The 54,692-nt window shown below is 72.8% G+C and carries 61 protein-coding genes and 1 pseudogene (2 of these 62 running past the window's edge); 24 read left to right on the top strand and 38 right to left on the bottom strand.

Translation table 11 applies throughout. From position 1 onward, the window contains the following. Positions 1–1,129, bottom strand: partial view of a family 43 glycosylhydrolase gene (locus OG494_RS16035; RefSeq protein WP_328456432.1) — the 5' portion only. Its footprint begins 440 nt before the window's first position; the window shows 1,129 of its 1,569 coding nt (coding positions 1–1,129); the start codon lies at positions 1,127–1,129; the stop codon falls past the left edge of the window. A 73-nt stretch (positions 1,130–1,202) separates the two neighbouring features. Here OG494_RS16035 and OG494_RS16040 point away from each other — a divergent pair, with 73 nt between their 5' ends. Further along, complete coding sequence (locus OG494_RS16040) at positions 1,203–1,619, top strand: DUF6892 domain-containing protein (protein ID WP_328456434.1); 417 nt, start codon at positions 1,203–1,205, stop codon at positions 1,617–1,619. On the opposite strand, the gene OG494_RS16045 is transcribed toward OG494_RS16040, so the two are convergent. The 6 genes from OG494_RS16045 to OG494_RS16070 all read right to left on the bottom strand — a co-directional run bounded on the left by OG494_RS16045 (position 1,504) and on the right by OG494_RS16070 (position 6,629). Beyond that, positions 1,504–2,436, bottom strand: a complete 933-nt coding sequence (locus OG494_RS16045; protein WP_328456436.1) for a hypothetical protein — start codon at positions 2,434–2,436, stop codon at positions 1,504–1,506. The genes OG494_RS16040 and OG494_RS16045 overlap by 116 nt on opposite strands. A 240-nt stretch (positions 2,437–2,676) precedes the next feature. Then, the gene (locus OG494_RS16050) at positions 2,677–3,582 is read right to left on the bottom strand and encodes an SAM-dependent methyltransferase (RefSeq protein WP_328456438.1); all 906 of its coding nucleotides are present in this window, start codon (positions 3,580–3,582) and stop codon (positions 2,677–2,679) included. Beyond that, positions 3,507–4,178, bottom strand: coding sequence for a cysteine hydrolase (locus OG494_RS16055; protein ID WP_328456440.1), 672 nt, complete (start codon positions 4,176–4,178; stop codon positions 3,507–3,509). Before OG494_RS16055 ends, OG494_RS16050 begins: the two co-directional genes overlap by 76 nt. Beyond that, the gene (locus OG494_RS16060) at positions 4,175–5,251 is read right to left on the bottom strand and encodes an isocitrate/isopropylmalate family dehydrogenase (protein ID WP_328456442.1); all 1,077 of its coding nucleotides are present in this window, start codon (positions 5,249–5,251) and stop codon (positions 4,175–4,177) included. The genes OG494_RS16055 and OG494_RS16060 overlap by 4 nt, the downstream gene beginning before the upstream one ends. Continuing rightward, complete coding sequence (locus OG494_RS16065; protein WP_328456444.1) at positions 5,252–5,785, bottom strand: EF-hand domain-containing protein; 534 nt, start codon at positions 5,783–5,785, stop codon at positions 5,252–5,254. Between the two features lie 169 nt (positions 5,786–5,954). After that, the gene (locus OG494_RS16070; RefSeq protein ID WP_328456446.1) at positions 5,955–6,629 is read right to left on the bottom strand and encodes a TetR/AcrR family transcriptional regulator C-terminal domain-containing protein; all 675 of its coding nucleotides are present in this window, start codon (positions 6,627–6,629) and stop codon (positions 5,955–5,957) included. 93 nt (positions 6,630–6,722) lie between these two features. Here OG494_RS16070 and OG494_RS16075 point away from each other — a divergent pair, with 93 nt between their 5' ends. Beyond that, on the top strand, positions 6,723–7,262 hold the full coding sequence (locus OG494_RS16075; protein WP_328456448.1) for an ester cyclase: 540 nt from the start codon (positions 6,723–6,725) through the stop codon (positions 7,260–7,262). A 48-nt stretch (positions 7,263–7,310) separates the two neighbouring features. On the opposite strand, the gene OG494_RS16080 is transcribed toward OG494_RS16075, so the two are convergent. Continuing rightward, positions 7,311–9,185, bottom strand: coding sequence for a Calx-beta domain-containing protein (locus OG494_RS16080; protein WP_328456450.1), 1,875 nt, complete (start codon positions 9,183–9,185; stop codon positions 7,311–7,313). 307 nt (positions 9,186–9,492) lie between these two features. Then, a complete protein-coding gene (locus tag OG494_RS16085) occupies positions 9,493–10,530 on the bottom strand; it encodes an NAD(P)-dependent alcohol dehydrogenase (RefSeq protein ID WP_328456452.1) in 1,038 nt (345 codons plus the stop codon). A gap of 98 nt (positions 10,531–10,628) precedes the next feature. Here OG494_RS16085 and OG494_RS16090 point away from each other — a divergent pair, with 98 nt between their 5' ends. Further along, the gene (locus OG494_RS16090) at positions 10,629–11,222 is read left to right on the top strand and encodes a TetR family transcriptional regulator (protein ID WP_328456454.1); all 594 of its coding nucleotides are present in this window, start codon (positions 10,629–10,631) and stop codon (positions 11,220–11,222) included. Here OG494_RS16090 and OG494_RS16095 read toward each other — a convergent pair. Then, positions 11,216–11,878: a hypothetical protein gene (locus tag OG494_RS16095; RefSeq protein ID WP_328456456.1), complete on the bottom strand. Its 663-nt coding sequence runs from the start codon at positions 11,876–11,878 to the stop codon at positions 11,216–11,218. The genes OG494_RS16090 and OG494_RS16095 overlap by 7 nt on opposite strands. 67 nt (positions 11,879–11,945) lie before the next feature. Beyond that, on the bottom strand, positions 11,946–12,647 hold the full coding sequence (locus tag OG494_RS16100) for a helix-turn-helix transcriptional regulator (RefSeq protein WP_328456459.1): 702 nt from the start codon (positions 12,645–12,647) through the stop codon (positions 11,946–11,948). A gap of 125 nt (positions 12,648–12,772) precedes the next feature. On the opposite strand from OG494_RS16100, the gene OG494_RS16105 reads away from it, so the two are divergent. Genes OG494_RS16105 through OG494_RS16120 form a run of 4 tightly spaced genes read left to right on the top strand, consistent with a single transcriptional unit; the run spans position 12,773 to position 16,777 of the window. Further along, positions 12,773–13,027, top strand: a complete 255-nt coding sequence (locus tag OG494_RS16105) for a hypothetical protein (protein WP_328456461.1) — start codon at positions 12,773–12,775, stop codon at positions 13,025–13,027. Positions 13,028–13,084: 57 nt separating this feature from the next. After that, the gene (locus OG494_RS16110; protein WP_328456463.1) at positions 13,085–13,951 is read left to right on the top strand and encodes an FAD binding domain-containing protein; all 867 of its coding nucleotides are present in this window, start codon (positions 13,085–13,087) and stop codon (positions 13,949–13,951) included. A 1-nt stretch (position 13,952) separates the two neighbouring features. Beyond that, on the top strand, positions 13,953–14,423 hold the full coding sequence (locus OG494_RS16115; protein ID WP_328456464.1) for a (2Fe-2S)-binding protein: 471 nt from the start codon (positions 13,953–13,955) through the stop codon (positions 14,421–14,423). Then, positions 14,420–16,777, top strand: a complete 2,358-nt coding sequence (locus OG494_RS16120; protein WP_328456465.1) for an aerobic carbon-monoxide dehydrogenase large subunit — start codon at positions 14,420–14,422, stop codon at positions 16,775–16,777. The genes OG494_RS16115 and OG494_RS16120 overlap by 4 nt, the downstream gene beginning before the upstream one ends. Before the next feature lie 172 nt (positions 16,778–16,949). On the opposite strand, the gene OG494_RS16125 is transcribed toward OG494_RS16120, so the two are convergent. The 4 genes from OG494_RS16125 to map all read right to left on the bottom strand — a co-directional run bounded on the left by OG494_RS16125 (position 16,950) and on the right by map (position 20,977). Then, positions 16,950–17,867, bottom strand: a complete 918-nt coding sequence (locus OG494_RS16125; protein WP_328456467.1) for an NADP-dependent oxidoreductase — start codon at positions 17,865–17,867, stop codon at positions 16,950–16,952. 6 nt (positions 17,868–17,873) lie between these two features. Continuing rightward, on the bottom strand, positions 17,874–18,512 hold the full coding sequence (locus OG494_RS16130; RefSeq protein WP_328456469.1) for an HD domain-containing protein: 639 nt from the start codon (positions 18,510–18,512) through the stop codon (positions 17,874–17,876). A gap of 663 nt (positions 18,513–19,175) precedes the next feature. Next, on the bottom strand, positions 19,176–20,054 hold the full coding sequence (locus tag OG494_RS16135) for a cyclase family protein (protein WP_328456471.1): 879 nt from the start codon (positions 20,052–20,054) through the stop codon (positions 19,176–19,178). A 98-nt stretch (positions 20,055–20,152) separates the two neighbouring features. Then, positions 20,153–20,977, bottom strand: a complete 825-nt coding sequence (gene map / locus OG494_RS16140) for a type I methionyl aminopeptidase (protein ID WP_328456473.1) — start codon at positions 20,975–20,977, stop codon at positions 20,153–20,155. 87 nt (positions 20,978–21,064) lie between these two features. On the opposite strand from map, the gene OG494_RS16145 reads away from it, so the two are divergent. Beyond that, entirely contained in the window at positions 21,065–21,328 is a 264-nt protein-coding gene (locus OG494_RS16145; RefSeq protein ID WP_328456475.1) for a helix-turn-helix transcriptional regulator, read from the top strand. A gap of 237 nt (positions 21,329–21,565) precedes the next feature. Here the strand turns inward: OG494_RS16145 and OG494_RS16150 are convergent, their stop codons facing one another. The 4 genes from OG494_RS16150 to OG494_RS16165 all read right to left on the bottom strand — a co-directional run bounded on the left by OG494_RS16150 (position 21,566) and on the right by OG494_RS16165 (position 26,210). Next, positions 21,566–23,269, bottom strand: a complete 1,704-nt coding sequence (locus tag OG494_RS16150; RefSeq protein ID WP_328456477.1) for an ArnT family glycosyltransferase — start codon at positions 23,267–23,269, stop codon at positions 21,566–21,568. Between the two features lie 37 nt (positions 23,270–23,306). Further along, positions 23,307–24,443 carry an FAD-dependent oxidoreductase gene (locus OG494_RS16155; protein WP_328456479.1) on the bottom strand — a complete coding sequence of 379 codons (1,137 nt, stop codon included), beginning with the start codon at positions 24,441–24,443 and terminating at the stop codon, positions 23,307–23,309. 196 nt (positions 24,444–24,639) lie between these two features. Further along, a complete protein-coding gene (locus OG494_RS16160) occupies positions 24,640–25,467 on the bottom strand; it encodes an SCO6745 family protein (protein ID WP_328456481.1) in 828 nt (275 codons plus the stop codon). Between the two features lie 155 nt (positions 25,468–25,622). Then, complete coding sequence (locus OG494_RS16165; RefSeq protein ID WP_247052756.1) at positions 25,623–26,210, bottom strand: helix-turn-helix domain-containing protein; 588 nt, start codon at positions 26,208–26,210, stop codon at positions 25,623–25,625. Positions 26,211–26,288: 78 nt separating this feature from the next. On the opposite strand from OG494_RS16165, the gene OG494_RS16170 reads away from it, so the two are divergent. The 3 genes from OG494_RS16170 (at position 26,289) to OG494_RS16180 (ending at position 28,484) form a co-directional block, all read left to right on the top strand. Continuing rightward, positions 26,289–27,242, top strand: a complete 954-nt coding sequence (locus OG494_RS16170; RefSeq protein WP_328456484.1) for an NAD(P)/FAD-dependent oxidoreductase — start codon at positions 26,289–26,291, stop codon at positions 27,240–27,242. A gap of 37 nt (positions 27,243–27,279) precedes the next feature. Then, positions 27,280–27,735, top strand: coding sequence for a globin domain-containing protein (locus OG494_RS16175; protein WP_328456486.1), 456 nt, complete (start codon positions 27,280–27,282; stop codon positions 27,733–27,735). A 167-nt stretch (positions 27,736–27,902) separates the two neighbouring features. Next, the gene (locus tag OG494_RS16180) at positions 27,903–28,484 is read left to right on the top strand and encodes a TIGR03086 family metal-binding protein (protein ID WP_328456488.1); all 582 of its coding nucleotides are present in this window, start codon (positions 27,903–27,905) and stop codon (positions 28,482–28,484) included. Here OG494_RS16180 and OG494_RS16185 read toward each other — a convergent pair. Next, complete coding sequence (locus tag OG494_RS16185; protein WP_328456490.1) at positions 28,456–29,364, bottom strand: NAD-dependent protein deacetylase; 909 nt, start codon at positions 29,362–29,364, stop codon at positions 28,456–28,458. The genes OG494_RS16180 and OG494_RS16185 overlap by 29 nt on opposite strands. A 329-nt stretch (positions 29,365–29,693) precedes the next feature. Between OG494_RS16185 and OG494_RS16190 the strand changes: the two genes are divergently transcribed. Together OG494_RS16190 and OG494_RS16195 are read left to right on the top strand one after the other, a co-directional pair. Then, complete coding sequence (locus OG494_RS16190; protein WP_328456492.1) at positions 29,694–30,173, top strand: CAP domain-containing protein; 480 nt, start codon at positions 29,694–29,696, stop codon at positions 30,171–30,173. A gap of 435 nt (positions 30,174–30,608) precedes the next feature. Beyond that, positions 30,609–32,054, top strand: a complete 1,446-nt coding sequence (locus OG494_RS16195) for a serine/threonine-protein kinase (RefSeq protein WP_328456494.1) — start codon at positions 30,609–30,611, stop codon at positions 32,052–32,054. Here OG494_RS16195 and OG494_RS16200 read toward each other — a convergent pair. Further along, entirely contained in the window at positions 32,044–32,961 is a 918-nt protein-coding gene (locus OG494_RS16200) for a DUF3800 domain-containing protein (protein WP_328456496.1), read from the bottom strand. The two genes, OG494_RS16195 and OG494_RS16200, sit on opposite strands and share 11 nt — an antisense overlap. A gap of 137 nt (positions 32,962–33,098) precedes the next feature. On the opposite strand from OG494_RS16200, the gene OG494_RS16205 reads away from it, so the two are divergent. Both OG494_RS16205 and OG494_RS48365 read left to right on the top strand, forming a co-directional pair. Next, entirely contained in the window at positions 33,099–34,778 is a 1,680-nt protein-coding gene (locus OG494_RS16205; RefSeq protein WP_328456498.1) for a hypothetical protein, read from the top strand. 364 nt (positions 34,779–35,142) lie between these two features. After that, positions 35,143–35,244: pseudogene (locus tag OG494_RS48365) on the top strand (Ltp family lipoprotein); the annotation flags it as partial. Between the two features lie 158 nt (positions 35,245–35,402). Here OG494_RS48365 and OG494_RS16210 read toward each other — a convergent pair. From OG494_RS16210 to OG494_RS16220, 3 genes are read right to left on the bottom strand one after another with little or no spacing between them, the layout of a single operon-like run. Beyond that, on the bottom strand, positions 35,403–35,825 hold the full coding sequence (locus OG494_RS16210; protein WP_328456500.1) for a Rieske (2Fe-2S) protein: 423 nt from the start codon (positions 35,823–35,825) through the stop codon (positions 35,403–35,405). Between the two features lie 10 nt (positions 35,826–35,835). Beyond that, positions 35,836–36,387 (bottom strand): DUF6529 family protein, encoded by a 552-nt coding sequence (locus OG494_RS16215; protein ID WP_328456502.1) that lies wholly within the window; start codon positions 36,385–36,387, stop codon positions 35,836–35,838. Then, positions 36,384–37,070 carry a hypothetical protein gene (locus tag OG494_RS16220; protein WP_328456504.1) on the bottom strand — a complete coding sequence of 229 codons (687 nt, stop codon included), beginning with the start codon at positions 37,068–37,070 and terminating at the stop codon, positions 36,384–36,386. The genes OG494_RS16215 and OG494_RS16220 overlap by 4 nt, the downstream gene beginning before the upstream one ends. A 134-nt stretch (positions 37,071–37,204) precedes the next feature. Here OG494_RS16220 and OG494_RS16225 point away from each other — a divergent pair, with 134 nt between their 5' ends. Then, positions 37,205–38,227, top strand: a complete 1,023-nt coding sequence (locus OG494_RS16225; protein ID WP_328456505.1) for an alpha/beta hydrolase — start codon at positions 37,205–37,207, stop codon at positions 38,225–38,227. A 73-nt stretch (positions 38,228–38,300) separates the two neighbouring features. Next, a complete protein-coding gene (locus OG494_RS16230) occupies positions 38,301–39,125 on the top strand; it encodes an alpha/beta fold hydrolase (protein ID WP_328456507.1) in 825 nt (274 codons plus the stop codon). On the opposite strand, the gene OG494_RS16235 is transcribed toward OG494_RS16230, so the two are convergent. After that, positions 39,126–39,467, bottom strand: a complete 342-nt coding sequence (locus OG494_RS16235; RefSeq protein WP_328456509.1) for a DoxX family protein — start codon at positions 39,465–39,467, stop codon at positions 39,126–39,128. Between the two features lie 159 nt (positions 39,468–39,626). Between OG494_RS16235 and OG494_RS16240 the strand changes: the two genes are divergently transcribed. Further along, positions 39,627–40,136: a hypothetical protein gene (locus tag OG494_RS16240; RefSeq protein WP_328456511.1), complete on the top strand. Its 510-nt coding sequence runs from the start codon at positions 39,627–39,629 to the stop codon at positions 40,134–40,136. A gap of 1 nt (position 40,137) precedes the next feature. Here the strand turns inward: OG494_RS16240 and OG494_RS16245 are convergent, their stop codons facing one another. The 6 genes from OG494_RS16245 to ligD (OG494_RS16270) form a co-directional block, all read right to left on the bottom strand. Beyond that, positions 40,138–40,611 carry a GNAT family N-acetyltransferase gene (locus OG494_RS16245; RefSeq protein WP_328456513.1) on the bottom strand — a complete coding sequence of 158 codons (474 nt, stop codon included), beginning with the start codon at positions 40,609–40,611 and terminating at the stop codon, positions 40,138–40,140. Then, on the bottom strand, positions 40,608–41,036 hold the full coding sequence (locus tag OG494_RS16250; protein ID WP_328456515.1) for a hypothetical protein: 429 nt from the start codon (positions 41,034–41,036) through the stop codon (positions 40,608–40,610). The genes OG494_RS16245 and OG494_RS16250 overlap by 4 nt, the downstream gene beginning before the upstream one ends. Before the next feature lie 40 nt (positions 41,037–41,076). Beyond that, on the bottom strand, positions 41,077–42,060 hold the full coding sequence (ligD, locus tag OG494_RS16255; protein ID WP_328456517.1) for a non-homologous end-joining DNA ligase: 984 nt from the start codon (positions 42,058–42,060) through the stop codon (positions 41,077–41,079). 99 nt (positions 42,061–42,159) lie between these two features. Continuing rightward, a complete protein-coding gene (locus OG494_RS16260; RefSeq protein WP_328456519.1) occupies positions 42,160–42,579 on the bottom strand; it encodes a DUF6292 family protein in 420 nt (139 codons plus the stop codon). A gap of 61 nt (positions 42,580–42,640) precedes the next feature. Continuing rightward, positions 42,641–43,045, bottom strand: coding sequence for an STAS domain-containing protein (locus tag OG494_RS16265; protein ID WP_328456521.1), 405 nt, complete (start codon positions 43,043–43,045; stop codon positions 42,641–42,643). Positions 43,046–43,291: 246 nt separating this feature from the next. Continuing rightward, entirely contained in the window at positions 43,292–44,212 is a 921-nt protein-coding gene (ligD, locus tag OG494_RS16270; RefSeq protein ID WP_328456523.1) for a non-homologous end-joining DNA ligase, read from the bottom strand. Between the two features lie 88 nt (positions 44,213–44,300). Between ligD (OG494_RS16270) and OG494_RS16275 the strand changes: the two genes are divergently transcribed. Further along, positions 44,301–44,522, top strand: a complete 222-nt coding sequence (locus tag OG494_RS16275; protein WP_328456525.1) for a hypothetical protein — start codon at positions 44,301–44,303, stop codon at positions 44,520–44,522. A 145-nt stretch (positions 44,523–44,667) separates the two neighbouring features. Here OG494_RS16275 and OG494_RS16280 read toward each other — a convergent pair whose 3' ends face one another. Genes OG494_RS16280 through OG494_RS16290 form a run of 3 tightly spaced genes read right to left on the bottom strand, consistent with a single transcriptional unit; the run spans position 44,668 to position 46,969 of the window. Further along, the gene (locus OG494_RS16280) at positions 44,668–45,519 is read right to left on the bottom strand and encodes a fumarylacetoacetate hydrolase family protein (RefSeq protein ID WP_328458952.1); all 852 of its coding nucleotides are present in this window, start codon (positions 45,517–45,519) and stop codon (positions 44,668–44,670) included. Beyond that, a complete protein-coding gene (locus OG494_RS16285) occupies positions 45,519–46,391 on the bottom strand; it encodes a fumarylacetoacetate hydrolase family protein (protein ID WP_328456527.1) in 873 nt (290 codons plus the stop codon). Before OG494_RS16285 ends, OG494_RS16280 begins: the two co-directional genes overlap by 1 nt. Further along, complete coding sequence (locus OG494_RS16290) at positions 46,388–46,969, bottom strand: carboxymuconolactone decarboxylase family protein (RefSeq protein WP_328456528.1); 582 nt, start codon at positions 46,967–46,969, stop codon at positions 46,388–46,390. Before OG494_RS16290 ends, OG494_RS16285 begins: the two co-directional genes overlap by 4 nt. Positions 46,970–47,093: 124 nt before the next feature. On the opposite strand from OG494_RS16290, the gene OG494_RS16295 reads away from it, so the two are divergent. The 4 genes from OG494_RS16295 to OG494_RS16310 are packed head-to-tail and all read left to right on the top strand — an operon-like array spanning position 47,094 to position 50,622. Then, positions 47,094–47,822 (top strand): SDR family NAD(P)-dependent oxidoreductase, encoded by a 729-nt coding sequence (locus OG494_RS16295; protein WP_328456530.1) that lies wholly within the window; start codon positions 47,094–47,096, stop codon positions 47,820–47,822. Between the two features lie 9 nt (positions 47,823–47,831). Continuing rightward, positions 47,832–48,596: an SDR family NAD(P)-dependent oxidoreductase gene (locus OG494_RS16300; RefSeq protein ID WP_328456532.1), complete on the top strand. Its 765-nt coding sequence runs from the start codon at positions 47,832–47,834 to the stop codon at positions 48,594–48,596. Between the two features lie 38 nt (positions 48,597–48,634). After that, positions 48,635–49,891 carry an amidohydrolase family protein gene (locus OG494_RS16305; RefSeq protein WP_328456534.1) on the top strand — a complete coding sequence of 419 codons (1,257 nt, stop codon included), beginning with the start codon at positions 48,635–48,637 and terminating at the stop codon, positions 49,889–49,891. Further along, positions 49,888–50,622: an alpha/beta hydrolase fold domain-containing protein gene (locus OG494_RS16310; protein WP_328456536.1), complete on the top strand. Its 735-nt coding sequence runs from the start codon at positions 49,888–49,890 to the stop codon at positions 50,620–50,622. The genes OG494_RS16305 and OG494_RS16310 overlap by 4 nt, the downstream gene beginning before the upstream one ends. Before the next feature lie 492 nt (positions 50,623–51,114). Here OG494_RS16310 and OG494_RS16315 read toward each other — a convergent pair whose 3' ends face one another. After that, positions 51,115–51,906 (bottom strand): IclR family transcriptional regulator, encoded by a 792-nt coding sequence (locus OG494_RS16315; protein WP_328456538.1) that lies wholly within the window; start codon positions 51,904–51,906, stop codon positions 51,115–51,117. A 301-nt stretch (positions 51,907–52,207) separates the two neighbouring features. Then, positions 52,208–52,621: a hypothetical protein gene (locus tag OG494_RS16320; protein ID WP_328456540.1), complete on the bottom strand. Its 414-nt coding sequence runs from the start codon at positions 52,619–52,621 to the stop codon at positions 52,208–52,210. A 179-nt stretch (positions 52,622–52,800) separates the two neighbouring features. On the opposite strand from OG494_RS16320, the gene OG494_RS16325 reads away from it, so the two are divergent. Then, the gene (locus OG494_RS16325; protein WP_328456542.1) at positions 52,801–54,126 is read left to right on the top strand and encodes a DUF5919 domain-containing protein; all 1,326 of its coding nucleotides are present in this window, start codon (positions 52,801–52,803) and stop codon (positions 54,124–54,126) included. Here OG494_RS16325 and OG494_RS16330 read toward each other — a convergent pair. Together OG494_RS16330 and OG494_RS16335 are read right to left on the bottom strand one after the other, a co-directional pair. Next, positions 54,123–54,434: a DUF3159 domain-containing protein gene (locus tag OG494_RS16330; protein WP_328458953.1), complete on the bottom strand. Its 312-nt coding sequence runs from the start codon at positions 54,432–54,434 to the stop codon at positions 54,123–54,125. The two genes, OG494_RS16325 and OG494_RS16330, sit on opposite strands and share 4 nt — an antisense overlap. A gap of 23 nt (positions 54,435–54,457) precedes the next feature. After that, a protein-coding gene (locus tag OG494_RS16335; protein ID WP_328456544.1) for a MarR family winged helix-turn-helix transcriptional regulator crosses the window boundary here: on the bottom strand, positions 54,458–54,692 show its end. 236 nt of this gene lie beyond the right edge of the window; only the last 235 of its 471 coding nucleotides appear in the window; its start codon lies beyond the right edge, outside the window; the stop codon is at positions 54,458–54,460.

The raw sequence follows: 54,692 nt of genomic DNA on the forward strand, positions 1-54,692 counted from the left end.
TGACGCCGTCGGCCTGGTCCACGCCGGGCGGCGGGTCCTGGTGCCCGGCCGAGCCGGTGGCGAGGTCCAGGGTGAAGGAGTTCCGGCAGGTCATCGGGGCGATCGCGCCGGTGGCGGTGAACTCGAGGGGCGCCCAGTAGTAGTTCGCGAGGGCTTCGTTGCGCTGCCCGTTGTTCCAGAGGTCGCTGGCGTAGACGTAGGCGGTGCCCGACGTCGTCGGGATCGCCGAGACGAACGCCGGCTGCCCGCCGCAGGAGTCCGGGCTGATCTTCACCGGCGCCGACCACGGCCCCAGCGGGTTCGACGCCGTCCGGTACGACGTGCCGGTGCCCGCGCAGTAGCCGCAGTTCGGGTCGGAGTAGGTCAGGTAGTAGACGCTGCCGCGCTTGAAGAGGGCGGGTGCTTCGGTCTGGCTCTGGCCGAGGCGGGCGTAGCCGCCGGTGCCGGTCAGGTAGTCCGCGGCGAGGCGCTCCACGACGATGTCACCGCCTGCCCGCCAGTCGGTGTAGGCGAGGTACGCGGCGCCGTCGGTGTCGACGAAGACGTCGTGGTCGCCGTTGTTGACCCCGCCGGCCGGGGCGTTGTTGTTGACCGCAAGGGTCGGCACCGGGGCTTCGGTGAACGGCCCGGCCGGGTTCGCGGCGGTGAGGACCCGGAAGCCGACGCTGTTGTCGTAGACGTTGACCCAGAGCACGTACTTGCGGGTGGCCGCGTCGTAGCCGACGTGCGGCCGGAAGCAGCCGTAGGTGGCGCCGTTGCAGCGGGTCTGCCAGACGCCGGTGGCGTCGAACAGCCGGCCCCGGTCGGTCCAGTGCACCAGGTCCGGCGAGGTGTAGACCTTGAAGCCGCAGAACGGCGAACTCGTTGCCTGCCAGGCGAAACCGCAGTCGTAGCTGGTGCCGTAGAGGTAGTACGTGCCGCCGAAGAAGGCGATCTCGCCGTCGTGCGCGTCGACCGCGTCGCCCCGGGTGTCGAACCGGACGACCTGGTGGCCCTGCGCGTCGAAGTTGGTGACGGTCGTGGTGAACGCGCGCGCCTCGGCGGGCGCGGACAGCGTCACCGCCATTACGGCGGCCAGCACGAGGGTGATCACGGACCGGAGTGCGCGCAATCCCGGGGAGCCTGTCATCGTGCCGGCCTCCTTGCGGACATGAAACGTTTCAAGTCGCTCGCCCGACCACGTTAGCCCATAGATTGCCCCCATGACCGCGTTCACCGACTTCAATTTCAAGCTGATCGTCGTCGAGCAGCTGATGTACACCGACAAGACGCTGACGCCCGCGTTCCGCATCGCCGACGTCCTGGGCGTGACGGACACCTGGGAGCACACCTACCGGCGCGGGCTCGCCCACCAGGTGGTCCCGGAGGCGCGCGGGTACTTCGAGTCGCTCGAAATCGACGCCGGGCTCCTGGCCACCGTGGAGAAGCTGGTCATGGACGGCGGGCTGCAGGTGTACCAGGAGTGCTCGCCGATCTGGGACGGTGAAGACGAGCTGTACGACGTCAGCTCGCTCGACGATCTCGCCCTGCTGCCGAACCTGCGGCGTGTCGTGGGCTCGGAGTTCCTCGGCCCGCGGTTGCGGGAGGTCCTTCGCTCGCGCGGTGTCGCCGCGGACTGACCGAGCGGTCCGCGTCGCCGTAGTAACCCGCGGGCAGCCGCCGGAACCGGCGGCGGAAGCGCAGCCAGCCGATCAGCTGCGTGCCGGCGGCGAGCACGAGGTAGGACAACGCGAAACAGCCCTGCGCGCCGAGGTGGGACAGGTCCATCCCGGCGGGCCACACGGCGAGGAAGTACAGGGCCGACGGGGCGAACCGGTGGGCGTCCTGGGCGCGCAGCACGCCGTCGACCGCGCGCGACGCGGCGTCCTCCGCGATGACCGGCGCACGCAGCACCCGGCCGAGGACCAGCGCCGTCGCCCCGGCCCCGGCCGCCAGCCCGAGCGTGCGGGCCCCGGCGTCCAGGGGCGCGGCCGGTTCGGCGAGGAACTGCGTGGCGCACAGGACAGCGCCCCCGCCGAACGTGATCACCGTCGCGGCCAGGTACCACCAGCCGACCTGCCGCGCCGCCGCACTCCACGGCGGCGGTGCGCCGGTGCCGGCCAGGCCCTCGGCGAGCTCTTCGCGCGTCTGCACCTGCCGCCACCGCATCACGAACAACGCGGCCAGCACCACGCCGACCAGCAACGGCCGGAGCAGCTCCAGCTCCCGCGGCGCGCTCAAGCCGGGCCAGAAGACCAAGCAGACGACCAGCACGGCGAACACGGTCGGCCGCCTGAGCCATTCACGGGTGCCGACGCGCAGCGCGATCAGCCGGGTGGGCAACCCGACTTCGACCCCGTGCCGCGCCAGCCACGTCCGCGCGGCGGTCACCTCGGCGAACGACGGCTCGCCCGGCAGCCTCGGATCCACCGGCAACGCCGGTTCACGCACGACCAACCGAAAGCCTCCCAGCCCTCACCACCGGCGGGAGTCTACGTCAGGCCTCGGGCCGGGATCATCGCGCCGGTTGTCCGCGAAAAGCCGGGGTTGCCCGCCGGATCCCCGCCGGTCGGCCTCTGACCGCCCAGCGGCCGCGCCGACCGGCGACGGACCCGGACGACCTCGACGTCGCCGGTGCGCCACCACTACTCCCTCACCACAGCACGGACCGCGCCCGCCACCGGTTCACCCACTCCCTCACCGGCGCACCGGCTTGCCCGCGAAGGTCCAGCGGTTGCTCGCCAGCGCGTCCTGGTGTTCCGGCACGAGGTCCGCGTCGTGCTCCGCCGCGAAGTCGAACGGGGTGCGCACCGACGTCTCCCAGCCGCGGGCGCGCAGCGCGCCCGCGGAGTCCGGACGGGGTTCGGCGTCGAACAGCGCGGTCAGGTCCACGCCGATCTGGTCCTTCGCGCTGCGGTAGATCGGGCCGCCCGGGTGTTCCACGCCGAGTTTCACCTCGTACGCCAGGCAGCTTCCGGGTGCGGCAAGCTGGTCCACCGTTGAGACGAGCCGTCGCTCGGCGTCGGCGGGCAGGTAGAGCAGCAGGCCCTCGGCCAGCCACGCCGTCGGGACGTCCGGGTCGAATCCCGCGTCACGCAACGGACCGGCCCAGTCCGCGCACAGGTCCACCGCGACCGTCGTGCGGGCCGCGGTCGCCGTCGCGCCGAGGTCGTCCAGGACCTGCCGCTTGAACGCCAGCACGTCCGGCCGGTCGAGCTCGAACACCGGGCAGCCGGCCGGCCAGGCGAGCCGGAAGGCCCGCGAGTCCAGCCCGGCGCCCAGCAGGACCACCTGCCCGGCACCGGCGCGCACCGCGCCGAGCAGGAAGTCGTCGAGGACCCGGGTGCGCAGGCCGAAGTACCGCCCGAGCCGGCCCCACAACGGGTTCGCCGCGCCGCCGGGGACGTCGTGCCAGTGCACCGGCCACTCCCCCGACGCCCGCGCCGCCCGGACGAAGTGCCGCGCGAACCCGTCGTGCGCCAGGGAATCCGGCCGGGTCGCCTCGATCGCCCGGGCCGCGGCGACCATCAGCGCGGTCCGGCCGACGCCGCTTTCGATGCCCTCGATGCCCTCGATGTCTTGTGTGCCTCGGGTGGTGACCACTCGTCCTCCTCCGCGAATCGGGTCCACGACGCGGGCCGGTCGTGGGTGGTCGTCCTCGCCCCGTAGACGAGTTCCATGAACCGCAGGGTTTCCTCGTCGGACCGGTGCAGGGCGGTCGTGCAGTCGGTCAGGACCGTGAGGTGGAAACCCTTCTGGAACGCCGTTCTCGCCGTCGAGTCCACGCAGACGTCGGCGTAGACGCCGGCGAGGACGAGGTGCCCGATCCGGCGCCGGCGCAGGTACTGCCCGAAGCCGTGGGACAGGAAGGCGTCGAAGCAGGCGTGCTTGGTGAAGACGCGCTCTCCGGGCGCGGGCGCGACCTTGTGGAACTCCGCACCCCACGAGCCGGCCAGGCACTTCGGCTGTTTGCCCAGCACCCGGTCGCGCCGCCGCCAGCTCGGCCGCTGGTGCTCGACGTCGCCGAGGAAGCGCACGAAAGCGACCTCGGTGCCGGCGCGCCGCGCGAGGTCGACGGCGCGCGCGGCGTTCGTGGTGACCCGCTCCAGCGTCCCCGGTTCGCCGCGGTACCGGGCCGCGACCACGGGCCCGGCGCAGAAGTCGTTCTGCAGGTCCACCACGACCAAGGCGGTCTTCACGCGCCCGCCACCGGCACCCGGTCGGCGGCGGGGTCCAGCGCGGCCAGCACCTCGGCCACGACCTCCGTGGTCGAGTGCCGGCCGCCGACGTCCGGCGTGCCGACGCCGCGGGCGAGGACCGTGGCCAGCGCCTCTTCGGTCGCCGCGATGGCGCCCGGGCAGCCGGCGTGCCGTTCGGCGACGGCCGCGGCGGCCCGGATCGTGGCCGTCGGGTTGACCCGGCCGGTCCCGGCGAGGTCGTCGGCCGAGCCGTGCACGGTCTGGTACTCGACCAGGCCGTCGACGTCCGGGTGCAGGAGGACGTTCTCGGTGTAACGGCGTTCCTGGCGTTCGCCGCCGAACGCGTCGAGCAGCACGACGTGCATGATGTCGGCCCATTCGTTGCCGGCGACGACCAGCGTGCGCGGGGTGAGGCCGTGCTCGATCAGGTTGCGGTTCACCGTGTCCGGCTGGCAGAGCTCGACCGTCACGCCGAGCCGCGCGGCGATCTCGCCGACCCATTCGCCGAGCGCGCCGTCCAGCAGGTGGAACTTGTACGCCAGGACGATCCGGGCGGGTCCGTCGTCGGGCCACTGCGCCCAGGCCCGGCGCAGCGCGAAGACGATCACCTTCTCGGTGATCTCCTTGCTGAACACCGTCGTGCGGGTCACCGTGCCCGGCGTGTGCGCGTTTTCGCCGGTGTAGAAGCCCTGGGCCTGGTCCCGGACCAGCAGCAGGGCCGGCGTGATCGGGTCGACCTTGACCGCCTGCAGCCGCTCCCGGACCAGGTAGAGCGACTGGGCGTTGATCGCCGTGCGGAAGATCGCCGAAACCCCCGCCCGCGCCTGTTCCCGGCAGAACTGTCCGTAGTGGCCGGCATCCTCCTCGGTGAGCCGGCGGATCCGCTCGGTTTCGCCCTCGTCCTTCAGGGTGAAATAGGAATGGTACAGCCGGGGCGAGCGCACCATTTCGATTTCGGTCGAGTGGCGCAGGCCGATTCGGGTCAGCACGGTTTCGAAGACGTCCGCCAGTTCCGGACCCGTGCCCCGGCCGACCGCCAGCCCGACGACCGGCCGCGCGCGGTGCGCGCCCATTCAGCCGGCCACGTTCGCGACCAGGTGGTCACCGGTGATGCCGACCTTGTCCGGGCTGTAGTAGTCCTTGATCGCCTCGGTCCAGACCGGCACCCGGACGCGATCGCCGGCCGACGGCCCGAAGGCGTCGAAGAGGGCGTCGATGTTGTCGCGGTCGAAGCCGATCGCCGTCATCAGGGCGACGAACAGCGGGCGTTCGATCATCCCGTCACCGTCCGGATCCCCCAGTGCGGCCAGGGATTGCGCGAAGTCCGTCACGGTGGCGTCGAACCGTTCCGGCGACAGCACGCAGGCCGCGTACTCCTCGAAGCTCACCCTGCCGTCGTGGTTCGCGTCGAGTTCCCGCTCCAGGGTCGTCCAGTACCGGTGGAAGGCCGCTTCCATCGCCTGCTTCGCCGCGGCGCCGGAGCCTTGGGCCGCCTGCAGCACGCGGTCGGCCATCGTCGAGAAGTCCTGTTCTTCGAGATAGCCGTTCCGGTCGACGTCGAAGAGGGTGAAAACGAGCTTGATCCGGTCGACCGCGGTGGCACCCATCGATTTATGACCTTTCCGTCGGGATTGTTCCCCGAGCAGTTTGCGCCCGGCCGACCGGTCCGTGAATCCGTTTCACCCCAAGGTGTGGAATCGCCATTCCGCCGCGTTTTCACCGGGGTGCCGCACCGTTCGTCCCGGCCGGGGCACGCCCCGGCACGCACGGTGATGCTCAGCCGCGGACGGCCGCCAGCGCGGCGACCAGAGCGTCGACGCCGAACTCGAATTCGGCGTCGTGGTCGCAGACCGCCAGGTGCGGCGCCGCCGCCACGACGTGCGGCAACCCGGACGCCGTCAGCTCGGTTTCGCGCCGCCCGGCGCCTTCGACGTCGGCGCCGCTGAACGCCGGTCCCGCGGACACCTCCCGCAGCAGCGAGCCGACCAGGAAGGCCAGCGACGTCCGCAGCGCGCGCACGGCACGGTCCGGCGGGAACCCGGCCCGGTCGAGGACGGCCAGCACCGCCTCGGTCGGCCCGAGCGCGGCGGGCGCGTCGAGCTGGCGGGTCAGCACGAGCGGCGCGCAGCGCGGGTGCCGCAGCGCGGTGCGCCGGAAGGCGCGGGCGACCGCCCGGACGTCGGCGTCGAGGTCGCCGCTCGGGGCCGGCAGGCGCAGGCCCGCCAGCACCGCCTCGGTGATCGCGTCGAGCAGCGCGTCCCGGTTCGCGACGTGGTTGTAGAGGCTCATCGCATCGACGCCGAGGCGCTTGGCGACGCCGCGCATGGTCAGCCGTTCGACACCTTCGGCCTCGGCGAGCGCCATCGCCGCGTCGACGATCCGCGGCCGTGACAACGGTTCCCGCCCCCGCCGGGGCCGGCCGCGCCGCGGCGGGTCCGTCTCGGTGTCCATCCCGCACCTCCTGGACAAAACCTACAGCGTAGGTCTACCGTCCGTACATACCTACAGCGTAGGTTTTATCCCACCAAGACTTGAGGACCCCGGATGACGACCGCCTACACCCTGCCGCCGGAAGACGTGCTGCGCGCTCGCGAGAAGCTCGTCCTCGACCACTTCCACGACGAGGTGCGCCAGGCCTGGGACGACGTGCTGGAGACGTTCCCCCACCCGCACTACGAGCTGATCGCGTCGATGACGGTCCACGACGGCGACGGTGAGGTCCGCGGCTACTACCACGACACCCGCGTCGCCTTCCCCGACCAGGACCACGAGATCATCGCCCTGCGCCACACGGCCGACGCCGTGGTCGTCGAGTTCTGGCTGAAGGGGACCCACCTCGGCCCGCTGGGCAAGATCCCGCCGACCGGTAGCCGGCACCGCACCCGGATGACGGCGTACTTCGTCTTCGACGAGCAGGAGAACCTGGTCACCGAGCGCGTCTACTTCGACCAGCTGACCGTGCTGAAACAGCTGCTGGGCGGGCTGGACAAGAAGAACCCGAAGGACCTGGCCACGTTGGTGCGCGCGGTCTTCGGCGCGTTGGGCGAGGCCGGCGGCGAGCCGGATCCCCGGCTGCTCGGCTGAAAAGCGGGGGCGGCCGGTTCACCGGCCGCCCCCGCTCACTTCACCTGGTCAGCGCCGGCAGGGGTTGCCGGCGGGGTGGGCGGTGGTTCCGTGCACGTCGGCCTGGGACTCCGCGAGCACGATCTTGGCGAGCGCCGTGTCCAGCGCGACCGCCTGCTGCTTCACGACGCCGTTCACCACGGTCTGGCCGTTCAGCTTCAGCGAACCGATGACCAGCGGGATGGTCAGCGGAGCCGAGCCGACCGTGACCGCGAGGCCGTTGATCTTCAGCGAGGCGACGTTCGAACTGCCCGCCAGCGCCGGGGCGAGACCGCCCGTGGCCGGCTGGCAGGTCGCCGACGCCTGCGACTGGATCACGCCCAGCTCGATGGTCAGCCCGAGCGTGCTGATCACCGTCTTGTCGATCTTGGCGGTGGCCTGCGCGTGGTCACCGGCGGCCGGGGCCGCCGACTGGTTGTCCGGCGTGACGTCCGTCGACGCGGTCAGCGTCTTGGTCTCCACCTTGATCAGGCCCGCGTTGAGCGTCGCGCCCAGCACGGTCTGGCTGTCGTCGGCGCAAGGCAGGTCCGCCGGGTTGGCGACCCCCGCGGTGATGCCGATGACGTTCGCGGCGGTGCCGGTGCAGGAGAACGCGCCGTCCCGGTCGTCGTCGGTGATCGTGCCGATCCCGGTCGGGTCGACCAGGCCCGCGCCGACCGGCGCCGACAGCGTCACCGTGAACGTCTCGTCCGGCTCGTCGACCGTGTCCGGGTTGACCGGCACGGTCACCGGCTTGGCCGTCTCACCGGGCGCGAAGGTGACGTCGCCGCTCGCCGCCGCGTAGTCCGCCGGCGCGCTCGCCGTGCCGTCGGCGGTGGCGTAGTGGACGGTCACCGGGTTCGGGCTGGCCCCGCCGAGCAGCGACACGGTGAAGGTCGCCGGCACCGGAGCGCCGCCGGATCCTTCGGCGACCGTGACGTCGTTGACGCTCAAGCCGAGCACCCGCACGGTCGTCGTCTCCACGTAGCCCCGCGAGACGCCGTCGACCAGGTAGTCGACGGTGCAGTGGTAGGTCCCCGGCGCGGCGTTGCCCGCGGCGGCCACCGTCTCGGTGAAGGTGGCGACGTCACCACTGGGCACCTTGACGCTCGTGGGCGCGTTGGTGACCGTGAGCTGCGGGTCGCACGTGGTGACCTGCGGGGTCACCGTGACCTCGATGGACTTGATGCCGTCGAGGATGGCCTGCGACACCGCGCTCGAGGGCACGTTGTTGAGCAGCACGCCGCCGGTGGCCGACGTGATCGCGCTAGCCTGCCCGTCGAGGTCGAGCGCGCCCACGTTGACCGCGACGACGCGGATTTTCGCCGCCTTGAGCGCGTCGATGGTCTGGGCCAGGTTGTGCCCGCCGCTCGGGTCGTGCGACGGCGCGTCGCCGAACCAGGCGACGATGCGCGTGCCGTCCGGGCGGAAGGTGACCGCACCGGTGGCCAGCTCGTAGAGGGCGTTGAGGTCGGCTTCCGGGCCGTCGCCGCCGCCGGAGGCGACCCATTGGTTCGTGCCGGCCTGGATCGCCGCCTGGTCACCGGTGATGCCCGTGTTGACGCGGAACGCGAAGGGGTCGGTGAAGTCCTTGTACTCGGCGACGCCGAACTGCGCGGTCGGCTGCGCGGCGAGCACGTCGCCGGTGATGGTGTTGGCGTTCGCGCGCACGTTGCCGATGGCGGCGCCCATGCTGCCCGTGGTGTCGGCGAGCAGCACCAGGTCGGGGTTCGGCGGCACGGCCGACGTCGTCACGTGCTTGGTCACGGTGGCGCTCTTCCCCGCGTCGAGCGTGAGGTCGACGGTGGCCGGATCGACGCCGGGCGGCGCCGCGGCGGCGACCGCGGTCGGGGCGAGCAACGCCGTGACGGCCGTCAAGGCGACGAACACTGATCTTCGGGACATGACTTCCCTTTCGAGATTTTCCGGTGCCTGGCCTGGGAAAGACGGAAAACCGCCGACTTCGTTAGCACTTCGCCCGCGCTTCACCCGGAGCGCGCAGTCAAGGCGCTCAATGGGCGATCACCGGGAATTCGCGCTACTCAAAGGGGTACTGGCCGGACCGTCTCCTCGAGGGCGGCCGGAAACCGTCACACTCCAGTGCGACGCCGGTCCCGGTTCTCTGCACAACGCGTGGTCGATCGGCCGCCGGAAACCACCGGTTTTTCTCACCGGAACGGAGAAGAATGACCCGAATGCCGCAGTGAACCGGCTAGGAAAGGTCGGCCAGGTCGAGCACGAAGCGGTACCGGACGTCGTTGCGGCCGAGCCGCTCGAGAACGTCGTTCACCTGCTTCGACGGGACCACCTCGACGTCGGCGGTGACGTCGTGCGCGGCGCAGAACTCCAGCATCGCGGCGGTCGCCGGGCGGCCGCCACTGCCCGCGGAGCCCAGCTTCTTGCGGCCGACGAGCAGATCCGTCATCGACACCGTGACCGGGCCCAGGTGCCCGACGACGCTCAGGGTGCCGTCGAGGGCGACCAGTTTCAGGTACGGGCCGAGGTCGTGGGGCACCGCGATGGTGTCGACGACGACGTCGAACCGGTCCCGGGCCGCGGACAACCGCGCCTCGTCGGTGGACACGATCAGATCGTGGGCGCCGAGGCGGCGGGCGCCCCCGGCCTTGTCGGCGGTCCGGCTGAGGACCGTGGTCTCGGCGCCGAGCGCGACGGCGAGCTTGACCGCGAGGTGCCCGAGGCCGCCGAGCCCGGCCACGGCGACGCGCGTCCCCGGACCGACGCCGAGGGCCCGGAGCGGCTCCCAGACGGTGATTCCGGCGCAGAGCAACGGCGCCGCCGCCGCGGGGTCGAGTCCCGCGGGCAGCGGGTAGGCGAACCCCTCGCCGACGACGTACTCGCGGGCGTAGCCGCCCAGCGTGGGGGTGCCGTCGTGGCGGTCGGTGCCGTCGTAGGTCAGGGTCGGGAACTCGTGGCAGAAGTTCTCCTGCCCCCGCCGGCACATCGGGCAGACGCCGCACGAGTCCACGATGTTGCCCACCGCGACGGCGTCCCCGACGGCGAATCGCGTGACGCCACTGCCCGCTTCGGTCACCACGCCGGTGAACTCGTGGCCGGGCACCAGCGGCGTCTCCCGGCCGGCGCGGTGCAGGGCGTGGAGGTCGCTGTGGCAGACCCCGCAGTAGTCCACCCGCACGGCGACGTCGTCCGCCCGCAGATCACGGCGTTCGAGCGGCACCCGCCGCAGCGCGTCCCCGGTGCGGTCGGCCTGCCAGCCCACGGTCGTCCTCATGGCTCACTCCTCAAACAAACAGACTGTTCGGTCTATTTGACCGTAGCCGAGGCTCGGCGATCCGGCAAACAGACTGGTCTGTTGTTATCGTGGGCGGCATGGCCGACAAGCCCCTGACCTCGCGCGGCGCCGCGACGAGGCAGCGCATCATCGACGTGGCGACCCAGGAGTTCGCGCGGTACGGCCTGGCCGGCGCGCGCGTCGAGCGGATCGTGGCCGCGGCCCGCACCAACAAGGCGCAGCTCTACGGCTACTTCGGCAGCAAGGAAGAGCTGTTCGACACGATCTTCCTGGACGCGATGGGCTCGATCCGCGACGGCGTCCCGATCGACGCCGTCGACCTCGCGGACTGGGCCGTGCGCCTGTACGACGAGTACCTCCGCCGGCCCGACCTGATCCGGCTGGCCACCTGGGTCCGCCTCGAGCGGCGCCCCGCCGGGCACCTCGTCGCCGACGCCGACCGCCTCGACGCCGCCAAGCTCGGCGCCATCGCCGACGCGCAGGCCGCCGGGCGGGTCCGGGCCGGGGACCCGTTCGACCTGATGGCCGTGGTGATCGCGATGTCCATGGCGTGGTCGCCGGTCAGCAACGTCTACGCCGCCACCGACGAGGAACCGTCCGAAGTGCACGAACAGCGCCGGACGCTCCTGCGGGAGAGCGTCCGGCGCGCCGTCGCGCCCGAAGGTCAGTAACGGAAGGAGCGGGTCCCGGTCAGCGACCAGGCCCGGGCGACCCGGCCGTCGCGCACCGACAGCAGGTCGGCGCCGCTCGCCGCGGGGCCGGTCCACAAGAACGCGATGGTGCCCCGGCCGGGATCGACGATCGGCTCGCGGTGCGGCGTCAGCACCGCGGGTTCGGGCCGCGCGAGCGGTCCGGCCGCGCCGGAGAAGAACCCGAAGTCCCCGGTGAGCACGTCCACCTGATCGCCGGCGCGCCACCGGAGCCAGCCGTCGAGGACCTTGTCCAGGTCGTCTTCGGCGGTGTACGCCGGGTCGGGTGCGGTGTCGCGCCGCTCCCCCGCGAACGTCCAGTTCTCCGCGATCCGGTCCCCGCGCAGGATGTTGACGTCGAAGCCGGTCAGCTTCCGGCCGTCGGCCTTGTCCACGTCCCACAGGTAGGCGAAGTGGTCACCGCCGTCGGCGAGCACCCGTGGGCGGAAGATGTTGACGTGCTTCGCGCGGTAGCCGTCGAGGAACCGCACCTGCTCCGCCGGCCCGAGCACGCTGTCGAGGCCCGGCGTCTGCCCGGACCACTGCACGCAGGCGGGGCTCATCAGGTCGTGCGCCAGCGCGGGGTCCTCGTTCCACATGCGGCACCACTGCCGCATCCGTTCTTCGTTGTTTTCCATGTCCGCCACCATTCCGGTGGAGCGCGACACCGTCCTGTCGGTGTTCGGCGTCACATTTCCGCGCCTTTCACCGCAGGGCTTCGGCGTCCAGCCGGTCCAATTCCGCGGCCCATTCGGCCTCGCGCGGGCGGAACCGCTCGCCGGTCGGTTCGACGGCGGTGACGCGGTGCAGCTGGAACCCGCGGACGCCGTCGCGCAAGCGGCACCAGGCGACGACGTACCAGCCGTGCGGCCCCCACAGCAGGCCCATCGGCTCGACGTCGCGCTCGGAGGTCGCTCCCGCCCGGTCGGTGTAGGTCAGGTGCAGCACCCGGCTCGACACGACGGCGTCCTCGACGGTGTCCGCCACCACGCCGCGGATCACCGGGAGGTCGGGGTGCGGGCCGACGCGGTGCACGCGCGCGGCCAGCGCGTCCTCCCGGCGGCGCACGTCGGGCGGCAGCACGGCCAGGACCTTCTGCGCGGCCCGGCGCGCCGCGTCCGCGAACGGCGTGGCCGACGCGGCCCGCAGCGCGACGCTGATCGCCAGCGCCTCCCGCGCGGTCAGCGTCACGGGCGGGAGGGTGCGCTCGCGGTCCAGGCGGTAACCGCCGTTGCGCCCGGTGTCGCTCCGGATGGCGACACCGGACTCCCGCAGCGCGTCGAGGTCCCGTTCGACGGTGCGGGCGCTGACTTCGAACCGGCGCGCCAGCCAGGTCGCACTGCGCGGCCTCGGCGAAACGGCGCGAAGTTCCTCCACGAGGGCGTAAAGGCGTTCAGTGCGATTCACGACAGCTAATCTAACTGCCGTCCACCGGCTGGTTCCCGCCGCTCAGCGCAGGCCACCGGCCCGGGCTGTTACAGATCCCGGCCCGTTCGCGACAGCACTGTCGAGAATGACGGGGAGGGTGGTCGGTGACGGGCGAACGACAGGTGCGGCTGCGGCTGGGCACCCGCGCGGTCTCCGCTCCGGCCGAGATCGGCCGTGAGGTGGTGAAGCGTGAGGTGGTGAAGTACGCCGGAATCACGGTCCAGCGCGTCGAAGACGGCGAACTGGTCGAGCAGACGTGGATCCCGGTGGGCGAGGCGCCGACCTTCGCCGACGACGAAGCGCTGATCGCGGAGTGGCACCAGGCACTGCGGTGGACGCAGGCCCGCGCCGACGTCTGAAGCGTTCCCTTAATCCACTGTTGCGGACCGCGCACCCGACGGGAACGATCGGCGGTCATGCAGGTGCCGGCGCAGTTCGAGTACGAACGGGCCACCAGTGTCGGGCACGCCCTCGAGCTGCTGGCCAAGTACGGCCCCGAGGGCCGGGTGATCGCCGGCGGGCACAGCCTCATCCCGATGATGAAACTCCGGCTGGCGCGGCCCGAAGCCCTGGTCGACATCAACGAGCTCAGTGAGCTGTCCCGGATCGAAGTCGCCGGCGGGCAGCTGCGGATCGGGGCCCTCGTGCGGCACGCCGAACTGCTCGATTCGGCCGAAGCCGGGCGGCTGTTCCCGATCCTGCACGACGCCGAACGCGTGGTCGCGGACCCGATCGTGCGCAACCGCGGGACCGTCGGCGGCTCGTTGTGCCAGGCCGATCCGTCCGAGGACCTCTCGGCCGCGTTCACCGCCGTCCGGGCCGAGGCCGTCGTCGAAGGCGTGACCGGGACGCGGGTGGTGCCGGTGCGGGAGTTCTTCACCGGGCCGTACGAGACCGCCGTCGGGCCGGGTGAGCTGCTGGTGCAGCTGCGGGTGCCGATCCGCGACGGCACCGGGAGCGCGTACACGAAGGTCGGCCGGCGGGCCGGCGACTGGGCCATCGCCGCGGCCGGCGCGTCGCTGCGGCTCGACGGCGGTGTCATCGTCGAAGCAGGGCTCGGTCTCACCGCCGTCGGCGCGTCGAACTTCGTCGCCGCGGAGGCGGAGGACTTCCTGCGGGGCGGCCCGGCGACGCCGGTGCGGTTCGGCGAAGCCGGGACGATCGCCGCCGCGCACTGCTCCCCCGCCGCCGACCAGCGCGGACCCGTCGACTACAAGCGGCATCTGGTCGCGCAGCTGACCAGCCGGGCGCTGCACCGGGCCCACGCGCGGCGGGCGGGGTGACGTGGAGATCACCGTGACCGTCAACGACGAGCCGTACCGGCGCAGCGTCGAGCCGCGCCTGCTGCTGGTGCACTTCCTGCGCGACGACCTCGGCCTCACCGGCACGCACTGGGGCTGCGACACCTCCAACTGCGGCACCTGCGTGGTCTGGCTCGACGGGCTGCCGGTCAAGTCGTGCACGGTGCTCGCGGCGATGGCCGACGGCAAGCGCGTCCGGACCGTCGAGGACCTCGCCGACGGCCCGCGGCTCGACCCGGTGCAGCAGGGGTTCGTCGCCTGCCACGGCGTCCAGTGCGGGTTCTGCACCCCGGCGATGCTGATGACCGCGCGCTGGCTGCTCGACCGCGACCCCGATCCCGACGAAGACACCATCCGCGAGGCCATTTCCGGGCAGCTGTGCCGCTGCACGGGTTACGAGAACATCGTCCGCGCGGTCCGCTGGGCCGCCGAGCACCCGGACGGTGAAGCGTGACCGCGAACGGCCACGGTTCCGTGCGCCGCAAGGAGGACGGGCGGTTCGTCCGCGGCCGCGGCACGTTCCTCGACGACGTCACCCGGCCCGGCATGCTGCACGGCGCGATCCTGCGCAGCCCGCACGCGCACGCCCGGATCGTCGCGATCGACACCAGTGCCGCCGAGGCGCACCCGAAGGTCCGGGCCGTCATCACCGGCGCGATGCTGGCCGAGCGCGGCATGGCGTGGATGCCGACGCTGTCCCACGACGTCCAGGCCGTGCTGGCCACCGACAAGGTCCGGTTCCAGGGCCAGGAAGTCGCGTTCGTCGTCGCCGAAGACCGGTACGCCGCGAGGGACGCGCTGGAGCTGATCGACGTCGAGTACGAGCCGCTGCCGGTGGTCGCCGACGCGCGGACCGCCCTCGACGCCGATGCCGCGCTGATCCGCGACGACGTCGAAGGCCGTACGGACAACCGGATCTTCGACTGGGAGTGCGGTGACGCCGAGGCGACCGACGACGCCTTCGCGCGCGCGGACGTCGTCGCCACGCAGGACATGCTCTACCCGCGCGTGCACCCGGCGCCGATGGAGACCTGCGGCGCGGTCGCCGAGCTGGACCCGGTCACCGGCAAGCTGACCGTCTGGGCCACCGCGCAGGCGCCGCACGCGCACCGGCTGCTCTACTCGATGATCACCGGCCTGCCCGAGTACAAGATCCGGATCGTCGCCCAGGACATCGGCGGCGGCTTCGGCAACAAGGTGGGCATGTACCCCGGTTACCTGTGCGCGGTCGCGGCCACGATGCGCACCGGGCGGCCGGTCAAGTGGGTCGAGGACCGCTCGGAAAATCTGATGAGCACGTCGTTCGCCCGCGATTACCACATGCACGGCGAGATCGCGGCGACGCGCGACGGGAAGCTGCTCGGCCTGCGCGTGCGGGTGCTGGCCGACCACGGCGCGTTCAACGGCACCGCGCAGCCGTCCAAGTTCCCGGCCGGGTTCTTCCAGGTCTTCACCGGTTCCTACGACCTGCCCGCGGCGCACTGCGCGGTCACCGGCGTCCACACGAACAAGGCGCCCGGCGGCGTGGCGTACGCGTGTTCCTTCCGCATCACCGAAGCCGTGTACCTGGTCGAGCGGATGATGGACGTGCTCGCCTACGACCTCGGCGTCGACCCGGCGGAGCTGCGGGAGCGGAACTTGCTGCGGCCGGGGCAGTTCCCGTACACCTGCGCGACCGGCTGGGAGTACGACTCCGGCGACTATCCCGCGGCTTTGGCGCTGGCCAAGGAGATGGCGGGCTACGACGACCTGCGCCGTGAGCAGAAGGAGAAGCGCGAACGCGGCGAGCTGATGGGCATCGGGCTGAGCTTCTTCACCGAAGCCGTCGGCGCCGGCCCGCGCGAGCACATGGACATCATGGGCCTCGGCATGGCCGACGGCGCCGAGCTGCGCGTGCACCCGAGCGGGTCGGCCGTGCTGCGGCTGTCGTGCATGTCCCAGGGCCAGGGCCACGAGACGACGTTCGCCCAGATCGTCGCGCACGAGCTGGGCATCCCGACCGACGAGGTCGAGGTCGTGCAGGGCGACACCGACGCCACGCCGTTCGGTCTCGGCACCTACGGTTCGCGCTCGACGCCGGTGTCCGGCGCGGCCACCGTGCTGGTCGCGCGGAAGGTGCGGGCACGCGCGCGGCTCGTCGCCTCGGCGATGCTCGAGGTCAGCCCGGACGACCTGGAGTGGGAGCCCGGCCGCTGGTTCGTCCGCGGCGTGCCGGACCAGGGTGCCGCGATGCGCGAGATCGCCCGCGCCGCGCACTCCGACCTGGCGCTGCCCGAAGGCGTCGAAGGCCAGCTCGACGCGTCCTGTGTGTACAACCCGCCGAGCCTGACCTACCCGTTCGGCGCGTACATCTGTGTGGTGGACGTCGATCCCGGCACCGGCCAGGTGCGGGTGCGCCGGTTCGTCGCGGTCGACGACTGCGGCGTGCGGATCAACCCGGCGGTCGTGGCCGGCCAGGTGCACCGCGGCCTCGCCGACGGGATCGGGATGGCGTTGATGGAGCTGATCGCGTTCGACGACGACGGCAACCACCTCGGCGGGTCCTTCATGGACTACCTGCTGCCGACGGCCTTGGAGTGCCCGTCGTGGGAGCTCGGCGAGACGTGCACGCCGTCCCCACATCACCCGATCGGCGCCAAGGGCATCGGCGAATCCGCGACGGTCGGCTCCCCCGCCGCGGTGGTCAACGCCGTCGTCGACGCGCTGCGGCCGTACGGCGTGCGGCACGCGGACATGCCGCTGACGCCGGCGGCGGTGTGGTGCGCGATGCGGGGCCGGCCACTTCGGCCGGACCTGGCGATCACCTGAGGCCGGGCGACGTGGTGTTCGCCCGGCTCGGCACCGTCGTTCACGCAGGAATGCGCTGTGCCGGCGGGAAAGTACCGCGAATCCCCCGCCGTCAGGGTGTAGTCGGTGCCGCCAGGAACCGAGGCGCGGCGTTCCCTCTGCGCGGCCCGGGAAACCACCACGCGGGCCACGATCACGAACCATCCGCCGCGACCTGGATGATCGTCTTGCCGCGGGTGCGCCGGTGGTGGGTGAACGCCTCCGCCGCCTCGGCCAGCGGGCGGACGTCGCCGATCAGGAGGCGGAGGCGGCCGTCCCGCAACCGCTGGGCCAGGTCCGCCAGCCGGGCGCGGTCGGGTTCGACCACGAAGAAGACCGCGCGCCCGTCCTTCGGCGACGCCGTGGGTGGCGCCGCGATGGTCACGAGGGTGCCGCCCGGGCGGACCAGGGCGGCCGATCGCTCGAGGACGTCGCCGCCGATGACGTCGAAGACCACGTCGACCTCACCGGCGTCCGTCCAGGGATCGGTGGCCAGGTCCAGGAAGGCGTGTGCGCCGAGGTCCAGCACGACGTCGCGGTCGGCGGCCCGGCCGGTGCCGATGACGCGGGCGCCGATCTCGCGGGCGAGCTGGACGGCGATCGATCCGACGCCGCCGGCCGCGCCGTGGACCAGGACGGTCTGACCCGTGGTGAGGCCGCCGTGGTCGAAGAGTCCTTGCCACGCCGTCAGTCCGGAGATCGGCAGGGCCGCGGCGACCGGGTAGTCGATGTCCGCGGCCAGCGGGGCGAGGTTGCGCGCCTCCACCGCCGTGTACTCGGCGAGGGAACCGTCGCGGGTCCAGTCGACGAGGCCGAACACCCGCTGGCCGACGGTGAGGCCGGTGGTGCCGTAGCCCAGTTCGGCGACGACTCCGGCCACCTCGTGCCCGGGCACGCTGGGCGTGCGGTCGCGGCCCGCGCGGTCGGTCCAGGTGGCGGGCCAGTCGAGCTCGCCCGGTGTGAAGCCGGCGGCGTGGACGCGCACGATGACGTCGTTTTCGGCGGCGTGGGGGTACGGCAGGTCGGTCAGGGTGGGTCCGGCGTCACGGTCCCGTACGGTGAGGGCGCGCACGGCGGATCAGCTCGGCCACGCCGAAGCGAGGACGCGCTCGACGGTCGTCGTGCGCCGGAAACCGGGGACGAAATGCGCCAGCACATCGGAGTTCACGGTTCCGTTGGTCGTCTCCGGGCGGCTCTTGAGCCCGTCGAGGTAGGTGCTCAGGAAGTCCTTCTTGAACTCGCCCCGCGGGTGCGCGGCGACGATTTCCGCCACCTGATCGGGGTCCAGCCCGTCCAGGCCGAAGCCGAGCACGTCGGTCAGCACGCCGAAGTGCGTGGTGGCGATCTCCGGGCCCATCCGGCCGGGGATGCCCGGGGTCGTGTGCAGGGCGATCGCCGTCCACACCGTTTCCGCGGCCGCCGCGGAGAACCCGTGGTCGAGCAGGAACCGGCGCCCGTGGTCGGCGCCGTCGACCTCGAACCGCTGCTCCGCGGCGGAGAACGGCGTCAGGAGACCGGCGTCGTGGAACATGGCCGCCAGGTAGAGCAGTTCCGGGTCCGGTGCCACGCCGAGCCGGAGCGCGTGGATCCGGCCGAAGAAGTACACGCGGCGGGAGTGGTGGTAGAGCAGCGGGCTGGTCGTCTCCCGGGCGAGCCGGGTCGCCTCGGCGACCGCCGCCGTTTCGGGAACCGCCACCCCCGCGATGATCTCTGACATGGTTGCCGCGCCTTCACTCGTGGTGGCCGGACGGGGTGTCCGGCTCCCATCCTGCCGACCCGCGCCCGCTCGCGACCGTCCCCGGACGGCCAGGAACCCCTCGGATCAGGACACGGACGGCACCATGGTGCCTCGACCCGCCTGGGCGGAAACCCGGTCCGGCGCGGCCTTCTCGGCCGCGGTGGGATCCGGCGTCGCCTAAGCCGGCAACGCCGGGAGCTGCTCGACCGCACGGGCGGTCACGCAGCCAGGCGATCGCCACCGTCGCCATCGCGACGCCGCGGGCGGTCGCGATCTCCTCGACGGCGAGCCCGGCCGCGGAGAAGTACCGGCCGGCGGGCCGCCCCGCCGAAGCTCCGCTTGTCCCGGCGGTGTTTGCCGGTGCGGAGCCCGCCGATCTTGCGGTACTTACCGGTCAGGGAGCCACTGGCCAGCGCGAGGTACAGCACAGCGGCGATACCGCTTCGGTGAGGACGGGCGCGATCTCACGCTCGCCCGGCTGCCGCATCACGAGGTTTGATGCGGCAGCAGGACGGCGTCTCGGACTCGCTGCCGGAGGTGCCGGGCACGAACGCGGAACAGCCGTCCGCGGTGTCGACGACATTGCCGCCGCCCTCCACGAGGCGTCCGGCCGAGCCGGGTCTTCGAAGTCCGTTCGTCCGGTCAGAACAGGGCGATGGGGTTGACCGGGATACCGGTCAGGCCGTGGATGCGCGGCGGGGCGACGGTGAGCAGGAAGCTGTAGCGCTGCAGCTCCGCGCACAGTGCCGCGAGGTCGTCGAGCCCGACCGCGTCGATCAGCGGCATCGCCAGCCGACCCAGCCCGACGCCGTGCAGCGGGGACGGCCCGGCCGGGTCCAGCGGCGGGTTGGCGTCGCCCCGGTCGGGGGCGCAGAGGGCGACCCCGCGGTCGTGCATCCAGCGCACCGCGTCGACGCTGATGCCCGGGGTCGGCGTGCCGGGGACCGGGGTGGCCGGCCAGCCGAGCCGGACGACCAGCGCGTCACCCGGCCGCACTTCGACGCCCTGGCGCCGCTCGGCTTGCTCGAAGTCCTGCGACGTCACCGCGTACCCCGGCGGCAGGGGTCCCTCGACGGCCAGGTCGAGCAGGACGCCGCGCGTCACGATCCCGGCGGCGAACGCCGACGTCGACGCGTGCGTGACCCCGCCGGCGGTCACGACCTCGGCCCGCGGGCGGCCCGGGTAGACCCGGTCGTCGGTCGACCAGTGCGCCAGCGCGTCGAGGTGCGTCGACTTCGCGTGGTGGTTCGTCACCAGCATCACGTCGGCCGCCACGCCCACCCCGGTGTGCGACATCAGCTGCTGCACCGGCGAGACGTCCACCGTCGTGGGTGCGAACGGGCCGCTGACCATCGGGTTCGGCGTGATCGGCAGCGCCAGCGACACCCACCGGCCCGTCCGCACCTCGGTGGCGGCCGTCGCGCGCACCTCGTCGGTGATGAGGTTGAGCGTGCCCAGTTCGTCGCCGGTGCCCCAGCGGCCCCAGTTGTCCGGCAGGTCGGGGTCAGCCGGGTCGGCCATGGAGGGGGCCCTTCTCGTCACGATCACCGGGCGGCGGCCACCGGCCGCCGCGTCGTGATCCACCGTACTCGATCGATCACGGCCGGCGCCGTGCCGCGTCAGGCGTCCTTTGTGGACACCCGGCCGGCGGTGTCGTCCCGGGCCGCCGGGGTTTCGGGTGCACGCCGGGTGAGCACCAGGGGGGCGTCCTCGGTGACGGCCACCGTGTGCTCGGAGTGGGCCGTGCGCGAGCCGTCCGCCGAGCGGATGGTCCAGCCGTCGGGGTCGTAGACGATCTTGTCGGTCGTGCGCGCGAACCACGGTTCGAGCGCGAGGGTCAGGCCCGGCCGGAGCTTCATGCCGCGGCCCGCCTGGCCCTTGTTGGAGACGTGGAGGTCCTCGTGCATGGTGCGGCCGATGCCGTGCCCGCCGAACTCGGTGTTGACCGGGTAGCCGTAGTCGCACGCCACCGCGTAGATCGCCGCCGAGATGTCGCCCAGGCGGTTGCCCGGGCGCGCGACCTCGATCGCCGCCTCCAGCGCTTCCTCGGTGGCGCGGATGATCCGCAGGTCCTCCTCGGCCGGGGTGCCGACGATGACCGTGCGCGCCGAGTCCGCCACCCAGCCGTCGATACCGACCGCGATGTCCGCGCTGAGCACGTCCCCGTCGCGCAGGACGTAGTCGTGGGGCAGGCCGTGCAGGACGGCGTCGTTGACCGAGAGGCAGATGACGTTGCGGAACGGGCCCTTGCCGAAGGACGGCGCGTAGTCCCAGTAGCACGACTCCGCGCCGCGGCGCTCGATCATGCCGCGCACGTGGTGCTCCAGGTCCATGAGGTTGACGCCGACATCGGCGAGCCGGCCGACCTCGGTGAGCACCTCGGCGACAAAACGCCCGGCCACGTGCATGCGCTCGATCTCCGCGGGCGTCTTCAGTTCGATCACGAAAAACCTCACGTCACAGGGGTTGGTATAGTTATACCGGAACCTTAGCACTTGCCGGTATAGTAATACCAGTCCTACCCTCGGGGCATGGTCCGTCAACCGCTCACGCCCGACCAGCTCGAAGCCGGCCGGCGGCTCGGTGTCCTGCTGCGCCACGCGCGCGCCGTCCGCGAGCTCGCGGACGTCGCGCGGGCGGCCGGGATCTCGCCGGAGACGCTGCGCAAGATCGAGACCGGCCGGCTGCCCTCCCCCGGCTTCGGCACGATCGTCCGCCTCGGCGAGGCGCTCGCCATGCCGGTCCAGGAGCTGGCCGCCACCTGGCGCGGCGCCGACCTGGAAGCCGTCTCCTAAGGTCGCGGCTTGTCCGACGCCGGCACGGACTCGCTCGCCGAAGCTCCGGTGTCGGTTCCGCCTCCGCGGTGCCGCAAGCGGTCGTGAGTGTTCAGGGCGGTTAGAACCGCCCTGAACACTCACGACGAGCCGCGGCAGACCGGCTACCGGTGCCTCGCCACGAATTCGCCGACAGCGGAGAGGGCGCGCCGCCGGGCCGCTGTCGGCGAACCTCGGGCGCGCGACACGGGTCGCGGGCTACGGGCGGCGGTAGATCGTGATGGAGTGGCCGACGTCGTCGATCGGCACGCTCGTGTCGATCAGCGCCCGCAACCGGTCGTCCGCCTTGACGATCGCGGAGTCCGACACCGCGAGCAGCCCGCGAACCTGGTCAGGGGGCACGGAAAGCGGGTCGGCGGCGTCGATCCCGTAGGCGGCCGGCACCCCGCTTCCCTTGTACACGAGCCAGATCCGCTCGTGGGGATAGCGCTTCCCGAGCCGGCCCAGGTCCTGGCCCCAGTCGACGTTCGAGTCGTGCAACCGCAGATGGCTCTCCGCCGGTCCGCCGAACGCTTCGTTGGCATACGGCAGGTAGTACGGGAAAGTCCGCACCGAGCTGACCGTGGCGAAGACGACCAGGACCGCCGCCGCGACGTACGCCCACCGCCGGCGTAGCGCGATGACGCCGGCCGCCGCGACGGCCAGGAACATCGGCACGAAGATCGCGTACCGGACGCCGAGGTCACGGCTGCCGGTCATCGCCGCGGCCAGCAGCACGGCCGCCGGAACGAGGACGTACGGTGCCGCCGGGCGCACCCGGGGAACCGCCACCAGCACGGCGGAACCGGCCGACCCGAGCGCCAGCAACCCCAGCGGCGTCTTCACCAGCAGCGCGGCCGGCAGGTAGTACCAGAGCGGGCCGAAATACCGCGTGCCGAACAGGAACCCGCCCCACACCTGGTCTTCGAAGCCGAACTGGAGGTGCACGCCGTCCCGGTACTCCCGGGGCAGCGGCAGCCGGTCGACGAGCACGCGCAGGCCGTGGACGGCCGGCAGGTCCGGCGGCGTCTCCCATTGCAGCCGCGGATCCACGGCGAGATAGGAAAACCAGACCACGGCGGTCGCGATCAGCGTGACACCGGCGACCGCCACGAGCGGTCCGGCGAACCGGCCCGCGTCGAAGTCCCCGGTGCGGCGGGCGCGCCGCACCGACAGCACGGCGAGGAGCAGCACCACCGGCACCGCGGCCAGCGCGCTCATCTTCGTGGCCAGGGCCGCGCCGAGGGCCAGGCCCGCCAGGGGAAGGTAGAACACCGGGCGGCGGCGGGCCCGCCACAACAGCCACACCGACGTCACCACAAAACCGGCCACCGGCACGTCGAGCGTCGCCAGCGACCCGTTCGCGATGACGTCCGGCGACAACGCGTACAGCGCGAGGGCCGTCACCCCGCCGGCCGGGCCGGCCAGATCACGCGCGAACCGGAAGACGACCAGCCCGAACAACAGCGTCAGCACCATCACCGGCAGCCGCGCCAGCAGCATCAGCCGTCCCGGATCGTTCCCCGACTCGTACAGCACGCGCCGGCCGAGCCGGCTCTGGTCGCCGGCGAAGGCGGGATCGAGGTGCACGTCGGCGAACACGAGCCCGGTCGCGATGATCAGCTTCCCCAGCGGCGGGTGCTCCGGGTTGTAGCGGAGGCTGTGCTGCTGCAGGTAGACCACGGCCGTGCCGACGTAGACGGGCTCGTCGATCGTCGGGGACTGCTCCACGGCCGTCGTGAGCATCGCGACGGCCAGCTCGGCCAGGAGCGCGACCACGACGAGCGCGAACGCCCACCGCGCGAACCGGCCCCGCGGCGGGTGCTCCGGGGTCACCTCGGCCGCGCCCGGCGGCCGGCGCGGTGAGGACGACGCCCGAAAGTCCTCCCGCGCCGGAGAACCAGCCCGCGGCTCGGCCGTCACACGATCCAGCTTGCCACGCCCGACCCGCCCGCCGGGCTCAGGACTTCCGCTGGTCTCCGGTGAACATGTCCAGCAGGCTCTGCGGGAGTTCGCCGTCGAACAGGCTTTCCATGAGCGCGGCGTCGTCGAGCGGGGTGGCGGTGCGGGTGAACATGGCTTCCTCGTACTCCGCGAGCGCGGCTTCGACGTCGCCGGGGTGGGCCGCCAGGGCCTGGCCGAGCTCGGCACCGTCCAGCATCGCCAGGTTGGCGCCTTCGCCGTTCGGGGCCGTGACGTGCGCGGCGTCACCGACGAGGGTGACACCGGGCAGGCGGTCCCAGCGGTGCCCGATCGGCAAGGCGTAGTGCGGGCGGAAGACCGGCGCGGTGTCGGCGTCGGTGATCAGCGCCGTGAGCTCCGGGGCCCAGCCGTCGAACTCCCGCGCGATCCGCGCGGTGACCGCGGCCGGATCGTCGAAGTCGAGCGCGGCGAACCAGTCCAGCGACTCCGTGAGGGCGATGTAGGCGTGCAGGGTGTCGCCGGTTTCCCGGTGGGCGCTGATCGCCCGGTCCGGGGTGGGCCCGTTCGCCGCCAGGGACCCGCCGCCGACCGCCTTCGCCGTGGCGGGGTGCCGGGTGTCGGCGTCGTGGAGGTAGGTCTCGATGAACGCCGTGCCGTCGTACTCGGGCACGGCGCCGGTGACCAGCGACCGGACCCGCGACCACGTGCCGTCCGCGCCGACCAGCAGGTCCGCGCCGACGGTGGAGCCGTCGGCGAAGGTCACCTCGTAGCCGCCTTCGGCGCGGGTCCGGGTGCCGCTCACCTTGTGGCCCCACCGGACCGTGCCGTCCGGGAGCCCGTCGAGCAGCAGCCGGCGCAGCTCGCCGCGCTGCACCTCGGGGCGGCCACCCGTGCCGTCATCGACCTTCTCGAACAGGAGGTTCCCCTGGTGGTCGAGGATCCGCATCGCCTGCCGGCCCTCCAGCACCAGCCCCTGGAACGCCTCCGTCAGGCCGGCCGCCTCGACGGCGAGCAGCCCGTTGTAGTCGTGGATGTCGAGCATCCCGCCCTGCATCCGCGCCATCGGCGACGGCTCGGCCTCGTAGACCGTGGACGCGATGCCGTGGACGTGCAGGACCCGGGCGAGGGTGAGGCCGCCGAGTCCGGCACCGGTGATCGTGACTGGGGTGTTCATGGGTGGCTCCTTCGCCGTTCGCGGCCGCCGGGTGAACCCGGGCGCGGCCGCCGTTGGAATTACGTTCCAAGATTGACGAGGACCACTGGCACGGGACGCACACGGCGCTGGCACGGGTCTGGCGCGCCCGCATCGCACGCCGTCAGCGCCGTGAGCGCCGTGAGTCGACGCCGTCAGGGCCGTGTGTCGACGCCCGTCACCGCGAACCCGCGGCCATCAGCGTCGCGGCGAGGGGTTCGAGCTCGGCGACCAGCTCGTCGAGCTCGGCGGGGGAAAGCGCGTCGTACGGCGGGGCGGCGAGCTCGTCGGTGAGGGCTTCGATGCGGCGCTTGGTCTCGCGGCCGGCGTCGGTGAACCAGCCGTCGGCGTCGACGAGCCCGCGCTCGCGCAAACCGGCCATCACCTCGGCCAGCCGCTCCTTCGGCAGGTGGTGGATGCGCCCGAACGACTCCGGCGGGTGAATACCGAGGTCCAGCGCGCTGAGCACGTGCGACTCCGTGCCGCCGATGCCCGCGCCGACCAGCGCGGCGATGTGCCCGTCACCGCGGTGCTCGCGCAGCACGGTCGCGGAGTGCCACAGCCGGGCCACGGGGTCGCCCGGCACCGGCAGGGTGCGCATCCCGGCGTACATCATCCGGCCCTCGGTGGGCGCGCTCGTGGCGGCCTTGGTGGTCAGGTCGGCGGCGCGCGCCAGGCCCGGGGAGCCGGCCACCTCGTCGCCGAGGATCCGGCGCAGGGAGGCCGCGCTGCCCCGCTCCCGCGCGGCGACGGACGCCTCGGGCGGGATCGTCTCCCATGCGCTCGGGATGTGCCGCGCGGCCTCGCCGTCGGCGAAGTTGTAGAACGCCGCGTGCACGACCTGCGCCGGCACCCGTCCCAGCGCCGCGGCGCGGCCGGCGAAGTAGCCGTCCCAGTAGGTGCGGTGGCCGAGCGCGGCCTGCTCCTCGTTGCACTCGTCGGCGCAGAAGGTGACCAGGCAGATCGGCTCGAGGAGCTCGAACATCCGGCGGGCGGTGGAGGTCATGGCGGCGTCCTTTCCAGGGGGTGACACGAGCCGGCAGTGCGTACCCCGCCGGCCCCGGGACCGGTCCCTCGCGGGCAGCCCACCCCTGCTACGAACACCGCCTCGCGGATCCGACACCGCGTCCCGGATTTCTTCGAAGAACTTTTCCGGGACGCTCAGCGCGACTTCGCGCGCAGGTGCAGCCGCTCCCCCTGCTTGCCGAACAGGCTCAGGATCTCCGCGGGCCGGCCGTCGACCGCCCCGAACCAGTGCGGCAGCCGCGTGTCGAACTCCGCGGCCTCGCCCGGGCCCAGCGTCATGTCGCGGTCGGCCAGGACCAGCCGGAGCCGGCCCGAGAGCACGTACAGCCACTCGTACCCCTCGTGGACCTGCGGGTCCGGCTCGCCCGTCTCGGGCTCGAGGATCATCTTGAACGCCTGGGGCGCGCCCGGCTGGCGGGTCAGCGGGAGCACCGTCATGGTCGCGCCGTTGTGCCGCGGGATGCGCCGCGCCGTCAGGCGGACGCGCGGGTCGCCGACCTCCGGGGCGCCGACCAGCTCGTCCAGCGGGACCTGGTGGGCCTGGGCGATCGGCAGCAGCAGCTCCAGGCTCGGCTTCCGCTGGCCGGCCTCCAGGCGCGACAGCGTGCTCTTCGAGATGCCCGTCGCCTCCGAGAGGTCGGCGAGGGTGACCCGCCGCTGGGTGCGGACCCGCTTGAGCCGCGGGCCCACCTCGGCCAGTGCCTGGTTGATCGCGTCCGTCATGCCCTCCAGGAAACCCCTTCGTCCCGGAAACGGCAACATTTGTTGTCGGATTCGCGACGCCGGGGTCATGGTGGCCGCATGACCGAGAACAGCAGTTACGACGTAGTGGTGGTGGGTGGCGGGGCCGCGGGCCTCAACGCCGCCCTGATGCTCGGCCGGGCGCGGCGGCGCGTCGCGGTCGTCGACGGCGGCGCGCCGCGCAACGCCCCCGCCGCCCACATGCACGGCTTCCTGTCCCGGGACGGGCTGCCGCCGGCCGAGCTCCTCAAGATCGGCCGCGAAGAGCTCCTGGGTTACGGCGTCGACCTCATCGACGACGACGTCGAGCGCATCGAGCCCGGGTTCACGCTGCGCCTGGCCGGCGGCCGCGAGCTGAGCGCGCGGCGCGTCCTGTGGGCCACCGGCGTCCACGACGACCTCCCGGACCTCCCGGGCCTGCGCGAAAGCTGGGGCACCGACGCGGTGACCTGCCCCTACTGCCACGGTTACGAGGTCCGCGACCAGCCGCTCGGCGTGCTCGGCACCGAAGCCGCGAGCGTCGAGCACGCGCTGCTCGTCCGCCAGTGGTCGCCGGACGTCGTCTACTTCGCCCACACCGCGCCGCCGTCCGACGCGGACCGCGAACGGCTCGACGCGCGGGGCATCCGGGTCGTCGACGGCACCGTGACCGCGGTGCGGCGCGAGCAAGGCGCGATGACCGGCGTCGAACTGGGCGGCCGGTTCGTGCCGCGGGTGGCGCTGTTCCTCCGCACCCGGACCGTCCCGCACGACGCTCAGCTGCGAGAACTCGGCTGTGCGGTGGAGGCCGACGTCGTCGAGGTCGACCCCGGCGGGCAGACGAGCGTCCCCGGCGTGTGGGCGGCCGGCAACGTCGTGGACGCGCGGGCCACCGTGATCATCGCCGCGGCGCAGGGCGCGGCGGCCGCGGGAATGCTGAACCACGATCTCGTCGCCGAGGACGTCCGCCAGGCCGTCGACGCGTTCGGCGGTTTCACGCCGGCCGCGGAACGCGCCGCCGCGGCCGCGCGCTGACCTGGCGTTCACGGGCCGCGCGTGCCAGGCTCGGCCCGTGCGCCCGACGTTGTACGAGTTCGCCGGCGGTGACCCCGCGTTCCTCGCGCTGGCCGCCGCCCACCACGAACGCTGCCTGGCCGATCCCGAGCTGAACCACCCGTTCTCCCACCCGGGGCAACACCCGGAGCACGTGGAGCGGCTGGCCTGGTACTGGGCGGAGGTGCTGGGCGGCCCGCCGCGGTTCTCGACCGAGTGCGCGGACCATTCGGCGATGCTCCGGATGCACGCCGGCAACGGTGACATGTCCGACCTCGGCCGCCGGTTCGTCGACTGCTTCGTGCGCGCCGCCGACGACGCGGACCTGCCCGCCGATCCCGAGTTCCGCGCCGCGCTGCGGTCCTACATGGAATGGGCGGTGGCCGAGGTGCTCGCCTACCCGGGCCCGGCCACCGAGGTGCCGGCGGACCTGGCCGTGCCGCGGTGGTCGTGGAACGGGTTGCAGTCCGTGTAACGCCCGGGGCGGCCCCGGCGTCTTGTTGGCAACGACTGGCTGTGGAGGTCCGTCGCAGAGCCGTCCCGGGCGCGTTTCCCCCCAACCCGCCCGGGCCGGTTCGTCCAGCGGACGCCGTGTCCGATACCCGCCGGTCCCGGCGTCGCACCGTGGGCAGACTGGGCGTCATGGCCGACACCTTCACGGGGCTGCTGGACCGGTTTCTGCTCGCCGGCAAGGGTTTCGAGCACCACCTCCGCGCGGTGCCGCCGGACGGCTGGCACGCGCCGACCCCCTGCACCGAGTGGGACGTCCGGCAGCTGGCCAACCACATGACGCGCGGCAACCTCAACTACGTCGGCCTCGTGCACGGCGCCACCCGCGAGGAGTTCCTGGCCCGGCGGGACGCCGACGCGCTCGGCGACGACCCGGTCACGGCGTTCACCGCGTCGGTCACCGCCTGCGCGGACGCGTTCGCCGGGAGCGGCGCGCTGGACCGGGTCGTCGACTACCCGATGGGCAAACTGAGCGGACGGCGGGCGCTGGCCGTGCGGACCGCCGACAGCGTCGTCCACACGTGGGACCTGACCCGCGCCCTCGGCGCCGACGTCACCCTCGACCCGGACCTCGTCGCGTGGGCCGACGACGGCTACGACGCCATCTTCGCCGGGCTGGCGGTGGACCGGTTCTTCGCGGACCCGCCGGCCGGGGCGCCCCCGGCGTCGCGGCAGGACCGGCTGCTCACGCGGTTCGGCCGCGATCCCCGCTGACCGGGCAGCCCAGCCGGTCGGCCAGCTCGGTCAGGGCCTGGCCCAGCGGCCGGTCCACCCGCACCGTCGCGTAGCGGTCGCCGCGGGTCTCGCCGTGGTTGACGATCACCACCGGCTTGCCCGCCTTCGCCGCGTGCCGGACGAACCGCAGGCCGGACATCACGGTCAGGGACGAACCGAGGACGACCAGCGCGTCGGCGTCGTCGACCAGCCGGAAGCACTGCTCGACACGCGGCCGGGGGACGTTCTCGCCGAAGAACACCACGTCGGGTTTGAGCACGCCGGACGCGCAGTCCGCGCACGGCACCGGGCTGAACCGGCGCACGACGTCCTCGGGCAGCTCGACGTCGCCGTCCGGGTTGATCCGGGTCGCGGTGCCCTCGAAGTCCGGGTTGGCCGCGCGCAGCCGCCGGTCCAGCTCGGCGCGCGGGCTGGTGCGGCGGCAGTCGAGGCAGATCACGCGGTCGAGGCTGCCGTGCAGCTCGACGGCGTCGGCGGTGCCCGCCGCCTGGTGCAGCCCGTCGACGTTCTGGGTGATCACGCCGGCGACGTACCCGCCGTCGCGCAGGGCGGTCACCGCACGGTGACCGTCGTTCGGGTCGGCGCGGGCGATCGTGCGCCAGCCGAGGTGACTGCGCGCCCAGTACCGCTGCCGCCCGCCGGCGCTGGTGACGAACTCGTCGTAGGTCATCGGCGTGTGCCGGCGCAGGCTGCCGGACGCGCCGCGGTAGTCGGGGATCCCGGACTCCGTCGACAGCCCGGCGCCGCTGAGCACGGCGACCCGCCGCCGGGAGACGACGTCGGTCAGCTCGTCGAGGCTGGACGTCCGCGGCAGCGGCGCGTCCGCCGAAGTCCAGGTCAAGGTGGGCCGGGTACGCACCGGACCAGCCTACGTGGACTTCCCGGACCCGGGGTCGGCGTAGTGCTCGCCGGGCGCGCGGTTCGTTCCGGCCGAGGGCGTCCGGACGCCCTCGGTGGCGAGTGGGACGGGCGCGCGGGCGCACGTGTGCCTGCACGTGCCGCGACTCCGGGTCGGCGCCGGTGCCGGAAAACCACCCGCCAAGCTTCGGCCGGGTCGATTCCCGGTGAACTTCCCCGGTTCCGTCACGCCTCGTACCAGCGGGAATCGCTCCATGGGCGGGTTTCGTCACCCGGTCCCGGGGCGCAGTCCTCGAAGGTCGGGAAAACCGTCCCCTCGAGGAGGTTGTGATGTTCCGGAAAATGGTGGCCTGCGGGGCGACCGCGGTACTGGCGGCGCTCGTCCCGGGCTGGGCCACGCCCGCGTCGGCGTCCGTCGCGGACCTCTACCCCGCCCAGGTGCTGCAGCTGACCAACAGCAACCGGGTCCAGAACGGCTGCAAGGCGCTCACCAGCGATCCGCAGCTCGCGGTCGCGGCCCAGGCGCACAACGACGAAATGGCGAAGTACCGCTACTTCAGCCACACCGGCCGCAAGGGCGAGGGGCCGGCCGCGCGGATCGTGGACGCGGGGTACCGCTGGGCGCAGTGGGCCGAGAACATCGCCGCCGGGCAGCGCACGCCCACCGCGGTCGTCGACGCGTGGATGCACAGCCCGGTGCACCGGGCCAACATCCTCGACTGCTCGCTGCGCGAGATCGGCATCGGGTACAGCGTCGACTCGGCGAAGAAGGCGTACTGGACGCAGGACTTCGGGACGCCCCGGACGTAGCTCGGCCCAGGACCGGTCCGGTGCCGTCGAACCGGACCGGCAGCGCGGACATCCCGCGCGCCCGGTGGCCGGGCCGCCGGCCGTGGACGTAGCTCCGGTCCCGGCGACGTCCGCGCCGCCGGGACCGTCCACGGTGGACCCCGGGCCCGCGGTCGTGCAGGTGGCCGGCGTCGGTGAACGTCTGCGGGTCCAGGTCGCCGCGGCCGGAAGACGCGATGTCCACAATAGACTTCGCCGGGTCATCCCCGGCTCTCGAACATCGGTTCCGCCATGATCGACGCCGGCACCACCGACGGTCCGCGACCGGGCGCACGCACCCCGCGTCCCCGAGCCGGGACCGGCGGTGACGAAATCGCGGCCGTCTCCCACTTTCCATCGGACCCGCCCGCGGATCGCGTAGTCTCCTCACGCCTGGTGACCCGAGTGGAGGAAGACGTGAGCTGGCAGTTCGGGCCCTACCGGGTGGAGACCCTGATCGCCCGCGGCGGGATGGGCGAGGTGCTGCGGGCCTACGACACGCGCCACGACCGCGTCGTGGCGCTGAAGCTGCTCGCCCCGGAGTACGCCACCGACCGGGACTTCCAGGAGCGGTTCCGGCGCGAGGCGCACGCCGTGGCGCGGCTGCGCGAGCCGCACGTCATCCCGATCCACGCCTACGGCGAGATCGACGGGCGGCTCTACCTCGACATGCGCCTGGTCGAAGGCGACGACCTCGGCACCCGGCTCACCGCCGGCGGGCCGCTCCCGCCGGCCGACGCCGTCGACGTCATCGGACAGGTCGCGCAGGCCCTGGCCGCCGCGCACGCCGAAGGACTGGTGCACCGGGACGTCAAGCCGTCGAACGTGCTGGTCGGCCCGACCGGCTTCGCCTACCTCGTGGACTTCGGCATCGCCCGCGCGGCCGGGCCCGCCACCGGGCTCACCGCGACCGGCGGCGCCGTCGGGACCCTCGACTACATGGCGCCGGAACGGTTCGCCGACGCGCCCGCCGACCACCGCGTCGACGTCTACTCGCTGGCCTGCGTGCTGCACCAGTGCCTGACCGGCAGCAAGCCGTTCGCGGCGACGACGGCCGCGTCGCTCATCGGCGCCCACCTGCACCAGCCGCCGCCCCGGCCCAGCACGCTGCGGCCCGGCCTGCCCGCGGCGTTCGACGACGTCGTCGCGCGGGGCATGGCGAAGGACCCGGCCGAGCGCTTCGGGAGCGTCACGGAGCTGGCCGGCGCGGCGCGGGCCGCGCTCGGCGGCACCGGCCCGGTCGCCGCCGCGCCCCCGACCCGCCAGGCGACGCACCTCGCGCCCCCGCCGCCGCCCGCGACGGTCGTGCGGCGGAGTGCGAAGGCGCCGTGGCTGGTCGCCGGGGTCGCGCTGCTGGCCCTGGTGGCCGTCGCCGCGTGGTTCCTGGTCGACAAGTCGTCGTCGCGGGCCGGGGCGACACCCGGTCCGTCGGCACCGCCCACCGCCGCCTCTCCGACCACCAGCTCCCCGTCGAGCGCGCCGCCGGTGACCGCTCAGGTGACGACCACGCAGGTGACCGTCCGGACGTCGATCGTCAGCGGCGCCGACCTCGGGCTGACGACCCCGCTGAGCACACCCGCGTGCGACGGCTCCTACGTCGTCGTCCTCGGCTCGGCCATCACGCCGGCCCGCTACCGCGCCGACGTCCAGCAGTTCCTGACCGCCCACCCCGGCGCGCACTACCTGCACACGCCGAGCACCGGCTGCGGCTCGCTGCGGCAGCAGGTGAACGGCGCCGACGTCTACGCCGTCTTCGACGGGCCGTTCGCCACCGAGGAAAGCGCGTGCGCGCGGCGCGCCGGCGCCGCCTACGTCAAGCGGCTCGACAACACGACGCCACCGGCCACGGTCGTCACCTGCTGACGAACGGGCCGTCCCAGACCGACTCGGCGTCCACAAAGGACTGAAGCAGCGTGGTCAGCTGGGCGTCGCCGCGGGCGTTGAGCTCTTCGGAGGCGATCCGCCGGGCGACGCCGGCGAGGAAGTCGGCGACCTGGACGCGGGCGTCGGACCGCGAGTCGACGAACCGCACGCCCGCCAGCCGGGCGCCGAGCGTGGCCTTGAGCTGCAGCACACGCTCGGCGGTCAGCGCGAGCTGCTCGTCGTGGACCACGGCGACCGGGGTGCCCGCGGCGCTCCAGTGCCGGATCGTGTGGCGCACCGCGGGCACCAGCGGATCCAGCACGGGCACGAAGCCCGGGTCGGCCAGCCGCGCCCGGTAGGCGGCGACGCGCTCGGCGCCGTCGCGGAACCGGCCCATGATCTCGCCGGCTTCGCCCGGGGCCGCGGCGAGCTCACCAACCAGCGCGAAGAACTCGGCGGGCGACGTCGTGACGCCGCGGCGCGGGTTGAGCCGCAGCACGCTGGTGAAGGCCGCGAGGAAGAAGTCCCAGCGGGCACCGAACGCGGCCGGGCCTTCGCGGTGGAGAGTGCGCGCCATGGTGTCGGTGCCCTGCTCGGCCAGCACGGTGACCGCGGCGCGCACGGCGAACAGGGTCTTGTCGGTCAGGTGCACGTGCCCGCGGCCGGCCAGCGGGCCCGCCGGGTCGAGCAGCCATTCGAGCACCGGCCGGTGCTTGGCGCGCAGCAGGTGGTTCGCCTTGTACTCCTCGGCGGGCGACCCGATGCGGCGCCGGATCTCCCGCACGCAGGCCTCGGCGGCGTCCGGCGACATCCGGATCCCGGCGTGGACGAAGACGTCCGTCTCGCCGCCGACGAGGTTCTCGCCCTCCGAACCCGACTCGTCGCAGGCGATCTCGACCGGGGGCACCCGCCCGATGGTGCCAGACGGACCGGACCGCGGCGAGTTCATTACCTGCGATGATGCGTCCCGGTCACGGTTGGGCGACGGCGGCTAACGTCGGTGCGCCGTCCGGAGACTGGACGAGCAGGTGTTGGGAGGCGCGGATGGCCACGGACCACGGGCCGGCCCGGTTCGCCCTGGCGGCGGCCGTGGTCGCGCTGCTGCTGGGGGCCGCCGGGGTGCTGGTGCAGCAGCGGCTGGCCGGCGGCGGGGACGCGTCCGAGGTGACCGGGGCCGCCGGCGCGACGCTCACCGCCGGCGGCGTCGAGGTCGACGTGCCCGCGGGCGCCGTCCTGGCCGGCACCCGGTTGTCCGCCCACGCCGCGCCGGAGCCGGGCGCACTGACCCCGGTGGCGCGCCGGGCCGGCGGCGGCGCCGAACTGACCTTCGACGCCGGGGTGCGGCCGCGGCTGCCGATCCGGGTGCGGATCGCGGTGCCCGCCGCGCCGCCGCCCGGGTTCGCGCCCGTCGTCGTCACCGCGGACGGGACGCGCCTCGCACTCGCCACCTACGACGCCCGGAGCGGCCGGATCGTCGCGGACCTGGCACCGGCCGGGGCGTTCTGGGGCGGGCTGCTCGACTTCGCCGCGCTGGGCCGCGACGTCGGCCGGGCGGCCGCGGACCCGCCGCCGACGTGCCTCGGGCGCGCGGCGAGCACAGCCGGCGTCACCGTCGAGCTGGGCGGGACGGCCGACGCGCGGTCGCCGGTCGGGGCGTGCGTGACCGAGGACGGCGGTGGCGCGAGCGTCACCCTGACGTCGAACGCGCGGGTGCCGTACCGGATCGTCCTGCCGCCGGGCTGGCCGGAACCGAGCAGCCGCACGGCGGCGCCGAGCACCGCGACCGTCCAGCTGTTCCCGCAGCCCCGGCTGCACGACCTGCTCTGGCCCGGCGCCGGCGTGACCTACCACGTCCCGGTCGACCGCCTGCCGGCGAGCATCCGCGGCCAGGCCGACCCCGGTCCCTACCTCGGGCTGGCCCTGGCCTGGACGGCCCACCGCGCGGCGGCGCTCTTCGGCATGGCCCTCGCGAGGCCCGGCGAGCTCGAACAGGACCCCGCCGTCCTGGCGTGCGCGGCGGACGCGGGCGCGGCGCACTACACCGCCGACCGGCCGTTCGCCCAGGTCGCGGCGGACGTCTGGGCCGCGCTGGCGCCGTGCGGCATGGCGGACGCCGGCGCGTTGCACAGCTTCCTGGGCACCGGGATCGCCCCGGTGACCGCCTGGCTGGCCGGCGCTGGGACCGGCCCCGGCTTCGAGGTCCCGCTGACCGCGAGCCAGGGCACCGAGCGCTTCACGCAGACCGTCGCGTACCGGCCGTGGACGGGCACGCGCGTCGCGTCGGGCATCCGGACGACGGCCGCGACCGGCGCCTGCCAGGCGGCGTCCACGGTGTCCGGCCGGCACGACGCCTACCGCTGCACGGCCAAGGCCAAGGTGTACGACCCGTGTTTCGCCGCCACGGCGCCGACCGCGCGGCACCAGGTCGTCTGCCCCGCCACCGCGACGAGGGCCGTGCTGCTGACCTACACGGGCGCCCTGCCGTCCCCCGCCCAAGCGGACGGGACAGCGAACCCGTTCCTGCTCGCCCTGGACGGCGGCCCGCAATGCCTCGCCATCACCGGCGGCGCGCCCCCGGTCGCCGGCCTGGACGCCCGGTTCGCGTGCGGCGCCGAGACGTTCCTCTACGGCGAACCGGACCCGGCGAATCCCTTGTGGACGGTCCAGGCCGCGGACCGGGCACCACCCCTGCGGCCGATGACGATCGCGAAGGCCTACGCCTAGGGTCCGCAGCAAGGCGGTGGCATGGACAACTCCAGTCCACGCAGGAGTAACACAGGCCGGGCATCGGCGGCATCGCCGTGAAGCATCGCTGATCTTCCGCCCCCCGCCGCGCATCGGCACCGCCGGCCCGCGACCGGACGGAGCGCACCACCTCCGCCCGTACCGCCCGGGGCCGGCGACTCGGGCGTCCGCGCCGACCGAGCAGCCCGCCGCGGCCATCGACCAGCCGACCACCTACCCGTCCAGCACGCCGCCGCCGCCGACCAGCACGAGCCGCAACGACGAAACGAGCACGGTGGAGGCGGCCGCACAGTTCTCGCCGCAGGTGGAGATGGCCCGCGACAAGGCATAGAGCTACCTCGGTTTCAGCGCGTTCTCACGCAACGGCCTGATTCGGCAGCTGTCCTCGGACGCTGGTGAAGGTTTTCCGAAAGCCGTGGCCACCGAAGCCGTGGACAGCCTGTAGGTCGACTGGAACGCGCAGGCCGTCAAGTCGGCCGAGAGCTGCCGGTGAGGGCTGCACCAAGGCGCAGGCCGCCTACGGAGCCGGCCGGACCGACGCGTGCAAGTGAAGCCGAGCGCCTGATCCCGTCGTGGCCGGTCCGCAGAAGCCTGCCGGCGAGATCAGGCCAGGGTGATCTTGCCGCCCGTGACCGTGACCGCCTTCTTCTCGAGCGGCCGGGTCGCCGGGCCCGTGGCGACCGAGCCGTCGGCGATCTTGAATTTGCTGCCGTGGCAGGGGCAGTTGATGGTGCCGTCCGCGACGGCGTCGACCGCGCAGCCCTGGTGGGTGCAGATCGCCGAGAACGCGGCGTACGTTCCCGCCGCGGGCTGGGTCACCACCACCTGCTTGTCGGCGAACACCTTTCCGCCGCCGACCGGGACGTCGCCCGCCGCGCCGAGTTCGGTGCCGCCGCCCGCGGCGGGTGGCGGTGCGGCCGTCCCGCTCGTGCCGCCGTAGGTGCTGCAGCCGGCCGCCAGCCCGGCGCCCAGCACCGCGAGCGCCGTCCGGCGCGCCAGCACCGGGTCCGTGGATTCGTCGCGCACGTGCGTCCCCCTAGAAGGTCAAGCCGGATTGGGTGAAGAACCAGAGTGACGCGCTGAGCCAGAGCCCGACCAGCGCGGTGAAGACCAGCCCGCCGACGACCGGGAGCGACCAGCCGGGCGCGCCGTCCTTGCTCAGCAGCAACATCTTCACGACGAAGATGCCGTAGAAGAAGCAGCCCAGCAAGGAATGCAGCAGCACGCGGGTGTCGAACGACTGGAACCCGAGCGCGTACAGGCAGTGCAGCGCCACCGGGATCGACACCAGGAACGCCAGCCGGCCCGACCAGCGGTGCACCGGCGAGACCCACGCGGGCGCGGTGCGGCCGAGCTTGCCGTACATCACCAGCGCCGTGACCAGCTGCACGACGGCCAGCAGGACGACGACCGTCGCGAGCCACGCCTTCACCGACTGCGGGCTCGAGAAGCCCGCGACGTTCACCGCCACACCGGTCGGCGTATGCAGGTTGCCGTAGACGCCGAGCGCCACCGCGACGACGGCACCGACGGCCAGCGGCACGAGGAGCGCGGTCCCGGCCCGGTTGTCCGCTGCGGGCGCGGTCACTGGAAGTCACCCGCGATCCCGCTGATCGCTTCGGCGGTCACCGGGGCGCCGTCGACCGTCGCGGTCCCGGCCGCCGGGTCGAGGGCCGGCGCGGCGATCGACTGCTGGTCGTCGTCGGTGGTGAGGATGCCGACCTGGCTGCCGTCGGGCTGGACGATCCAGCCGACCTTCGCGCCCTTGCCCTTCACCTTCGGCGTCGCGCGGTAGAGCCCAGCGGGTTTTTTCGCCGGGGCCGCGGTGAACCGCCACGACTTGCCGCCCGCGGTGACCGAGCCGGTCACGGCCGCGGCGTCGTAACTGCCGGCGAGGCTCGCGCCCTTGGTGCCCTTGAGGTCCAGCTTCCCGCCGACGGTCACGCCCTGCAGCCAGGCTTCGACCTTCTTGCCGTCGCAGACGTAGGCGATCGCGTGGCCGTCGCGGACCGACACCGCGACGGACGCGCCGCCGCCGTCGACGTGCCCGGCGTAGTCGGCCCGCGCGGGCGCGTCGACCGTCTTGGCCGGCTGGGTCGTTGGTGACTGTGTCGTTGGTGTCGGCTGTGCCGTGGGCGGTGCGCCCGCGGCGTTCGCGGCGCCGGCCACCGGCGGCGCGCCGCCGGTCCCCGTCGCCAAGTTGGCCATCCCGATCCCACCGGCGAGCGCGACGCCCGCGAGCAGGGTGAACAACGGTCCCGGATGTTTCATGATCGTCCCCGCATTCCCTCTCCACCACCGTGCCCTTGACACGGACGTCGGAGCGGAGCGGCTCAACGCTACGCGAGGAAAAGAGCTATCGCTTAGCCTCTGCAAGTGGTCGGCGCGCGTGGTTGACTGGCGCCATGCTGCCCTGGGACGGCGACCTCGCCGGCCGGCTCGACCGGCACACCGTGAACTCCGCGCTGCTGCGCGGCAATCCGCTCGGCGACCCGCACGAGCGGCCGCTGTGGGTGTACGTCCCACCGGGCTACGACGACTCCGCCGAACGCTACCCGGCGGTGTACGTCATCCAGGGCTACACCGGGCACCTCGCGATGTGGGCCAACCGCACGGCGTTCCGGCAGCCGTTCCCCGAGACGGCCGACGCGGTCTTCGCCGGCGGGGCGCCGGGTTGCGTCGTGGTGTACGTCGACGCGTGGACCGCTTACGGGGGCTCGCAGTTCGTCGACTCGCCCGGCACGGGGCGGTACCACTCGTACCTGTGCGACGAGATCGTGCCGTGGGTCGACGAGCACTACCGCACCATCCCGGACCGCGAATCCCGCGCGATCACGGGTAAGTCGTCGGGCGGTTTCGGGGCGATGATCACGCCGATGCTGCGCCCGGACCTGTTCGGCGCGCTGGCCACCCACGCGGGCGACACGCTGTACGAACTCTGCTACGTCCCGGACTTCGGCGACGCGGTGCGTGCCCTGCGCGGCTACGACCGGGACATCCAGGCGTGGTGGGCGGACTTCCGCGCCCGCCCGGCGTTCACCAAGCCGGAGGACGCGAACCTGCTGCAGCTGATCGGCGTCTCCGCCTGCTTCTCCCCCGGCGAAGACGGCCGGCCGGAGCTGCCCTTCGACCCCGCGACCGGCGTGCTGCGCCCGGAGACGTGGCAGCGCTGGCTCGACTGGGACCCGGTCCGGATGGCGCCCGGCCACGCCGACGCGCTCCGCTCGTTGCGCGCGGTCTGGATCGACGCGGGCACGCGCGACGAGTACTACCTCGACGTCGGCGCGCAGGCGTTCCGCGACCAGCTGGCGAAGGCGGGCGTCCCGGACGGGAAGGTGCACTTCGAGCTGTTCGACGCGGGCCACGCCGCGATCGACTACCGCTACCCGCTTTCGCTGGCCTGGCTGGCGGAACGGCTGGCTCGCTGACACCTCGTGAGTGTTCAGGGCGGTTCTAACCGCCCTGAACACTCACGACCGCCTCCGCCGCTAGGCTCGGGTGATGGTGACCGAGACCGACCTGGTCCTGCCCGACGGGCGGACTTTGCACGTCTACGACACGGGCACGCCCGCCCGGCTCACCGTCGTCTGGCACCACGGCACACCCAACCTCGGCACGCCACCCCCGCCGCTGGTCCAGGCGCGCCGGGACGTCCGCTGGGTGTCCTACGACCGGCCCGGCTACGGCAGCTCCACGCCCCTCCCCGGCCGGGACCTCGCGAACGCCGCCGAGTGCACCGCCGCGGTCGCCGACGCGCTGGGGATCGGCGAATTCGCCGTCGTGGGGCACTCCGGCGGTGGGGCGCACGCCCTCGCCTGCGGCGCGCTCCTGCCGGCGCGTGTCCTCGCCGTCGTCAGCGTCTCCGCCATGGCGCCCTTCGACGCCGCGGGGCTCGACTGGTTCGGCGGCATGGCCCCGGCGAGCGAGGCCTCCCTGCGTGCCGCCACCGAAGGCCGGGCCACCAAGGAAAAGTACGAGGCCGCCGCCGAGTTCGATCCCGATGTCTTCACCGACGCGGACATGGCCGCGCTGAACGGTTCGCAGGCGTGGCTGAACGACGTCGTGGGGCCGGCGCTGGCGGCCGGGCCGGGGGCGCTGATCGACGACGACCTCGCCTACGTCACGCCTTGGGGCTGCGACCCGGCGCTGATCACCGCTCCGCTGCTCTTGATGCACGGCGAACGCGACCGGATGATCCCCGCGTCGCACGGCGTGTGGCTCGCCGCGCACTGCCCCACCGCCGAGTTCCGGCCGCACCCGGCCGACGGGCACCTCTCGGTGCTCGACCACGCCGCCGACGCCCTCGAGTGGCTCGCGCACCGCTGATCAGGACACCAGCGCCAGCGAGGCGACCACTGGCGCCAGGTACATCAGCGGGAAAGCCAAGTGCGCGTACGACTTCGCCCGCGCGACCGTGATGACGGCGCCGGTGAAGTAGAGCACCAGGCCGATTCCGGCGGCGACCCCGATCACCGGGACGACCAGGCCCGCGATCAGGCCCGCCGCGCCGGCGGCCTTGGCCGTGCCGAGCCACGGCCACCACGAGCGGGGCACGCCGTACTCGGCGAGCGGCTCCACGACCCACTTCGCGCGGGTGAAGACCGAGTAGGCCGAGAACCCGGCCATGGCGGCACCGACGATGCTGACGATCAGGTAGGCGGTGGACATCGGGACTCCTCAAGGGTTTCCGGCCCCCGGGATTCGGGGTCCGTCACCTGCTCGACTCCCGGCGCCGCGTCCGTGTGACAGCCTTCGAGGTGACCGTGGTCACGTCTTGAGGGCGGTTCTCCCCTCCCGCCGGACGCCGCCGGAGAGCACGCTGGAGCGATGTTCGTGCTGCGCCTTCTCGGCACCCTCTTCTGGTTCGGCGTCCCGGCCGCCTTCCTCACCTACGCCGTCCACGACCTCGACGTCCGGGACGCGCCGACCTACAGCATCGAGGGCACGGTCGTCGGGCACCGGCAGCAGTACCACGAAGGGACGCAGGACTCGCCCGGGTACACGACCTACTTCATCACCGTCCGCAGCGCGACCGAGGACTTCGAGTTCGGCGACCAGCAGCAGGACCTGGACACCGAACCGGGCACGCTGGTCGTGGTGCAGGTGTCGAAGACGACGGACGAGATCGTGTCCGTGCGCAAGAACGGCGCGGTCGTGGATCTGCGCAACACCGTGGGCGACGACGTCGGCATCATCGTGTTCGCCTCGATCGGTCTCCTCATCGCCCTCGTGCGCGAATTCGCGCTGGAGGACTACGACATCCCGCGGTGGCTGGGTTTCCTCGTCGGCCTGCTCGCCGCGGGTGGCGGCGTGTACGTGGCCTTCCTGCTGATGTGAGTCAGCTCCCGGACAACGGCAGCCGCAGGACCACCTCCCCGTGGTCGATCTCGCCGGTCGGCCGGAACCCGAACCGCCGGTAGAACGGCCCCGGCCCGTCCTCGTCCGGCTGGTGACTGGTGAGCAGCTCGGTGCCGCCGTCCGCGCGCACGAGATCGGCGACGAGGGTGAGCACCGCGCGGCCGTAGCCGTGGCGCTGGTACCGCGCGTCGATCAGCAGCCGCCACAGGAAGTACGGCCCGAGGACGCCCGGCCGCCCGGGCGGCACGTTCCAGCTGAGCATGACGAACCCGACCGGCTCGGCACCGGCGTAGACGGCCCGGTACCAGGGTTCGCCCTCCGGGGTCGTCGCCGCGTCCTCCAGGGATCGCGCCACCGACGCGACGAACCGCTGCTGCCCGGGCTCCACGCGCAACGCGCGCACGGCGTCCCGGTTCGCGTCGGTGATCTCGACCAGCCGCACCGCGTCCGTCATGCCGGGAACACCGGGACCCACAGCTCGATGACGTCGTTCCGGCGGTAGAACTCGACGAGCGGGCGGGAGTGGTCGACCGGGCCGGCTCCTTCGAGTTCCACCATCCCGGGCCCGATCTTCCCGAAGATGCCGGGTGGCTCCCCGGTCAGGTTCCCGCGCAGGTACCAGCCGCCCGGGAGCACCCCGGTCGTCAGCCCGAGTTCCTCCGGCCGGTCGTCGTCCTTGACCGGCGTGCAAGCCGTGTACGTGTTCGCCTCGACGTCGGCCCGGCCGTACATCTTGCGGCCGCGCAGCCCGACGAGCCGCTCGAACGAGGGCCAGAGTTCCTGGATGCTCGGCAGTTCGTCGGCGGTGGTCCGCTCCATGACCGCGACGTCCGGCCGGTGGATGCGGGTGGGTGGCGCCTGCAGGACCGAAGTCGTCATGGCAGTCATGAAACCACGCGGCACCGACGGTTTCCGGCGCTCACGACGACGGCAGGCCGACCTCGTCCGGCGTCCGGTCCGGGCGCAGGCCGCGCCACGACGTGTGCCGCAGCCGCCGGTCCGGGGTGATCCGCCGGTAGACGACCTCGCCGACCAGCGACGGTTCGACCCAGTGGGCGCCGCGGGCGCGATCACGCGGGACCTCCGTGTCGAACGGGCTCGCCGGGCGGGCCAGCGGCGCGAGCACCGCGCTGAGGTGGTCGAGCGCGTCGTCGGTGAAGCCGGTGCCGACGTCGCCGAGGTAGACCAGGGCACCGTCGTCGTCGTACGCGCCCAGCAGGAGGGCGCCCAGGGTGCCCGAGCGGCGGCCGGCGCCGGGCCGCCAGCCGCCGACGATCACCTCGTGCGTGTGGGTCAGCGCGCGCTTGGTCCACAACGGCGATCGCGCGCCGGGCAGGTACGGCGCGTCCAGGCGCTTCGCGACGACGCCTTCGATGCCGTGCTCGGCCGCCGTCGCCAGCAGCTGCGCGGGGGTGAGGTCGGCGCGGGTGTACCAGGGCGGCACGACGATCCGGCCGTCGGCGGGCCGGACCAGCTCGGCCAGCAGCTCGCGCCGCTGGGCGTAGGGCAGGTTCAGCAGCGACCGGTCGTCGAGCCGCAGCAGGTCGAAGGCGAAGTAGACGACCGGGACCTCGGCGCGCAGCTTCGGCGTCGGCTCGTACATGGCGCGCCGCTGCATCAGCTCGAACTCCGGCCGCCCGGCCGGGTTCAGCGCGACGACCTCGCCGTCGAGCACCGCGGCCCGGCCGCCGAGCGCGGGCCCGAAGACGTCGCCCAGCTCGGGGTAGCGGGCCGTGTGGTCGCTGCCGCTGCGGCTGGTGATCCGGGTTTCGCCGCTGTCGGCGACCCGCACGCAGCCGCGGAAGCCGTCCCACTTCCACTCGTAGCCGTGCTGGTCGTCGTCCGGGAGGTCCCCGTCGACGGCCAGCATCGGCGAAACCGCGTCCGGCACCGTCCCCGCCATGCCGTCCAGTGTGGAGGATGGGGCCCGGTCGTGCCAGGCACCCGGCCGCGACGGCCGGCACGGCGACCGGAGTGCCGGCCGTCGCGAGCGTGGCCGCGGCTAGCCGGTCGGCAGCAGCGGCAGCAGGTCCTGGTGGCTGCCGGCGCGGCGCAGCACGGGCGAGCCGAGCCCGTCCGGGGCCAGGTCACCGGCGCGCAGCGCGGCCAGGAACCGCACGATCACCCGGGGTTGCGGCAGGATGTCGGCGCCGCCCAGGTAGGCCAGCACGATCATCTCCTCCCCGCACGCGGCCTCGACCGCGGCCGCCCAGCCGTGCACCTCGTCCCACAGCAGCGCGACGTCGCGCTCGGGGAAGCGCCGCAGCCGCCAGTCGACCGCGAGGTAGGCCGACACCGGGACGTCGACGTCCACGGTGCACGACTCGAGGCCAAAGCCCAGTGCCCGGGCCACCTCGCCGAGGTAGGCGCGCAGGCCGCGCTGGAACCAGAACTCGAGATCGGCGTCGATCAGGCCGGACACCCGTTTCCTTTCCCCTCCTCCGAAGCCGGCCGGGCGCCCTGCCCGGCCGGTCGTGCCGGGATCAGCCGACGGCGGCGAGCGCGTCAGCGCGGTCCCGGTAGCACGAGAAGCCGGTGGCGCCGGTCTCCCGCAGCAACCGCCACAACCGCGGGGACCGCACCACGCAGGCGAACTCGACGGCAGCTTCTTCGGCCGTGCGTCGCAGCCGGTGCAGCGCGCGCAGGCCGGCTCCCGAGCAGAACGTCACCTCGCCCAGGTCGAGCACGAGCACGCCACCCGCCCGCATCGCGGTCTCGACACATTCGACAAGAATTCCGACGGTCGCGAGATCAATGTCGCCGACCACGGCGACAACCGTGCTCCGGGCGCCTTCGAACTCCGTGGTGACCGCGAACGGTTCGCACAGCGCGCCCGGCGAACTGCGGCCGAAGGCTCGCGAAAGCCGAGGTGGTTTCTGGATCCTCATGTCGGCTCCGGCGGCTCATCCTGACGGTTTACGCGTCGACCGTACCGAGTCCGTCCACCTTGGCGCACAACGGGAACGGGCCCGTCCGAAGGGCCGTGCACCGACACGCCCGTCTGCACGTGCACCCGTCCGCTGTGGACGATCGAATCGCGCAGGTGGGACCGGTGTTCGGCAATTCTTCACAACAGGACGGCAGACGCGTCGAGAACCGGCGGCCGGTCAGCGGGGAATTGTTTTTCCCGAAATTCAGCCGAATGCCGGAATCGGCACGCGCGTGCGCTCGAGGTCCGCGAAGAGATCCCCGAGCCCGTCGACGCGCCGCAGGACTTCGTCCGCGGTGAACCGCAGGTGCGTGACGTGCCGGCAGGCGCGGACCTCGTCCCAGGTGACCGGAGTGGACACCGTCGGCTCGTCGCGCCCGCGCAGCGAGTACGGCGCCACGGTGGTCTTGAACGGGTTGTTCTGGCTCCAGTCGATGAAGATCTTGCCCGGGCGCAGGGTCTTCGTCATCCGCGCGACCACGAGGTCCGGCGTCTCCGCGGCCAGCCGTTCGGCGAGCGCCTTCGCGTACTGCGACGTCTCGGCGGCGTCGGTGGTCACCACGCCCGCGTAGAGCTGCATGCCCTTGGAGCCACTGGTCTTCGCGACCGGCGTGAACCCGTCGCCGGCGAGCACGTCGTAGAGCCGCTCGGCGACGCGGCAGCAGTCGACGACGGTCGCGCCGGGGCCCGGGTCGAGGTCGAACACCAGGCGGTCCGGCAGGCTCCGCTCGTCGCCGGCGTCGACGGTCCACTGGTGGACGTGCAGCTCGAGCGCGGCGAGGTTGGCCGCCCACACGAGTTCGGGCAGGTCGTTGATCAGCGGGTAGTTGACGATCTCGGAGTCCTTGCCGCGGCCGGTGACGGTGAGGCTCGCGGTGCGGACCCACTCCGGGGCGTGGCGGGAGACGTCCTTCTCGAAGAACGAGCCGCCGGTGACGCCGTCGGGGAAACGCACGAAGGTCATCGCCCGGTCGTGGATGTGCGGCAGCAGCACGGGCGCGATCCGCGTGTAGTAGTCGAGCACCTCGCCCTTGGTGAACCCGGTCTTCGGGTAGAGCACCTTTTCGAGGTTCGACAGCGTCAGCTGCCGCTCCCCCACCCGCACCGTGATCCGGCTCCCCGCCACGCCGGACACGCTACCGCGCTCCCGGCGGTTGAGCGCGCCGGTCACTCCTGGTTATGATGCAGTCGTATCACCAACGGGAGGGGACCGGGTGAAGTTCGACGTGCTGCAGGTCGTGGGGATGGTGCTGGTCGCGGTCGGCGCGCAAGGAGCGATCCGCCTGCTGATCGACCACGGGAAGCTCGGCCTGCTCGGCTGGCTCGGCGCGGGGTTCGCGGGAACGCTGGCCTGCTACGTCGTCGTGGCGGCGATCGGCGTGGTCCTGACGGGGTGGGCCCACGACCGCGCCAAGGCCGCCGGCCGCCGGAAGTAGCGGCGTCCGATCGCCGGGGCGGCGAGCGGAATCGTCCGGCTGGGGCATGGCCCCGAGGTGACGACGGAGGATCCGGGACGCTGAGCGGCCGGAATCCTCCATCGCCGAACACCGATGGCCCCGGACGTGACCCGACCCTGAGGCTTCAGGCCGTGGCAAGGGTGCGCGTGAACCGGGTGCGCAGTTCGCCGATCCCCTCGATCCGGCTGACCAGCACGTCGTCCGGCCCGAGGTACCGCGGCGGGCTCATCCGGTTGCCCACCCCGGCCGGGGTTCCGGTGAAGACGAGGTCACCCGGCAGCAGCGGGCAGATCGCCGACAGCCGGGCGATCAGCTCCGGCACACCGAAGATCATCTCGCCGGTCCGGGCCTTCTGGACGACCGTGCCGTTCAGCTCGGTGACCAGGCGGAGGTCGCCGGGGTCGGCGAACTCGTCCGGCGTCACCAGGGCCGGGCCGGTCGGGCCGAAACCGGGGAACGACTTGCCGAGCGAGAACTGCGGCGGCGTGCCGAGCAGCTGCACACCCCGCTCGGACAGGTCCTGGCCGACGGTCAGCCCGGCGACGTGCTCCCAGGCGTCCCCGGCGGCGATGCGGTGGCCGCCGACGCCGATCACCGCGACCAGCTCGACCTCCCAGTCGACGCGGTCGCCGGGCAGCTCCACCGTGGTGTCCGGGCCCGTGACGCAGGTCGGGAACTTGGTGAACACCAGCGGATCGGCGGGCGGCCGGTAACCCGCCTCGGCGGCGTGCGGCGGGTAGTTGAGGGCGATCGCGAAGACCTGGCGCGGCCGCGGCACGGGCGCGTCGAGCGCGCGGCCGGCCAGGGGCTCGGCCGCGGGCAGCACGGCGTTCGCCGCCCATACCCGGAACGCCGTCCACTGCTCGAGCACGACCATCGGATCGGGGCCGAACCGGCCGTCGCTGGCTCCGGCGACGTCGATGACGCCGTCGCCGGCCACCAGGGCGGCCCGGCCGTCCACTGTGGACAGGCGCATCAGACCCACTGGTCCGCGGCCGGCGGCGGGGTGCCGTGGGCGTCCTGCCAGGACACGACCGGGTTGCGCAGCACGCCGATGCCCTCGATCTCGGCCTCGACGACGTCGCCGGGCTTGAGGTAGTTCGCGAACGGGTCTTCGGTGCTCGCCGCGACACCGGCGATCGTGCCGGTGGTGATGAGGTCGCCCGCGCTGTAGGTCTGCGGCGAGTGGTAGGCGATCAGCTGCGGGATCGACACGGACATCCGCCCGGTGTTGGACTTCTGCCGGATGTCGCCGTTGACCCGCAGCTCCATGTCCAGGTTGTGCGGGTCCTCGATCTCGTCGGCCGTCACGATGTACGGGCCGATCGGGCAGAACGTCTCGATGGCCTTGGAGAAGGAGAAGACGCCGGACTCCATCTCGCGCCGCTGGATGTCGCGCGCGGTGATGTCGTTGAAGACGAGGTAGCCGCCGATGTGCTCGGCCGCCTGCTCGGCGCCGAAGAACTTGCCCGGCTTCCCGAGCACGATCGCCAGTTCGAGCTCGTAGTCCAGCTCGGACGTCAGGTGCGACGGGTAGACGATCGGCTCCTCCGGGCCGATGATCGCGTCGACGTTCTGGAAGAAGACGATGCCCTTGTTCACCGGGTGCGACCAGTTCACCCGGACGAGGTCCTCGTGGTGCTCGCGGAAGTTGCCCGCGGTGTGGAAGAACTTCTTCGGCACGATCGGCGCGCGCAGGCGCACGTCGGCCAGGGGGTAGCGGCGGCCGGTCTCGGGCACGGCGCGGTCGCGTTCGAAGAACTCCCGCGTCGAGGCGGTGTCGAGTTCCAGCACCTGGTCGTCGGCGATGCGCCCGACCTGGTTGTCGTTGAAGGTGACGAGCTTCATCGGAGTCCACTTCCTGCGGGGTCGGCCACGCGGAACACACGCAGCTGGAGGGCCAGCGTCGCGTAGTAGCCGACCAGAGTCGTCAGCTCGACGGCCATCCGGTTGCCAATGATTGGCACGACCTCGGTGTAGGTCACGTCGTCGACGTCCTCCTCGCGCAGCAGCGCGGACACGAACCGCAGCGCGGCCCGCTCGGTCTCGTCGGCCAGGTCGGGGAGCACGCCGGCGCGGACGGCCGCGACCTGCGCCTCGGTGAGCCCGGCGGCGAGCGCGTGCGGCTCGTGGGCGTACCGCTCGAAGCCGCTGTCCCAGCGGGCCGCGACGGCGAGGATCGCCAGCTCCCGGATCCGGTCCCCCAGCGTCGTCTCGTACCGGATCGCGGCGCCGAGCGCCTGCAGCGCCTGCCCGGCCGGAGGTGCGAGGAGCATCGCGTTGAACGGGCCGGCCAGGCGCCCGGCGTCGTCGGCCAGCGGAAAGCGCTGCGGCCCGGCCGCGCGGGGCCCGCCGGTGATGGCGTCGTACAGCGCCCGTTGCGCCGGGTCGAGGCGGTCGGGGGTGAGGTGCGGCAGCCTGCTCATGCCGCCATCCCACCAGCGGCCGCGGGCCGGCAGGCCCGGATCTGCCAATCAATGGCACGGCCGTTCCCCGTCCCGCGCTCCGGACCTAGCGTCGGGCGGACCAAGGACGGTGAGGGAGCGCGTGGTGGACTGGCTCGGGTTGGGCGGGCGGAAGGCCCTGGTGGCCGGCGCCGGCGGGATCGGCGGCGGGATCGCCGCCGCGCTCGCCGAAGCGGGGGCCGAGGTCGTGGTCGCCGACATCGACGAACAGCGGCTGGCCGCCGTCGGGACCAAGACGCTGCGCGCGGACCTGACCACCGCCGAGGGCAGCCGGGAGTGCGTCGCCCGGGCCGCCGGGATGCTGGACGGGCTCGACATCTTCGTGCACGCGGTCGGCGTCAACGACCGGCGGCCGGTGCTCGACACCCCGGACGAAGTGTGGGACGACATCGTCACGCTCAACCTGAACAGCGCGTTCTGGACCGGCAAGGCGGCGGGCGAGCTGATGACCGCGGCCGGGCACGGCCGGATCGTCTACCTGTCGTCGGTGTCCGGCCTGCTCGCGCACCCGCACCACGCGCCCTACGCCGCCACCAAGGGCGGGGTCAACCAGCTCGCCCGGGTGATGGCCCGCGAGTGGGCGGCCGGCGGCGTCACGGTGAACACCGTCGCGCCCGGCTACACCGAGACCGGGCTGACCCGCCACCACCTCGAGAAACCCGGCGTCCGCGACGACCTGACGTCGCTGGTCCCGGCCGGGCGCCTCGGCACCGTCGACGACCTCGTCGGCCCCGTCCTGTTCCTCTGCTCCGACCGTTCGGCGTTCGTCACGGGACACGTCCTGTACGCCGACGGCGGCCGCACCCTCGTTTAAGGAGTTTCTGTGCGATTCACCGACAAGGTCGTCCTCGTCACCGGCGCCGGCACCGGGTTCGGCGCCGCGATCGCCGTGCGCGCCGCCCAGGAGGGCGCCGACGTGGCCGTGCACTACCGCGGTTCCCGGGAGGGCGCCGAGCGCACCGTGGAACGCGTCGAAGCGCTGGGCCGCAAGGCGTTCCTCGTCCAGGCCGACATCGCCGAGCACGCGCAGATCCGCCGGATGGCCGACGAGGTGTGGAGCCACTTCGGCCGGGTCGACGTCGCCGTGAACAACGTCGGGGACGTCGCCCGGGACCAGATGTCGTGGCGGGACATCACCGAGGAGTCCATCGACCACGTGCTCGCCGTGGACATCAAGGGCACGCTGCTGTGCACCCACGAGTTCGGCGACCGGATGCTCGCCCAGGGCGGCGGCGCGATCGTCAACATCGGCTCGACCGTCGTCGCGCGCGGCAGTGCCCGCGCCCCGCAGTACGCGGCGGCGAAGTACGGGATCATCGGCCTGACCAAGTCGTACGCGCACGCCCTCGCCCCCACCGTGCGGGTGAACGTGTTCGCGCCGGGCTTCATGGAGACCGAAGCGACGCTCGGGCGTGAGGACTGGAAGACCGGCCGGGCGGAGAAGCTGCGGGACGCGACCCCGCTGGGCCGGATCCCCGGCCCGGAGGAGCTCGCCGGGACCGCGCTGTTCCTCGCGTCCGAGGACGCGAGCCACATGACCGGCAGCTTCATGGTCGCCGACGGCGGTTACAACATGATCGGCGCCTGATTTCGTCATGTCGTCATTTCGTCAGTGAGGACGAGCAGATGAGCGAACCCAGAGTGGTGTTCACCGGCGGCCGGGTGTTCGACGGGACGGGTTCGCCGGCCGTGCCGGGTGACGTCGTGGTGCGCGGCGACCGGATCGAAGCCGTGCGCGCGGGCGTCGAACCCGAGCCGGGTGACCAGGTCGTCGACTGCCGCGGCGCGACGGTCATGCCGGGTCTGGTGGAGTCGCACGCGCACCTGACGTTCCCGTCCGCCGTCGGGCACGTCGACCCGTCGTTCAACCCGCCGCTGGACGTGTCGTTCTTCCACCACATGCCGACGCCGGACGAGCACCTCGCGCTCGCCGAACGCAACGCGCGGATCCTGCTGGACCACGGCTTCACCAGCGCGTACTCCGCCGGCTCGCTGACCCCGGTGCCGACCGAGGTGCGGCTGCGCGACCGCATCGCCGCGGGCCTGACCGCCGGCCCCCGGATGCGGGCGGCGTCGTTCGAGCGGGACAACAACCCGGTGCAGATGGGCCCGGACGGCCCGACACCGAAAGAAGTCGGCCCCGAGGCGGTCCGCGCGTTCATCCGCGAGCAGGCCGCGCTCGGCTTCGACAGCGTCAAACTGCTGATGAGCAACGACGACGTCTTCTTCGAAGGCGGCTCGATGGTCACCCAGTACAGCGCGGAGGAAGCCGCCGCGGCGGGCGAGCAGGCGCGGGAGTCCGGTGTCTGGCTCAACTGCCACGCGCAGTCGCCCGAGTCGATCAAGCTGGCGGTGCGCAGCGGGTTCCGGTCGGTCTACCACTGCTCGTACGCCGACCAGGAGGCCATCGACCTCCTGGAGGAGCACAAGGACGAGATCTTCCTGTCCCCCGCCGTCGGCATCATGTGGGCCAACGTCCACGAGGGCGCCGAGTTCGGCATCGACGCCGGGCTGGCGGAGAAGATGGGCTCGGTGAAATCGCTCGCCGCGATGGAGCAGCTGTACCCGGAGCTGCGCAAACGCGGCCTGCGGGTGCTGCCCGGCGGCGACTACGGCTTCCCGAACAACCCGATCGGGCGCAACGCGCGGGACCTGGAGCTGTTCGTGCGGTTGTTCGGCTACTCCCCCGCCGAGGCCCTGCGCGCCACGACGCAGTACGGCGGCCAGGTGCTGGACATGCCGGTCGGCGTGCTGACGGAGGACTACCTCGCCGACGTCCTGGTGGTACGCGGCGACCCGACTGCGGACGTGACGGTGTTGCAGGACAAGGACAACCTCCTGGCGATCATGCAGGGCGGCCGGTTCCACAAGGCGCCCGCGTGACGGTCTACCGCGAAGTCCCGGGCTTCCGGCCTCTCGAACTGGACCTGCACCTGCCCTCCGGTCCCGGCCCGCACCCGGCGATCGTCTACCTGCACGGCGGCGGCTGGCGGCGCGGGTCGCGCCGGACGACGATCCCCGCGTCGCTGTGCTCGACGTTGGCGGAGCGGGGTTTCGCGGTGGCCGCGGCGGACTACCGGCTCAGCGGCGAGGCCCGGTTCCCGGCCCAGCTGGCCGACGTCCGCGCGGCGGCCGCGTGGCTGCGGTCCGAAGTGGACTGTGCCGGGACGTTCCTGTGGGGCGAGTCGGCGGGCGCCCACCTCGCCCTGCTGGCGGCGCTGGACGGCGGCGACGTCGACGGCGTGGTGGCGTGGTTCCCCCCGACGGATCTCCTGGGCCTGCCCGCCGACGTCGCCGAAGCCGGCGGCGGAGCGGACGACTCCCGGGAGACGGACCTGCTGGGCGTCGCCCCTTCGGCGAACCCCGAGCGGGCGCGGGCGGCGAGCCCGCTCAGCTTCGTGCGCGGCGACGCCCCGCCGATCCTCCTGATGCACGGCGACGCCGACGACCTGGTACCGCCGGCCCAGAGCGAGCGGCTGGCCGCGGCGTTGCGGACGGTCGGTGCGCCGGTGGAGCTGGACCTCGTGCCGGGCGCCGGGCACCGGTGGACCGACGCCCGGGACGTCGGCGCGCTGGTGGACCGCTCGGTGAAGTTCCTCGACGGGCTCAGCTGACGCGGCCGCGCTCTGCCGCCGGGGCAGCCGACGGCAGTCCCAAGAAGCCGTGCAGCATCGAGCGGATCCGCACGTGGTGCACGTCCACCCCGGCAGCGGCCAGCGCACCCATGAAAAGGCCAGGCGGATCCCGACCGCGGTGTACTCCGCCCGCACGATCCCGGCGAACTCGCGCACGAGGTCCTCGTCGTCCAGGGCACCGAACCCGAGCGGTTCCGGCCAGCGCGAGCAGCCATCGGGTTCTCGTTCGCCGAGTGCCGCGGGTCCGGCGCGTGGCACAGCGGTCCGGCTTTCTCCGCGACGGTCATCCGGGCGAGCAGGTCCCGTATCCGCTCTTCCACCGGGCGGCGGGGGTCTTCGTACGGGGCCATCACCCCGTCGCCGTCGAGATCGCGGAAGGCGACGCCGCTGTCATCGCGCGGAGGAAGCATGGCGCCGAGGATGACCGCACGCGGTCCGGCACACCTACGTCCCTGCCATTGAATGGCAGGTTCAGGCGCGGCCCCGGGCGGCCCCCAGCTCCCGGGAGATGCCCCGCGCCGTGGTCTGCACCGCGAGCCCCAGGCGGCGTGGCTGCGCGACGCGTTTCGGCACCAGCACTCCCACGACGCCCACCACGAGGTCGTCGCGGTCGAACACCGGCGCGGCCACGGACACGATCGACTCGTGCTCGTCCTCCCGCCGGAAGATCGCCAGCCGCTCCCGCCGGACGTCGGCCAGGGTGCGCCGCAGGACGTCCTCGGGGATCAGGCGGTTGTCGGGCTCGCTGTAGACCGGTTTGGCGAGCAGCTCTTCCTGGACTTCTTTCGGCGCGAAGGCGAGCAGCGCGAGCCCGACTCCGGTGGAGTGCAACGGAAGCCGCCCGCCGATCCGGTAGTCCACCGGCGTCGCCTGGTGGGCCGAGAGCCGTTCGACGAGCATCGCCTGCATCCCGTCGCGGACGGCCAGCTGGACGTGCTGGTGCGTCACCTCGGCGAGGTCGTTCAGGAACGGCAGGGCCACCTGCCGCAGGCCGTGGCCGCGCGGCGCGAGCGTCGCGACTTCGAGCAGCCGGAGCCCGACGCAGAACCGCCCGGCGTCGTCCCGCTCCAGCGCACCCCAGTCCACGAGGCGGTTCGCGAGCCGCAACGCCGAGCTCGGCGGGATCCCGGCCCGCCGGCTCAGCTCGGCCAGGGTGAGCGCGCGGTGCTCCGCGTCGAACGACGCCAGCAGGGAAAGCGCGCGGTCGACCACCGGTTCGCCGTGGGCCGGACGGCGGCCGCGCACCCGCGCCGGCTCGGTCATGTCGGCGTCGACGTTCCATTAATTGGCATCTCTCTCACGGTACACCGCGGCGGGCGCTCATCCTTCCCCGCAGGTCAGCCGACCGAGCCGCGAAAGGTGCCCGACGATGAGTACTTCTTTCCGCCGAGAGTCCACGTCCACCGGAACGGAGTTCGCCGTACCCCGGCGCGGATTCCTCTTCTTCTTCGCCTTCGCCGCGGGATGGCGGTGCTGGTCCCGGCCGGTGCTGACGCCGCCGGTCAAGGCGACGCTGCTCGACCCGGCCGGCGGCACCACCGGCGAAGGCCCGGGCGGCACACGTTCACCGCTGCGGTGTGTCCACAGTAGACGCCCGCCACGCCCACGCGGCGAGCACCGACGAGAGCACGACCACCCCGACGCCGAGCGGCACGTGCACCGCCCGGTTGCCCATGCCGCCGAGCATCGCCTGCACGAAGACCAGCACGACCAAGACCCCGCTCGCCCACACCGGCCATGCGGGACCACGCCCCCGCCGCCGCACCACTGCGGCGACGACCAGCTCGGCGACCGCGAACACGGCCACCGGGATCGCCCCGGCCCCGTGCAGCGTCCGCGCCGACGCCACCCCTTCGAGCAGCTGCCCCGCGGTGGCCGCCTGCACCAGGAGGAGAAGCACCTCCCCGGTCGCGACGACCCGCATCGCCCGGGCCCAGCCCGCCGTCGTCCGCTGTTCGCCGAGCTGTGTTCCGGTCATGAGCGCCACCTCTGATCCACTGCGGATGTGTTGACGCGCACAGTGTCCCGGGGCAAGCGCACCACCGTCGCCGGTCGAGAGGCGGCTTCGCGGCTACGTCCGCTGCCGTACGCGTGAAGTCGCCCTACGCACGCTGCGGTACGGATAGCCTGGACCGAACCGGGGAGGGCGGGTGCTTCGTGGCTGACGAGCGCGGCCGGATCAGGCGGTCCCTGATCCGGCTGATCAACGACGACAACCTGGATCTCTACCTGCTCGGCGTGGTGGCCCTGGCGTTCACGGTACTCGGGGCGACCGGCATCTCCGACGTGAAGACGCTGTCGTCGGTGGTCCTCGCGCTGCTGGCGCTGCTCGCCTTTTCCCAGATCCGCTCGCGACGGCTGACCGAGCAGATCCGGAGATCGCACCAGGCCGACCCGACGGCCCTGTTCAAGACCCGGTTCCCGGCCGGCCTCATCACCCGGCGGGCCGACGCGTTCGACATCCTGCTCATCGGCCATTCGATGACCAGGACCGTCCAAGGCATGCGCAGCGACATGCGCGCCATCCTCGAAGCCGGTGGCCGCATCCGCGTGCTCGTCCTCGACCCGACCGATGAAGTGCTCATCGAAACGGCCGACCGGCGCATCTCGCAAACCCTCGCGCCCGGCCGGCTCCGGCAACGGATCATGACCACGCTGGACGACCTCACGACCCTGCGGAGCAAGACAAGCGGCCGGCTGGAGGTGCGCGTCTCCTCCCGGATCTCGTCCGCAGGCTTCAACTGCCTCGACGCGTCCGGCCCACGCGGGATGGTCTGCGTCCAGCACTACGAGTACCACCCGATCGGCGAAGCGGCGCCGGTGTTCGTCCTCGAACCCGAGCACGCTCCCTGGTACCGGCACTTCGCCGCGGAGGCGGAGCGGCTGTGGGAGGCCGGCACCCCCTGGCCGCTGTCGCCCGCCCAGCAGCTCACCCGCACCCGCCGCCCGGCCTTCAGCGAGAGTTTCGGCCCCGAACTGGACCGGGCGATCGAGAACGCCGCCGACCTGACCATCACGGGCACGGCCCGCAACGCCTTCGTCAACAACAACTACACCAAGCTGGAAAGACTCCTGAAGGCCGGCACCGCGATCAGGTTCGTCCTCATCGATCCCGACTCGACCGCGATCGACGCGGCCGCGTCGCGCTACTACGCGGAACGCTCGCCCGCCGGCGCCCGGGAACGAGTGCGCCACACGCTGAGGCTGCTGGCGGAGCTGAAGTCCGCGACCGATGGCGACTTGACGGTCCGGCTCGTGGCGCACCCGATCGCAGTCGGCGTCATCGCCGCCGACAGCCGCCCGGACCACGCCGGGCCCTTGGCCGCCGTCTTCGCCGAGTACTACACCTACCGATCCGCCGAAGAGCCGAAGTTCGTGCTCCAGCCGGGTGCACCCGGATACCGGACGTTCGTCGACGAAGCCGAAGCGTTGTGGAACAACGCCACACCCCATGACCTGACCGGAAGCGCGCTCCCGGACTAGCCGTGCCGGGCCCGTCGCAATGTGGACCGCGCCCAGGGCCAGGGCTGGTTGCCGCGGTAGTAGCTCACCTGGAGGGCGCCGTTGACCGCCGCGCAGGTGAGGGTCGGGACCGTGTGGATCCGCCGCAGCCGGGGTACCGAGCGCCAGTCCGCGGGGCCGCCGGCGACGCGGTTGAGGACGAGGCCCGTCAGCGGGCGTCCGATGAGGACGGTCGTCACGCAGACGGCGATGACCGCGAACGGGATCAGCGCGGGGATGAGGAAGAACCCGCGGGCCGGGTCGCGACGATGGCCGCGGCCCTGAAGCAGGGTCTCGCCGCGGTATGAGCGGCCTACGCCTCGTCCCCGGGCGGATAGGTGAACCTGGTCAGCAGGTCCAGCAGTTTCGCCGGCTCGCCGGCGCGCAAGTGCGAGACCAGCTCTTCGGCCGGGGCGAGCGCGGCCTCGTGCGCGGCGTCGAAGGCCTTGACGCCGTCCGGGGTGATCTCGACCTCGCGCACCCGCCGGTCCCCCGGCACCGCATTGCGGACCGCGAACCCCTTCGCCTCCAGGTCGTCGACGACCCGC

Origin of the sequence: Amycolatopsis sp. NBC_00438 (genome assembly GCF_036026695.1) — a bacterium.
GTDB lineage: Bacteria > Actinomycetota > Actinomycetes > Mycobacteriales > Pseudonocardiaceae > Amycolatopsis.

What these genes read in the sequence shown, in the direction of transcription:
- OG494_RS16230 (WP_328456507.1), top strand. Translation starts at nt 38,301, where the DNA reads ATGGTGACCGAGACCGACCTGGTCCTGCCCGACGGGCGGACTTTGCAC.
- OG494_RS16155 (WP_328456479.1), bottom strand. Translation starts at nt 24,443, where the DNA reads ATGAACACCCCAGTCACGATCACCGGTGCCGGACTCGGCGGCCTCACC.
- OG494_RS16280 (WP_328458952.1), bottom strand. Translation starts at nt 45,519, where the DNA reads ATGCGCCTGTCCACAGTGGACGGCCGGGCCGCCCTGGTGGCCGGCGAC.
- OG494_RS16225 (WP_328456505.1), top strand. Translation starts at nt 37,205, where the DNA reads ATGCTGCCCTGGGACGGCGACCTCGCCGGCCGGCTCGACCGGCACACC.
- OG494_RS16305 (WP_328456534.1), top strand. Translation starts at nt 48,635, where the DNA reads ATGAGCGAACCCAGAGTGGTGTTCACCGGCGGCCGGGTGTTCGACGGG.
- OG494_RS16315 (WP_328456538.1), bottom strand. Translation starts at nt 51,906, where the DNA reads ATGACCGAGCCGGCGCGGGTGCGCGGCCGCCGTCCGGCCCACGGCGAA.
- OG494_RS16065 (WP_328456444.1), bottom strand. Translation starts at nt 5,785, where the DNA reads ATGGGTGCCACCGCGGTCGACCGGATCAAGCTCGTTTTCACCCTCTTC.
- ligD (WP_328456517.1), bottom strand. Translation starts at nt 42,060, where the DNA reads ATGGCGGGGACGGTGCCGGACGCGGTTTCGCCGATGCTGGCCGTCGAC.
- OG494_RS16160 (WP_328456481.1), bottom strand. Translation starts at nt 25,467, where the DNA reads ATGACCTCCACCGCCCGCCGGATGTTCGAGCTCCTCGAGCCGATCTGC.
- OG494_RS16080 (WP_328456450.1), bottom strand. Translation starts at nt 9,185, where the DNA reads ATGTCCCGAAGATCAGTGTTCGTCGCCTTGACGGCCGTCACGGCGTTG.
- OG494_RS16285 (WP_328456527.1), bottom strand. Translation starts at nt 46,391, where the DNA reads ATGAAGCTCGTCACCTTCAACGACAACCAGGTCGGGCGCATCGCCGAC.
- OG494_RS16205 (WP_328456498.1), top strand. Translation starts at nt 33,099, where the DNA reads ATGGCCACGGACCACGGGCCGGCCCGGTTCGCCCTGGCGGCGGCCGTG.
- OG494_RS16170 (WP_328456484.1), top strand. Translation starts at nt 26,289, where the DNA reads ATGACCGAGAACAGCAGTTACGACGTAGTGGTGGTGGGTGGCGGGGCC.
- OG494_RS16190 (WP_328456492.1), top strand. Translation starts at nt 29,694, where the DNA reads ATGTTCCGGAAAATGGTGGCCTGCGGGGCGACCGCGGTACTGGCGGCG.
- OG494_RS16130 (WP_328456469.1), bottom strand. Translation starts at nt 18,512, where the DNA reads ATGTCAGAGATCATCGCGGGGGTGGCGGTTCCCGAAACGGCGGCGGTC.
- OG494_RS16110 (WP_328456463.1), top strand. Translation starts at nt 13,085, where the DNA reads ATGCAGGTGCCGGCGCAGTTCGAGTACGAACGGGCCACCAGTGTCGGG.
- OG494_RS16075 (WP_328456448.1), top strand. Translation starts at nt 6,723, where the DNA reads ATGACGACCGCCTACACCCTGCCGCCGGAAGACGTGCTGCGCGCTCGC.
- OG494_RS16180 (WP_328456488.1), top strand. Translation starts at nt 27,903, where the DNA reads ATGGCCGACACCTTCACGGGGCTGCTGGACCGGTTTCTGCTCGCCGGC.
- OG494_RS16145 (WP_328456475.1), top strand. Translation starts at nt 21,065, where the DNA reads ATGGTCCGTCAACCGCTCACGCCCGACCAGCTCGAAGCCGGCCGGCGG.
- OG494_RS16070 (WP_328456446.1), bottom strand. Translation starts at nt 6,629, where the DNA reads ATGGACACCGAGACGGACCCGCCGCGGCGCGGCCGGCCCCGGCGGGGG.
- OG494_RS16245 (WP_328456513.1), bottom strand. Translation starts at nt 40,611, where the DNA reads ATGACGGACGCGGTGCGGCTGGTCGAGATCACCGACGCGAACCGGGAC.
- OG494_RS16085 (WP_328456452.1), bottom strand. Translation starts at nt 10,530, where the DNA reads ATGAGGACGACCGTGGGCTGGCAGGCCGACCGCACCGGGGACGCGCTG.
- OG494_RS16290 (WP_328456528.1), bottom strand. Translation starts at nt 46,969, where the DNA reads ATGAGCAGGCTGCCGCACCTCACCCCCGACCGCCTCGACCCGGCGCAA.
- OG494_RS16090 (WP_328456454.1), top strand. Translation starts at nt 10,629, where the DNA reads ATGGCCGACAAGCCCCTGACCTCGCGCGGCGCCGCGACGAGGCAGCGC.
- OG494_RS16040 (WP_328456434.1), top strand. Translation starts at nt 1,203, where the DNA reads ATGACCGCGTTCACCGACTTCAATTTCAAGCTGATCGTCGTCGAGCAG.
- OG494_RS16165 (WP_247052756.1), bottom strand. Translation starts at nt 26,210, where the DNA reads ATGACGGACGCGATCAACCAGGCACTGGCCGAGGTGGGCCCGCGGCTC.
- OG494_RS16265 (WP_328456521.1), bottom strand. Translation starts at nt 43,045, where the DNA reads ATGAGGATCCAGAAACCACCTCGGCTTTCGCGAGCCTTCGGCCGCAGT.
- OG494_RS16060 (WP_328456442.1), bottom strand. Translation starts at nt 5,251, where the DNA reads ATGGGCGCGCACCGCGCGCGGCCGGTCGTCGGGCTGGCGGTCGGCCGG.
- OG494_RS16220 (WP_328456504.1), bottom strand. Translation starts at nt 37,070, where the DNA reads ATGAAACATCCGGGACCGTTGTTCACCCTGCTCGCGGGCGTCGCGCTC.
- OG494_RS16250 (WP_328456515.1), bottom strand. Translation starts at nt 41,036, where the DNA reads ATGACGACTTCGGTCCTGCAGGCGCCACCCACCCGCATCCACCGGCCG.
- OG494_RS16095 (WP_328456456.1), bottom strand. Translation starts at nt 11,878, where the DNA reads ATGGAAAACAACGAAGAACGGATGCGGCAGTGGTGCCGCATGTGGAAC.
- OG494_RS16235 (WP_328456509.1), bottom strand. Translation starts at nt 39,467, where the DNA reads ATGTCCACCGCCTACCTGATCGTCAGCATCGTCGGTGCCGCCATGGCC.
- OG494_RS16135 (WP_328456471.1), bottom strand. Translation starts at nt 20,054, where the DNA reads ATGGCCGACCCGGCTGACCCCGACCTGCCGGACAACTGGGGCCGCTGG.
- OG494_RS16320 (WP_328456540.1), bottom strand. Translation starts at nt 52,621, where the DNA reads ATGACCGGAACACAGCTCGGCGAACAGCGGACGACGGCGGGCTGGGCC.
- OG494_RS16240 (WP_328456511.1), top strand. Translation starts at nt 39,627, where the DNA reads ATGTTCGTGCTGCGCCTTCTCGGCACCCTCTTCTGGTTCGGCGTCCCG.